The 57,260-nt window shown below is 71.9% G+C and carries 48 protein-coding genes and 1 pseudogene (1 of these 49 running past the window's edge); 36 read left to right on the forward strand and 13 right to left on the reverse strand.

The annotated features are described in order from the left end of the window. Nucleotides 1–875, reverse strand: a pseudogene (locus tag ACFY2Z_RS05755) (transposase); the annotation flags it as partial. A 200-nt stretch (nucleotides 876–1,075) separates the two neighbouring features. Further along, nucleotides 1,076–2,044, reverse strand: a complete 969-nt coding sequence (gene coaA, locus ACFY2Z_RS05760) for a type I pantothenate kinase (protein ID WP_390742918.1) — start codon at nucleotides 2,042–2,044, stop codon at nucleotides 1,076–1,078. Between the two features lie 367 nt (nucleotides 2,045–2,411). On the opposite strand from coaA, the gene glmS reads away from it, so the two are divergent. The 8 genes from glmS to ACFY2Z_RS05800 all read left to right on the forward strand — a co-directional run bounded on the left by glmS (nucleotide 2,412) and on the right by ACFY2Z_RS05800 (nucleotide 11,322). Continuing rightward, a complete protein-coding gene (glmS, locus tag ACFY2Z_RS05765) occupies nucleotides 2,412–4,259 on the forward strand; it encodes a glutamine--fructose-6-phosphate transaminase (isomerizing) (RefSeq protein ID WP_390742919.1) in 1,848 nt (615 codons plus the stop codon). 133 nt (nucleotides 4,260–4,392) lie between these two features. After that, complete coding sequence (locus tag ACFY2Z_RS05770) at nucleotides 4,393–5,586, forward strand: acyltransferase family protein (protein WP_390742920.1); 1,194 nt, start codon at nucleotides 4,393–4,395, stop codon at nucleotides 5,584–5,586. A gap of 223 nt (nucleotides 5,587–5,809) precedes the next feature. Beyond that, nucleotides 5,810–6,181, forward strand: a complete 372-nt coding sequence (locus ACFY2Z_RS05775) for a holo-ACP synthase (protein ID WP_365166590.1) — start codon at nucleotides 5,810–5,812, stop codon at nucleotides 6,179–6,181. A gap of 43 nt (nucleotides 6,182–6,224) precedes the next feature. Then, nucleotides 6,225–7,658, forward strand: coding sequence for an NAD(P)H-hydrate dehydratase (locus tag ACFY2Z_RS05780; protein ID WP_390742921.1), 1,434 nt, complete (start codon nucleotides 6,225–6,227; stop codon nucleotides 7,656–7,658). A gap of 108 nt (nucleotides 7,659–7,766) precedes the next feature. Then, nucleotides 7,767–8,930 (forward strand): alanine racemase, encoded by a 1,164-nt coding sequence (gene alr / locus ACFY2Z_RS05785; RefSeq protein WP_390742922.1) that lies wholly within the window; start codon nucleotides 7,767–7,769, stop codon nucleotides 8,928–8,930. Nucleotides 8,931–9,024: 94 nt separating this feature from the next. Further along, the gene (locus ACFY2Z_RS05790) at nucleotides 9,025–10,254 is read left to right on the forward strand and encodes an alpha/beta fold hydrolase (protein ID WP_390742923.1); all 1,230 of its coding nucleotides are present in this window, start codon (nucleotides 9,025–9,027) and stop codon (nucleotides 10,252–10,254) included. Continuing rightward, nucleotides 10,223–10,753 carry a tRNA (adenosine(37)-N6)-threonylcarbamoyltransferase complex ATPase subunit type 1 TsaE gene (gene tsaE, locus ACFY2Z_RS05795; protein WP_390742924.1) on the forward strand — a complete coding sequence of 177 codons (531 nt, stop codon included), beginning with the start codon at nucleotides 10,223–10,225 and terminating at the stop codon, nucleotides 10,751–10,753. The genes ACFY2Z_RS05790 and tsaE overlap by 32 nt, the downstream gene beginning before the upstream one ends. Before the next feature lie 371 nt (nucleotides 10,754–11,124). After that, a complete protein-coding gene (locus tag ACFY2Z_RS05800; protein ID WP_390742925.1) occupies nucleotides 11,125–11,322 on the forward strand; it encodes a hypothetical protein in 198 nt (65 codons plus the stop codon). A 51-nt stretch (nucleotides 11,323–11,373) separates the two neighbouring features. Here ACFY2Z_RS05800 and ACFY2Z_RS05805 read toward each other — a convergent pair whose 3' ends face one another. Beyond that, nucleotides 11,374–11,919 carry a hypothetical protein gene (locus ACFY2Z_RS05805; protein ID WP_390742926.1) on the reverse strand — a complete coding sequence of 182 codons (546 nt, stop codon included), beginning with the start codon at nucleotides 11,917–11,919 and terminating at the stop codon, nucleotides 11,374–11,376. A gap of 175 nt (nucleotides 11,920–12,094) precedes the next feature. Here ACFY2Z_RS05805 and tsaB point away from each other — a divergent pair, with 175 nt between their 5' ends. The 6 genes from tsaB (at nucleotide 12,095) to ACFY2Z_RS05835 (ending at nucleotide 16,404) form a co-directional block, all read left to right on the forward strand. Continuing rightward, nucleotides 12,095–12,748, forward strand: a complete 654-nt coding sequence (gene tsaB, locus ACFY2Z_RS05810) for a tRNA (adenosine(37)-N6)-threonylcarbamoyltransferase complex dimerization subunit type 1 TsaB (protein WP_390742927.1) — start codon at nucleotides 12,095–12,097, stop codon at nucleotides 12,746–12,748. Next, complete coding sequence (gene rimI / locus ACFY2Z_RS05815) at nucleotides 12,745–13,275, forward strand: ribosomal protein S18-alanine N-acetyltransferase (protein ID WP_390742928.1); 531 nt, start codon at nucleotides 12,745–12,747, stop codon at nucleotides 13,273–13,275. The genes tsaB and rimI overlap by 4 nt, the downstream gene beginning before the upstream one ends. Then, nucleotides 13,268–14,365: a tRNA (adenosine(37)-N6)-threonylcarbamoyltransferase complex transferase subunit TsaD gene (gene tsaD / locus ACFY2Z_RS05820; protein ID WP_390742929.1), complete on the forward strand. Its 1,098-nt coding sequence runs from the start codon at nucleotides 13,268–13,270 to the stop codon at nucleotides 14,363–14,365. Before rimI ends, tsaD begins: the two co-directional genes overlap by 8 nt. Continuing rightward, complete coding sequence (locus tag ACFY2Z_RS05825) at nucleotides 14,362–14,619, forward strand: hypothetical protein (protein ID WP_390742930.1); 258 nt, start codon at nucleotides 14,362–14,364, stop codon at nucleotides 14,617–14,619. The genes tsaD and ACFY2Z_RS05825 overlap by 4 nt, the downstream gene beginning before the upstream one ends. Before the next feature lie 121 nt (nucleotides 14,620–14,740). Further along, complete coding sequence (locus ACFY2Z_RS05830; RefSeq protein WP_311691081.1) at nucleotides 14,741–15,097, forward strand: YciI family protein; 357 nt, start codon at nucleotides 14,741–14,743, stop codon at nucleotides 15,095–15,097. A gap of 44 nt (nucleotides 15,098–15,141) precedes the next feature. Beyond that, the gene (locus ACFY2Z_RS05835; RefSeq protein ID WP_390742931.1) at nucleotides 15,142–16,404 is read left to right on the forward strand and encodes an RNA polymerase sigma factor; all 1,263 of its coding nucleotides are present in this window, start codon (nucleotides 15,142–15,144) and stop codon (nucleotides 16,402–16,404) included. A gap of 16 nt (nucleotides 16,405–16,420) precedes the next feature. Here the strand turns inward: ACFY2Z_RS05835 and ACFY2Z_RS05840 are convergent, their stop codons facing one another. Continuing rightward, nucleotides 16,421–17,593, reverse strand: a complete 1,173-nt coding sequence (locus ACFY2Z_RS05840; protein ID WP_390742932.1) for a methyltransferase domain-containing protein — start codon at nucleotides 17,591–17,593, stop codon at nucleotides 16,421–16,423. A gap of 200 nt (nucleotides 17,594–17,793) precedes the next feature. Here ACFY2Z_RS05840 and ACFY2Z_RS05845 point away from each other — a divergent pair, with 200 nt between their 5' ends. The 3 genes from ACFY2Z_RS05845 (at nucleotide 17,794) to groL (ending at nucleotide 20,906) form a co-directional block, all read left to right on the forward strand. Beyond that, the gene (locus ACFY2Z_RS05845) at nucleotides 17,794–18,603 is read left to right on the forward strand and encodes a polysaccharide deacetylase family protein (RefSeq protein ID WP_390742933.1); all 810 of its coding nucleotides are present in this window, start codon (nucleotides 17,794–17,796) and stop codon (nucleotides 18,601–18,603) included. Nucleotides 18,604–18,818: 215 nt separating this feature from the next. Next, nucleotides 18,819–19,127: a co-chaperone GroES gene (gene groES / locus ACFY2Z_RS05850; RefSeq protein ID WP_234513400.1), complete on the forward strand. Its 309-nt coding sequence runs from the start codon at nucleotides 18,819–18,821 to the stop codon at nucleotides 19,125–19,127. Nucleotides 19,128–19,274: 147 nt separating this feature from the next. Then, a complete protein-coding gene (gene groL, locus ACFY2Z_RS05855; RefSeq protein WP_390742934.1) occupies nucleotides 19,275–20,906 on the forward strand; it encodes a chaperonin GroEL in 1,632 nt (543 codons plus the stop codon). A 114-nt stretch (nucleotides 20,907–21,020) separates the two neighbouring features. Here the strand turns inward: groL and ACFY2Z_RS05860 are convergent, their stop codons facing one another. From ACFY2Z_RS05860 to ACFY2Z_RS05870, 3 genes are all read right to left on the reverse strand, one after another. Beyond that, nucleotides 21,021–21,728, reverse strand: a complete 708-nt coding sequence (locus ACFY2Z_RS05860) for an ester cyclase (RefSeq protein WP_390742935.1) — start codon at nucleotides 21,726–21,728, stop codon at nucleotides 21,021–21,023. A 129-nt stretch (nucleotides 21,729–21,857) separates the two neighbouring features. Continuing rightward, nucleotides 21,858–22,631 (reverse strand): SDR family NAD(P)-dependent oxidoreductase, encoded by a 774-nt coding sequence (locus tag ACFY2Z_RS05865; protein WP_390742936.1) that lies wholly within the window; start codon nucleotides 22,629–22,631, stop codon nucleotides 21,858–21,860. An 89-nt stretch (nucleotides 22,632–22,720) separates the two neighbouring features. Then, on the reverse strand, nucleotides 22,721–23,395 hold the full coding sequence (locus tag ACFY2Z_RS05870) for an MOSC domain-containing protein (RefSeq protein ID WP_390742937.1): 675 nt from the start codon (nucleotides 23,393–23,395) through the stop codon (nucleotides 22,721–22,723). Between the two features lie 80 nt (nucleotides 23,396–23,475). Here ACFY2Z_RS05870 and ACFY2Z_RS05875 point away from each other — a divergent pair, with 80 nt between their 5' ends. Then, nucleotides 23,476–24,372 (forward strand): LysR family transcriptional regulator, encoded by an 897-nt coding sequence (locus ACFY2Z_RS05875; RefSeq protein ID WP_390742938.1) that lies wholly within the window; start codon nucleotides 23,476–23,478, stop codon nucleotides 24,370–24,372. A 112-nt stretch (nucleotides 24,373–24,484) separates the two neighbouring features. Here ACFY2Z_RS05875 and ACFY2Z_RS05880 read toward each other — a convergent pair whose 3' ends face one another. Next, complete coding sequence (locus ACFY2Z_RS05880; protein WP_390742939.1) at nucleotides 24,485–24,817, reverse strand: WhiB family transcriptional regulator; 333 nt, start codon at nucleotides 24,815–24,817, stop codon at nucleotides 24,485–24,487. 379 nt (nucleotides 24,818–25,196) lie between these two features. On the opposite strand from ACFY2Z_RS05880, the gene ACFY2Z_RS05885 reads away from it, so the two are divergent. From ACFY2Z_RS05885 to ACFY2Z_RS05900, 4 genes are all read left to right on the forward strand, one after another. Further along, on the forward strand, nucleotides 25,197–25,808 hold the full coding sequence (locus tag ACFY2Z_RS05885) for a response regulator transcription factor (protein WP_003948568.1): 612 nt from the start codon (nucleotides 25,197–25,199) through the stop codon (nucleotides 25,806–25,808). 256 nt (nucleotides 25,809–26,064) lie between these two features. Further along, a complete protein-coding gene (locus ACFY2Z_RS05890) occupies nucleotides 26,065–26,640 on the forward strand; it encodes a sigma-70 family RNA polymerase sigma factor (RefSeq protein ID WP_365166637.1) in 576 nt (191 codons plus the stop codon). Nucleotides 26,641–26,920: 280 nt separating this feature from the next. Next, nucleotides 26,921–28,426: an IMP dehydrogenase gene (gene guaB / locus ACFY2Z_RS05895; protein WP_390742940.1), complete on the forward strand. Its 1,506-nt coding sequence runs from the start codon at nucleotides 26,921–26,923 to the stop codon at nucleotides 28,424–28,426. 218 nt (nucleotides 28,427–28,644) lie between these two features. Next, on the forward strand, nucleotides 28,645–29,769 hold the full coding sequence (locus ACFY2Z_RS05900) for a GuaB3 family IMP dehydrogenase-related protein (RefSeq protein WP_390742941.1): 1,125 nt from the start codon (nucleotides 28,645–28,647) through the stop codon (nucleotides 29,767–29,769). A gap of 220 nt (nucleotides 29,770–29,989) precedes the next feature. On the opposite strand, the gene ACFY2Z_RS05905 is transcribed toward ACFY2Z_RS05900, so the two are convergent. Beyond that, nucleotides 29,990–31,198, reverse strand: a complete 1,209-nt coding sequence (locus tag ACFY2Z_RS05905; protein ID WP_390742942.1) for a nucleotide sugar dehydrogenase — start codon at nucleotides 31,196–31,198, stop codon at nucleotides 29,990–29,992. 268 nt (nucleotides 31,199–31,466) lie between these two features. On the opposite strand from ACFY2Z_RS05905, the gene ACFY2Z_RS05910 reads away from it, so the two are divergent. From ACFY2Z_RS05910 to ACFY2Z_RS05950, 9 genes are all read left to right on the forward strand, one after another. After that, nucleotides 31,467–33,173 (forward strand): glycerol-3-phosphate dehydrogenase/oxidase, encoded by a 1,707-nt coding sequence (locus ACFY2Z_RS05910; RefSeq protein ID WP_390742943.1) that lies wholly within the window; start codon nucleotides 31,467–31,469, stop codon nucleotides 33,171–33,173. Nucleotides 33,174–33,731: 558 nt separating this feature from the next. Next, complete coding sequence (locus tag ACFY2Z_RS05915) at nucleotides 33,732–35,852, forward strand: serine/threonine-protein kinase (RefSeq protein ID WP_390742944.1); 2,121 nt, start codon at nucleotides 33,732–33,734, stop codon at nucleotides 35,850–35,852. A gap of 171 nt (nucleotides 35,853–36,023) precedes the next feature. Further along, entirely contained in the window at nucleotides 36,024–38,579 is a 2,556-nt protein-coding gene (locus ACFY2Z_RS05920; RefSeq protein WP_390742945.1) for a protein kinase, read from the forward strand. 246 nt (nucleotides 38,580–38,825) lie between these two features. Continuing rightward, on the forward strand, nucleotides 38,826–40,451 hold the full coding sequence (locus ACFY2Z_RS05925; protein WP_390743222.1) for a serine/threonine-protein kinase: 1,626 nt from the start codon (nucleotides 38,826–38,828) through the stop codon (nucleotides 40,449–40,451). A gap of 288 nt (nucleotides 40,452–40,739) precedes the next feature. Beyond that, complete coding sequence (locus tag ACFY2Z_RS05930) at nucleotides 40,740–42,401, forward strand: serine/threonine-protein kinase (RefSeq protein ID WP_390742946.1); 1,662 nt, start codon at nucleotides 40,740–40,742, stop codon at nucleotides 42,399–42,401. A gap of 132 nt (nucleotides 42,402–42,533) precedes the next feature. Then, nucleotides 42,534–43,043: a glycosyltransferase gene (locus ACFY2Z_RS05935; protein WP_390742947.1), complete on the forward strand. Its 510-nt coding sequence runs from the start codon at nucleotides 42,534–42,536 to the stop codon at nucleotides 43,041–43,043. Further along, a complete protein-coding gene (locus ACFY2Z_RS05940; protein WP_390742948.1) occupies nucleotides 43,019–44,659 on the forward strand; it encodes a serine/threonine-protein kinase in 1,641 nt (546 codons plus the stop codon). Before ACFY2Z_RS05935 ends, ACFY2Z_RS05940 begins: the two co-directional genes overlap by 25 nt. A gap of 115 nt (nucleotides 44,660–44,774) precedes the next feature. Beyond that, nucleotides 44,775–46,415, forward strand: coding sequence for a succinic semialdehyde dehydrogenase (locus ACFY2Z_RS05945; protein ID WP_390742949.1), 1,641 nt, complete (start codon nucleotides 44,775–44,777; stop codon nucleotides 46,413–46,415). A gap of 83 nt (nucleotides 46,416–46,498) precedes the next feature. Beyond that, on the forward strand, nucleotides 46,499–48,319 hold the full coding sequence (locus tag ACFY2Z_RS05950; RefSeq protein ID WP_390742950.1) for a GMC family oxidoreductase N-terminal domain-containing protein: 1,821 nt from the start codon (nucleotides 46,499–46,501) through the stop codon (nucleotides 48,317–48,319). 522 nt (nucleotides 48,320–48,841) lie between these two features. Here the strand turns inward: ACFY2Z_RS05950 and ACFY2Z_RS05955 are convergent. Beyond that, nucleotides 48,842–49,180, reverse strand: coding sequence for a chorismate mutase (locus ACFY2Z_RS05955; RefSeq protein WP_390742951.1), 339 nt, complete (start codon nucleotides 49,178–49,180; stop codon nucleotides 48,842–48,844). A 347-nt stretch (nucleotides 49,181–49,527) separates the two neighbouring features. On the opposite strand from ACFY2Z_RS05955, the gene guaA reads away from it, so the two are divergent. Next, the gene (gene guaA / locus ACFY2Z_RS05960; RefSeq protein ID WP_390742952.1) at nucleotides 49,528–51,117 is read left to right on the forward strand and encodes a glutamine-hydrolyzing GMP synthase; all 1,590 of its coding nucleotides are present in this window, start codon (nucleotides 49,528–49,530) and stop codon (nucleotides 51,115–51,117) included. An 18-nt stretch (nucleotides 51,118–51,135) separates the two neighbouring features. On the opposite strand, the gene ACFY2Z_RS05965 is transcribed toward guaA, so the two are convergent. Then, nucleotides 51,136–51,627 (reverse strand): pyridoxamine 5'-phosphate oxidase family protein, encoded by a 492-nt coding sequence (locus ACFY2Z_RS05965; RefSeq protein ID WP_390742953.1) that lies wholly within the window; start codon nucleotides 51,625–51,627, stop codon nucleotides 51,136–51,138. A gap of 138 nt (nucleotides 51,628–51,765) precedes the next feature. On the opposite strand from ACFY2Z_RS05965, the gene ACFY2Z_RS05970 reads away from it, so the two are divergent. The 3 genes from ACFY2Z_RS05970 to ACFY2Z_RS05980 all read left to right on the forward strand — a co-directional run bounded on the left by ACFY2Z_RS05970 (nucleotide 51,766) and on the right by ACFY2Z_RS05980 (nucleotide 55,083). Next, the gene (locus ACFY2Z_RS05970; protein ID WP_390742954.1) at nucleotides 51,766–52,560 is read left to right on the forward strand and encodes a class II aldolase/adducin family protein; all 795 of its coding nucleotides are present in this window, start codon (nucleotides 51,766–51,768) and stop codon (nucleotides 52,558–52,560) included. 182 nt (nucleotides 52,561–52,742) lie between these two features. Next, a complete protein-coding gene (locus tag ACFY2Z_RS05975) occupies nucleotides 52,743–54,032 on the forward strand; it encodes a hypothetical protein (RefSeq protein ID WP_390742955.1) in 1,290 nt (429 codons plus the stop codon). Between the two features lie 526 nt (nucleotides 54,033–54,558). Continuing rightward, on the forward strand, nucleotides 54,559–55,083 hold the full coding sequence (locus ACFY2Z_RS05980; RefSeq protein ID WP_390742956.1) for a DoxX family protein: 525 nt from the start codon (nucleotides 54,559–54,561) through the stop codon (nucleotides 55,081–55,083). 35 nt (nucleotides 55,084–55,118) lie between these two features. Here the strand turns inward: ACFY2Z_RS05980 and ACFY2Z_RS05985 are convergent, their stop codons facing one another. Beyond that, nucleotides 55,119–55,361 carry a hypothetical protein gene (locus tag ACFY2Z_RS05985; RefSeq protein ID WP_390742957.1) on the reverse strand — a complete coding sequence of 81 codons (243 nt, stop codon included), beginning with the start codon at nucleotides 55,359–55,361 and terminating at the stop codon, nucleotides 55,119–55,121. Then, entirely contained in the window at nucleotides 55,348–56,877 is a 1,530-nt protein-coding gene (locus ACFY2Z_RS05990; protein WP_390742958.1) for a PspC domain-containing protein, read from the reverse strand. The genes ACFY2Z_RS05985 and ACFY2Z_RS05990 overlap by 14 nt, the downstream gene beginning before the upstream one ends. 177 nt (nucleotides 56,878–57,054) lie before the next feature. Here ACFY2Z_RS05990 and ACFY2Z_RS05995 point away from each other — a divergent pair, with 177 nt between their 5' ends. Continuing rightward, on the forward strand, nucleotides 57,055–57,260 hold the 5' portion of the coding sequence (locus ACFY2Z_RS05995; RefSeq protein ID WP_390742959.1) for a PspC domain-containing protein. It continues 1,087 nt past the right edge of the window; 206 of the gene's 1,293 nt are visible here — the first part of the coding sequence; it begins with the start codon at nucleotides 57,055–57,057; its stop codon lies off the right edge, out of view.

The following is a 57,260-nucleotide window of genomic DNA, read 5'->3' on the forward strand; positions in this document are numbered from 1 at the left end:
CCGTCCTGCTGGTGGCTGCGGGTCTTGTGCACGTGCCGGGCTTCGGGATCGATGGTGGAGACCATCCGGCCTGGGGCGGTGCCCTGGGTGATGCGTCAGCGGCCGTCGCGGCCGTCGGAGTCCTCGGCCGGCTCCACGTCCTGGCCGGCGACCAGGGCCAGGATGCCCACCGCGTTCGCGGCCTTCTCGCCCATCTGCTGCTCGGGCAGGTGGCCCAGCAGCCGCAGCGCATCCGTGACCAGTGCGTCGACCAGCTCGGCACGGGCCTGCTCGTCGTTCCAAGCGATGCGGGGCTTGCCCGGGTCGGTGTAGTCATGCGCGCTGCACTGCGCAGCGGCGACCGCGTCGGCGCCGGGGACCTCGCGGATGACCGCGCGGACGGCGGCGATGATCTGGGTGACGGTGTCCTGCGTGGCGACCGCGTCGTCCAGCACGGTGGAATCCAGCGCCCGCCGGTGCTTGCCCTTGAGGACACCGGTGGCCTTCACCACCTCCCGCACTGCCTCGAAGACGCGGTTGGGCCGGGTGGAGCGGGCCAGTCGGCGCCGGAAGTAGGCCAGCAGCGACGGATCGAACGCCATATCGTGCAAGCCCAGACCACACGCGGCCTTCCACCGCAGATCGCACCGCAGTTCCTGCACCGTCTCGAAGTCCGACAGCCCGTGCAGCGCCTGCAACGTGATCGCGGCGGCCAGGATCTGCGGCGGCATGCTCGGCCGCCCGTTCGCCGACGGGTACATGTCCGCGAACATCTCCGCCGGGAACAGCGCACCGCGGTGCTCGGCCAGAAACGCGAACACACTGCCTGCCGGGATCAACTCCCGGCAGGTCTTCCACACATCCGGCCCGACCGTCTCCCCGGCCCATTCCCCCATCACCACGAAAACGAGTCTGGCCCCGCCGCTCACGCGGCGGGGCCAGAACCCCAAGATCTTCATGAGTCTTCTAGGGTCGGCCGCCCACTGGCACGTGAACGCCGCCCGGTCCGGAGCCGTCTCCGGGCCGGGCGGCGTTCGTGTGCCGGCCGTCTTCCTCCGTGCGCCCGCCGTCCTCTGACGGCCTGGCGCACTCGGGTTCACAGCTTGCGCAGGCTCAGCCGCCGCACCTTGTGGTCAGGTCCCTTGCGCACCACCAGCGTGGCGCGTCCGCGGGTCGGGGCGACGTTCTCCAGCAGATTGGGCTTGTTGATGGTCCGCCAGGTCGTCCGGGCGTAGTCGAGGGCCTCCTCCTCGGAGACCTGGGTGTACCTGCGGAAGTACGACGACGGGTTCTGGAAGGCCGTCTGACGGAGCTTCTTGAACCGGTTGAGGTACCAGCTTTCGATGTCCTCGGGCCGGGCGTCGACGTACACGCTGAAGTCGAAGTAGTCCGCGAGGCCGACGCGGGTGCGGCCGTCCTTGCCGGGGAGGGCGGGCTGGAGCACATTGAGGCCCTCGACGATGAGGATGTCCGGCCGACGGACGGTGAGCCTCTGGCCGGGCACGATGTCGTAGATCAGATGCGAGTAGACCGGGGCCGTCACCTCGTCCTTGCCGGCCTTGATGTCGGCGACGAACCGGGTGAGCGCGCGGCGGTCGTACGACTCGGGGAAGCCCTTGCGGGACATCAGTCCGCGGGCTTGCAGCTCTTTGGTGGGCAGCAGGAAGCCGTCGGTGGTCACCAGCTCCACCCGGGGGTGCTCGGGCCAGCGGGACAGCAGGGCCTGGAGCAGGCGGGCCACGGTCGACTTGCCGACGGCCACGGAGCCCGCCACGCCTATCACGAACGGCGTGCCGGACTGGGAGCCCTGCTCGCCGAGGAAGGTGTTCAGGGCGCCGCGCAGACCGTCCGTGGCGCCGACGTAGAGATTGAGGAGCCGGGACAGCGGGAGGTAGATGTCCCGCACCTCGTCGAGGTCGATCACATCGCCGAGGCCGCGGAGCTTCTCCACCTCCTCGGCGGTCAGGGGGAGCGGCGTCTTGTCGCGCAGCGCGCTCCACTCGGCGCGGGTGAGGTCGACGTAGGGAGTCGCCTCCGGCCTGGGCCGGTGGGCGCTCCGGGGCATCGAGGAGACCGGAGAGATCACAGTCCATTGTTAACGGAGTTTGAACGAGTCGCCGCGTGGCCTCTGTCACGTCGTGTCCATGACCGGCCGACGGGGCTCGGTGAGGCGGAGCGGGAGGGCATGGAGCGCAGAAGACCATGAGGACTGTGTTCTGATCATGAAGGGCAGTCAGGTGGGCCTCAGGCTGTTCGGCATGGTTGGCCGGATTCCGGCCTTCTCTTCGGAGCAGCGGTGGATCGGTGGTCCTGGCTCAGGTTCCGGTTGGTGCGGGTGCGGGCTGATGTGGCGTTCGTACGCCAGTGGGTATTTCCGATTTCGGGCAGGATTCGGGAGGTCGGGGCGCCGCTCGGACCGTAGGCTGCGGCACATGTGCGGAATCGTGGGATACGTGGGGCCGCAGTCGGCGCTCGATGTCGTCGTGGCGGGACTGAAGCGGCTGGAGTACCGGGGTTACGACTCGGCGGGCGTCGCTGTGCTCGCGGACGGCGGTCTGGCCGCCGCCAAGCGGGCCGGGAAACTGGTGAACCTGGAGAAGGCGCTGGTCGAACAGCCGCTGCCGAGCGGCAGTACGGGTATCGGCCACACCCGCTGGGCCACCCACGGCGGTCCCACCGATGCCAACGCGCATCCCCACCTCGACAACGCCGGACGTGTCGCCGTCGTCCACAACGGCATCATCGAGAACTTCGCGACGCTGCGGGCCGAGCTGGCGGAGCGGGGCCATGCCCTCTGCTCCGAGACGGACACCGAGGTCGTCGCGCATCTGCTCGCCGAGGAGTTCTCCGCCACCGCGGATCTCGCGGAGGCGATGCGGCTGGTGTGCCGGCGGCTGGAGGGGGCGTTCACGCTGGTCGCGGTGCACGCCGACGATCCGGACGTGGTCGTGGGCGCACGGCGCAACTCCCCGCTCGTGGTGGGCGTCGGCGAGGGTGAGGCCTTTCTCGCCTCGGACGTCGCCGCCTTCATCGCCCACACCCGCTCCGCGATCGAGCTGGGCCAGGACCAGGTGGTGGAGCTGCGCCGGGACGCGGTGACGGTCACCGGTTTCGACGGCCGTCCGGCCGACGTCCGTTCGTACCACGTCGACTGGGACGTCTCGGCCGCCGAGAAGGGCGGCTACGACTACTTCATGCTCAAGGAGATCGCCGAGCAGCCCAAGGCGGTCGCCGACACCCTGCTCGGCCGGATCGACGCGGCCGGCTCGCTGACGCTGGACGAGGTGCGGATCTCTACCGCCGAGCTGCGCGAGATCGACAAGGTCGTGATCGTGGCCTGCGGTACCGCCTTCCACGCCGGGCTGATCGCCAAGTACGCCATCGAGCACTGGACCCGCATCCCGTGCGAGGTGGAGCTGGCCAGCGAGTTCCGCTACCGGGACCCCATCCTCGACCCGCGCACGCTGGTCGTCGCCATCTCGCAGTCCGGCGAGACCATGGACACCCTGATGGCGCTCCGGCACGCCCGTGAGCAGGGCTCCAAGGTGCTGGCGATCTGCAACACCAACGGCTCGACGATCCCGCGCGAGTCTGACGCGGTGCTCTACACGCACGCGGGGCCGGAAGTCGCGGTGGCCTCCACCAAGGCGTTCCTGACACAGCTCGTCGCCTGCTATCTGGTGGCCCTGTATCTGGGCCAGGTGCGCGGCACCAAGTGGGGCGACGAGATCCGGGCCGTGATCCGCGATCTGTCGAAGATCTCCCAGGAGGTCGAGCGGGTCCTCAGGACCATGGAGCCGGTACGGGAGCTGGCGCGCTCGCTCAGCGGGAAGAACACCGTGCTGTTCCTGGGCCGGCACGTGGGCTACCCGGTGGCTCTCGAAGGCGCCCTCAAGCTGAAGGAACTGGCGTACATGCACGCCGAGGGCTTCGCGGCGGGCGAGCTGAAGCACGGGCCGATCGCGCTGATCGAGGCGGACATGCCGGTGGTGGTCGTGGCGCCGTCACCGCGTGGCCGCTCGGTCCTGCACGACAAGATCGTGTCGAACATCCAGGAGATCCGGGCGAGGGGCGCGCGCACGATCGTGATCGCGGAGGAGGGCGACGAGGCGGTGGTGCCGTACGCCGACCATCTGATCAGCATCCCGGCGACCCCGACGCTGCTTCAACCGCTGGTCGCGACGGTCCCGTTGCAGGTGTTCGCCTGCGAGCTGGCGACAGCGCGGGGGAACGAGGTGGATCAGCCTCGGAATCTGGCGAAGTCCGTCACGGTGGAGTAGGGGGGCGGGCGTTCCCACCGGCGGGGAGCGTGCGTTCGCACATGCGATAAAGGTCACGCGCAACCCCTTGCGCGCACCACGGACCTGATCGCTATGGTGTTGCGGCCCGCGGACCCGTGCATTGGTGGACTGTATGACGACAACGCCCGCATTGGCGGACACCCCAGCTGCGACAGCCGCCCGGCCTGGTCCGGTCGCACAACGTGGACCGCTTCCCGGTCGCCTGACGTCTTTGACCAGTCTGCGATTCTTTGCAGCGTTTGCAGTTTTCGTTCACCACTTCAACGGCGTGAGCCCCGGCGGCGGGGTGTGGCACGTGCCCTTCCTGTTCCCGTACTCCACGATCGGTGTGCACGGAGTGACGTTCTTCTTCGTGCTCTCCGGTTTTCTGCTCACCTGGAGCCATCGGCCGGGCACGCCGAAGCGGGTGTTCTACTGGCGCCGTGTCGGCCGGATCTATCCCGCCCACCTGGCCGCCGCAGGCCTCGCGCTGGCCGTCTTCTACGGCCTGGGCAGCGAACGCACCGACGTGCCGAGCCTCATCTCCTCGCTGCTGCTGGTCCAGACGTGGCTGCCGGGCGCGGTGCCCAACCTGCCGGGCAACCCGGTCACCTGGACCCTCAGCGTCGAACTCCTCTTCTACGCCCTCTTCCCCCTGCTGATCGGCCGCCTGCGCCGGACGCGGACCAGGACACTGGCGCTGTGGACGCTCGCCGGACTCGCCTTGATGTGGGTGGTGAACGTGGCGGCCGACCACTACCTGAACCGGCACGACGCCGAGTGGGTGATGCGGCACCCGGTGATCTACCTTCCGCAGTTCCTCGTCGGCGTCACCTTCGCCTTCGCCCTCCGGCGTGGCCACCGAGTCCCGCTGCGCCCCGCCGCGGCCCTCCTGCTGCTGGCCGTGTACACGGTTGTCTTCACCCGCGCCTCCGACTGGGGCGGCCCGTTGGCCGTCCACCAGATGGCATGCACCGTCCGCCCCGTCATCGCCACCCTCTCCGCGCTGCTGATCGCCGCGTGTGTGCAGAACGAGGCCGCGGGCCGTTCCCGGTTGCTGACCAGCCGTCACCTGATCGTCCTCGGTGCCAGTTCCTATGCCTTCTATCTGGTCCACCAGAGCGTCAACCAAGTCATCCGCCTCTACTGGTCCCCCGCGCACGACAGCAACGTGGCCGTGGTCCTCCTTCTGGGCTTGTTCCTGGTCTCCCAGACGGTGGCCTGGCTGCTGTGGCGGTGGGTCGAGGAGCCGTGCCAGCGGTGGTGGTCGAAGTGGGGCCCCTCGGCCCGGCCGACGGCCGGACATGAGGCGAACGCCGCTGCTTGAGGCTTCGAGGAAACTCTCAGGTGGGCTGTGGACCGGGGTGTGGGACACCGGTCCCGAGCCGCCGGCCGCAGGGGTGAAGGACTCCCCGGAGCAGTGGGCCGCGGGATTCGCCGCGGGGTGCCGCTCGACCGGGCCGTCACCGCGACGCACGAGGCCGATGAGGCCGATCCCGGTCGCCGGGGAGCCGGGCCCGTGGTCGGCGGACGGGTCGTAAAGTGCCTGGATGAGCATCATCGGAGTGGGGATCGACGTTGCCGAGATCGACCGGTTCCGGGCGTCGCTGGAGCGTACCCCCGGGCTGGCCCGACGTGTCTTCCTGCCCCAGGAGTTGCTGCTTCCGAACGGTGAGCGGCGCGGTATCGCCTCGCTGGCCGCGCGGTTCGCCGCGAAGGAGGCGGTCGCCAAGGCCCTGGGCGCGCCGGCCGGGCTGCACTGGACCGATGCCGAGGTCTATGTCGAGGACAGCGGGCAGCCCCGGCTGCGGGTGAAGGGCACGGTCGCGGCCCGCGCGGCGGAACTCGGCGTTCAGACCTGGCACGTGTCGCTCAGTCACGACGCCGGTGTGGCCTCGGCGGTGGTCGTGGCCGAGGGGTAGAGCCTCCGACATGGTGTGACGGCGGTGGGGGAGACTCGACGGTATGCGTACTGCGTACAGCGTGGAGACGGTGAGGGCTGCCGAGCGTTCCCTCATGGCACGGCTTCCGGAGGGGGCGCTGATGCAGCGCGCCGCCGCCGGGCTGGCCGCGGCCTGTGCGGACCTGCTCGGCCGGGTGTACGGCAGCCGGGTGGTGCTGCTGGTCGGCAGCGGGGACAACGGCGGTGACGCCCTGTACGCCGGAGCGCGGCTCGCCCGGCGAGGGGCGGGGGTCACTGCCGTACTGCTGTCGCCCGAACGCGCCCATCAGGGTGGGCTCGCCGCCCTGCGAAGGGCGGGCGGCTCGGTCACCGAGCCTTCGCAGTCCGCCGAGGAACTGATCCGGCGGGCCGATCTCGTCGTCGACGGCATCGTCGGCATCGGCGGCAAGGGAGGACTGCGCCCGGACGCCGCCGCGCTCGCCACGCTCGCCGAACGCTCACGCGCGGCCGTCGTCGCCGTCGATCTGCCGAGCGGTGTAGAGGCGGACGGCGGGGAGGTGCGGGGCGAGGCCGTCCGCGCGGACCTCACGGTGACCTTCGGTACCCACAAGCCGGCCCTGCTGATCGACCCGGCGCGGGAGTACGCCGGTTCCGTACGCCTCGTCGACATCGGGCTCGACCTGCCGCAGGAGGCGGAACTCGAGGCGTTGCAGCACGCGGACGTGGCGGCGCTGCTGCCGCTGCCGCAGGCGGAGAGCGACAAGTACCGGCGCGGAGTGGTCGGCATCGCCGCCGGATCCGCGCGCTATCCCGGCGCGGCCGTGCTCGCCGTGGCGGGCGCGCTGCGCGGCGGGGCCGGGGCCGTGCGGTACGTGGGGCCCGCCGGGAGCGCGGTGATCTCCCGTTTCCCGGAGACGCTGGTGTCCGACCGGGGGCCCGCGAAGGCCGGGCGGGTGCAGGCGTGGGTGGTCGGCCCGGGCGCTGGGGACGACGCGGCCACGGTGGCGGAGGTCCTGGAGGCGGACGTGCCGGTGCTCGTCGACGCGGACGGGCTGCGGCTGGCCGACCGGGACGCCGTACGCGGCCGCAGCGCACCGACGCTGATGACCCCGCACGCCGGTGAGGCGGCCGCGCTGCTCGGCGTGTCGCGCGAGGAGGTGGAGGGCGCCCGGCTCACGGCGGTGCGGGAGCTGGCGGCCCGGTACCGGGCGACCGTCCTGCTCAAGGGCTCCACCACGCTGGTGGCGAACCCCGAGGGCGGGCCGGTGCGGGTGAACGCCACAGGCACCCCGTGGCTCGCGACCGCGGGCAGCGGGGACGTGCTGTCCGGGCTGTCCGGCTCGCTGCTCGCGGCCGGTCTCACGACGCGGGACGCGGGCAGCGTGGCGGCCTATCTGCACGGTCTCGCGGGCCGCTACGCGGCGGACGGCGCCCCTGTCGGCGCCCATGACGTGGCGAACGCGATCCCGGAGGCGTGGCGGGACGTACGGAGCTGAGACGGGCCGCCCTCCCGGCGCCCGCCACAGGGCCGTTCGTCCTGCCGCCGCGCGAGACCGTACCGGTGCCGGAGCGCTGTCGGAGGCCTCTGAGACACTGGTGGCGCGATGACGAGTTCTGAGACAGCACCCCTGCGTGCCCGCGCCGAGATCGATCTTGCGTCCCTGCGGGCGAACGTGCGTGCCCTGCGTGCCCTCGCGCCCGGCGCGGCCCTGATGGCCGTCGTGAAGTCGGACGCGTACGGCCACGGGGCCGTCCCATGCGCCCGTGCGGCCCTGGAGGCCGGTGCCCAGTGGCTCGGCACGGCCACCCCCGAGGAGGCCTTCGCCCTGCGTGAGGCCGGTCTGCCCGGGCGCGTTCTGTGCTGGCTCTGGACCCCCGGCGGCCCTTGGCGCCGGGCGATCGAGGCCGATGTCGACGTCTCGGTGAGCGGTCTGTGGGCGCTGGGGGAGCTGCGCGAGGCCGCGGCCGCCGCGGGCGTGCCGGCCCGGGTCCACCTCAAGGCCGACACCGGCCTCGGGCGCAACGGCTGCCAGCCCGCGGACTGGCCCGAACTCGTCGCCGAGGCCCTGCGCGCCGAGGCGGACGGCCTGCTCACCGTCGTGGGCCTGTGGTCGCACTTCGCCTGCGCCGACGAGCCCGGCCACCCCTCCATCCAGGAACAACTGGACCGTTTCCGGGAGATGGTGGCGTACGCCGAGGAGCAGGGCGTGCGCCCGGAGGTGCGCCACATCGCCAACTCGCCCGCCACGCTGACCCTGCCCGAGGCGCACTTCGACCTCGTCCGCACGGGTATCGCGGTCTACGGCCTCTCGCCCAGCCCCGAACTCGGCACTCCCACCGACCTCGGACTGCGCCCCGTGATGAGCCTGAAGGCCTCGCTCGCCCTGGTGAAGCAGGTCCCCGGTGGCCACGGCGTCAGCTACGGCCATCTCTACACCACCCCCGGCACCACCACCCTGGGCCTGGTCCCGGTCGGCTACGCGGACGGCATTCCGCGCCATGCCTCCGGCGCCGGCCCGGTCCTGGTCGACGGCAAGCTCCGTACGGCCGCGGGCCGGATCGCCATGGACCAGTTCGTGGTGGACCTGGGCGGCGACGAGCCCCCGCCCGGTACGGAGGCCGTTCTGTTCGGTCCCGGCGATCACGGCGAGCCCACCGCCGAGGACTGGGCGCAGGCGGCCGGGACCATCGCTTACGAAATCGTGACCCGGATCGGAACCCGCGTGCCCCGCGTCTACGTAAATGTGAAGACAGAACAGGACGGGTAACCCACACGGGTGATCCCGGGACAGACGTAGGGCAGGACGAGCGGAGCCACCGCAGAGCAGGACGGGCGGAGCATCCGGCGAGGAGGAGGGGGACGTGAGCGAGACGAGCGTGGAGGCCGTGGAGGCCGTCGCGGGCGCCACCGCCACCACGACCGGGAACTGGCGCCTCGCCGGCATCGCCGGCGCCGCGATAGGCGTGGTCGCCGCGGGCGCCGCGGCCGGTGTCGCCCTCGAACGGATGACGGTCGGCCGCGGCATGCGCCGCAAGGCCCGGCTCGCCCTCGACTCGACCGGCCCCTACGGAACGCTCCGCGGCACTCCGGGCAAGGCCTACGCGGACGACGGCACCGAGTTGTACTACGAGGTCGACGACGTGGAGCCGGAGGGCGGCCCCGCACCGCGCCGCCGGAGGCTCTTCGGCCGCAAGGCCCCGGCCCCGGTCACCGTCGTCTTCAGCCACGGCTACTGCCTCAGCCAGGACTCCTGGCACTTCCAGCGGGCCGCCCTGCGCGGCGTCGTCCGGACCGTCTACTGGGACCAGCGCAGCCACGGCCGCTCCGGGCGCGGACTCGCCCAGGCGGACGGCACACCCGTCTCCATCGACCAGCTCGGGCGCGACCTCAAGGCCGTGCTGGACGCGGCCGTGCCCGAGGGGCCGGTCGTCCTCGTCGGGCACTCGATGGGCGGCATGACGGTGATGGCTCTCGCGGACCAGTTCCCCGAGCTGGTCCGCGACCGGGTCGTCGGTGTGGCCCTGGTCGGCACCTCGTCCGGGCGCCTCGGCGAGGTCAACTTCGGACTGCCCGTCGCGGGCGTCAACGCGATACGTCGCATACTTCCCGGGGTGCTGAAGGCGCTGGGGCAGCAGGCCGAGCTGGTGGAGAGGGGGCGCAGGGCCACCGCCGACCTGTTCGCGGGGATCATCAAGCGGTACTCGTTCGCCTCCCGTGACGTCGACCCGGCCGTCGCCCGGTTCGCCGAGCGGATGATCGAGGCGACGCCGATCGACGTGGTCGCCGAGTTCTATCCGGCGTTCACCGACCACGACAAGACCACGGCACTGGCCCGTTTCGCCGACCTTCCGGTGCTGGTGCTGGCCGGGGTCCAGGACCTCGTGACACCGAGCGAGCACAGCGAGGTGATCGCCGATCTGCTGCCCGACGCCGAGCTCGTGCTCGTGCCGGACGCCGGACATCTGGTGATGCTGGAGCACCCCGAGGTCGTCACCGACCGCCTCGCCGACCTCCTGACACGCTCGGGAGCGGTCCCCGCAGGGGCTACCGTGGGGGGCTATGGAAGCACCAGCACCGCACAGCCCGGCTGAGTCCCCGCTGCCGGGCGTCACCGCCGAGTTCACCGTAACCTCCCCCGAACAGATGCAGGAACTGGGCCGCCGTCTGGCCAAGCTGCTGCGCGCCGGCGACCTCGTGATGCTGAACGGCGAGCTGGGCGCGGGCAAGACCACGCTGACCCGCGGCCTCGGCGAGGGGCTCGGGGTGCGCGGCGCGGTCACCTCGCCGACCTTTGTGATCGCCCGGGTGCATCCGTCCCTCGTGGACGGCCCGCCGCTGGTCCATGTGGACGCCTACCGGCTGGGCGGCGGGCTCGACGAGATGGAGGACCTCGACCTCGATGTCTCGCTGCCGGACTCCGTGGTCGTCGTGGAGTGGGGCGAGGGCAAGGTCGAGGAGCTGACGGACGACCGGCTGCATGTGGTCATCCACCGGGCGGTGGGGGACACGACGGACGAGGTGCGCCACGTCACCCTGACGGGGATCGGACACCGCTGGGCGACGGTTGACCTGGCCGTGCTGTCGGCCTGAGGCCGCCCCCGACGGAAGCGCTGAGGCCGCCCCCGCGGAAGCCCTGAGGCTGCCCCGACGGAAGCCCTGAGGTCGCCCCCGCGGGAGCCCTGAGGTCGCCCCCGCGAAGCCCTGAGGCTGCCCCGACGGAAGCCCCCTGAGGCCGCCCCCATCGAGCCCTGAAGCCGCAGTCGCCGAAGCCCGAGGCCGCTCCCCCAGGCCCTGAGAGGCCCCCCGGTTGCCGCGGGTCGCGCGTTCGTATTTTCGGTCGAACATGCCGACACCTCGTCGGCAAGGTGTTGCGCCTCAGGTGCCGGGCGTGGTCACATGGACTTCAGTCCGTGGTTAGGGCTGCCTAACCACGCCCGCCCCGGCGAGTCCAGGAGGCGTCCATGCCGGCTTCAGAGCGCGACGAGGCGCCGCGGCGTGTCGCGGCCGGGGCGGCCGGAGTGTCGATGCGGGACCTGCTGGCGGCGTGCGCCGCGGCGAGGGCCGTCTCGACCCCGCCGCGCGACCCGGACCCCGCACCGAAGGCGACCCCGGCGACCCCCGGGACCGGGGTGACCGAGGAGCCCCGCAGGGCCGCGTAGAGCGTGCGAGAGCGCCGGAGCGTGCGGCCCGCGCGTAGCCGAAGAAGGTCCCTACGGGACGACGACGACCTTCTCGTCGGTCGTCGCGAACTCCCACACCGCCGTGCCGTCCGCACGGGACTCGCGGATTCCGCCCAGCTTCCTCGAGGCGTCGGGCTTGGCCGTCGTACCGTCCACGGCCGCGCTGAAGCCGATCACCACGCCCTGGTTCGCCGCGAACCGCACGATGTGCTCGACCGTCGTGCCGTCCGAACCGGTTCCGGCGGCGGTCCGGGAGGTCACCTTGTACGTGCCCGGCAGCGGGTCCACCGTCCCGGGCGTGACCTTGAACGTGCGCTGCACCTTGTTGTCCTGGCCGACCAGCCACACCCGGTCGTCGTCGAGCGCGTACACGACCCGCTCGCCCGTGCCGGAGCCTGCGGGCAGCGCCGCCGGGTTCTGCTTGGCCCGGGGCGGCTTGGCCGGGGCCGAGTTCTTCACCTGCGGCTTCCCCAGCGTGTCGGGTACGTGCGCCGACGCCTGGTAGGCGAGGAAACCGACCATGGCGACGGCCGCCACGGTGAGCCCGGCCACGATTCCCGAGCTGCTCCTAGCCACCCTGTGCCCACCTCTCGACCCCCGCACGCGGAAGCAGTGCGTCGCCCGGACTACCACTCGTACGACGTATCCGTTCGTTGATCGATCCGTCGTACTTCTTCGCTTGACGGTAGCAGCAGGCGCGTGCCGGACCGGCCCGGCCGTGCGTCGGGCGCGGGCGCCGTACGCTGTTTGCGTGCTCTTGCTCGCTCTGGATACCGCCACCCCCGCCGTCACCGTCGCCCTGCACGACGGCACGTCCGTCGTCGCCTCGTCGACCCAGGTCGACGCGCGACGGCACGGGGAACTGCTGCTGCCCGCCGTCGACCGGGTCCTCGCCGAGGCGGACACCCGGCTGGACGCCGTCACCGGCGTCGTCGTGGGCGTGGGTCCCGGCCCCTACACCGGGCTGCGTGTCGGTCTCATGACCGCCGACACCTTCGGTCTCGCGCTCGGGGTGCCCGTGTACGGCGTGTGCACCCTCGACGGTCTCGCCTACGCCTCCGACCTGGAGGTGCCCTTCGTCGTGGCCACCGACGCACGGCGCAAGGAGGTCTACTGGGCGCGGTACGACAACGCCCGGACCCGGGTGACCGACCCCTCCGTGGACCGCCCCGCGGACATCGCGGAGCAGGTCGCGGGCCTGCCCGCCGTCGGCGCCGGCGCGCTGCTGTACCCGGACGCCTTCCCGCAGGCCCACGAGCCCGAGCATGTCTCGGCGGCCGCGCTCGCGTCCCTGGCCGCGGAGCGGCTGGCGGCGGGTGAGGAACTGGTCGCGCCCCGCCCGCTGTATCTGCGCCGCCCCGACGCGCAGGTGCCGAAGAACTACAAGGTGGTCACCCCCAAGTGACCGGGCCCGTGACACCCGTGCTGCGCGAGATGCGCTGGTGGGACATCGACCCCGTCCTGGAGCTGGAGAAGGAGCTCTTCCCCGAGGACGCCTGGTCGCGGGGGATGTTCTGGTCCGAGCTCGCGCACGCCAGGGGAGCGGAGGCGACCCGGCGGTACATCGTGGCGGTCGACGGCGAGCGCATCGTCGGCTATGCGGGGCTGGCCGCCCAGGGCGACCTGGCCGACATCCAGACCATCGCCGTGGCCCACGACCTGTGGGGTACGGGACTCGGCGGACGGCTGCTGACCGAGCTGCTGCGGGCCGCCACCGCGTTCGAGTGCGCCCAGGTGATGCTCGAGTGCCGGGTCGACAACGTGCGCGCGCAGAAGCTCTACGAGCGCCACGGCTTCGAGCCCATCGGGTTCCGACGCGGCTACTACCAGCCGGGAAACGTCGACGCCCTGGTGATGCGCCTGACCACCTCGCCCGACAGCGGCTTCGCTGCGGGCCCCCCTTCAGTACGAGGAACCGACAACAATGGCTGACGAACCCCTGGTCCTGGGGATCGAGACCTCCTGCGACGAGACCGGCGTCGGCATCGTCCGCGGCACCACCCTGCTCGCGGACGCCATCGCCTCCAGCGTCGACGAGCACGCGCGCTTCGGCGGCGTGGTCCCGGAGGTCGCCTCCCGCGCACATCTGGAGGCGATGGTGCCGACCATCGACCGCGCGCTCAAGGAAGCGGGGGTGAGCGCGACGGACCTGGACGGCATCGCCGTCACCGCCGGGCCCGGGCTCGCCGGTGCGCTGCTGGTCGGTGTCTCGGCGGCGAAGGCGTACGCGTACGCCCTGGGCAAGCCGCTGTACGGCGTGAACCACCTCGCCTCCCACATCTGCGTGGACCAGCTGGAGCACGGCGCGCTGCCCGAGCCGACGATGGCGCTGCTGGTGAGCGGCGGGCACTCCTCGCTGCTGCTCTCCACCGACATCACCTCGGACGTACGGCCGATGGGCGCGACCATCGACGACGCGGCGGGCGAGGCCTTCGACAAGATCGCCCGAGTGCTGAACCTCGGCTTCCCCGGCGGCCCGGTCATCGACCGGTACGCCCGGGAGGGCGACCCGGAGGCGATCACGTTCCCGCGCGGGCTGACCGGTCCGCGCGACCCCGCGTACGACTTCTCCTTCTCCGGCCTGAAGACGGCCGTGGCCCGCTGGATCGAGGCGAAGCGCGCGGCGGGCGAGGAGGTCCCGGTGCGGGATGTGGCGGCCTCGTTCCAGGAGGCGGTGGTGGATGTGCTGACCCGCAAGGCGGTGCGGGCCTGCAAGGACGAGGGCGTCGACCATCTGATGATCGGCGGTGGCGTGGCGGCCAACTCCCGTCTGCGCGCCCTGGCCCAGGAGCGCTGCGAGGCGGCCGGCATTCGGCTTCGGGTGCCCCGTCCCAAGCTGTGCACCGACAACGGCGCGATGGTCGCGGCGCTCGGCGCGGAGATGGTCGCCCGCGGACGGGCCGCCTCGGACTGGGATCTGTCGGCGGACTCGTCGCTGCCGGTCACGGACCCGCATGTGCCCGGCCAGGCGCATGCCCATGACCATGTCCACGAGATCAGCAAGGAGAACCTGTACTCGTGACGGTCGCGCTGATGTGGGAGGCCCGGGCGGTGGCCGGGCGGGGCGAGGACCTGCTGGCCTGGGTGCGGGCGCAGGAGCTGGCGCCCGCGCCGCTGCGGCGCGAGACCCTCCGGGCTCCCCAGGACCGTGTTCTCGTCATCACCTGGTGGGACGCGGACCTTGCCGCCACCCTCCCCGAACTGCCCGAGCCGGACGGCGAGCTGGTGACTCGCGCGGTGCACCGCTGGCGTTTCGAGTCGGTCGACGGCGGCTGAACGGCCCCAAGAAAAAATCTTCGACGAATTCCGGCGACCGTGTCGATCCGGGTGCCGCCCGATCGACGCACAGACGAGAGGCGGGGACAGACCCCGCCGCTTCCGGATCGAAGGAGTCACCATGCCCCGCTATCTGTCGCTCGTACGGATCGACGAGTCCACCGCCCCCGCCGAGGGCCCCAGCCCCGAGCTGATGCAGCGGATGGGCGAGCTGATCGAGGAGGTCACCAAGGCCGGCGTGATGCTCGACACCGCCGGGCTCACCCCCTCCGCCCAGGGCGCCACCGTGCGCTGGGAGGGCGGGAAGCTGTCCGTCACCGACGGGCCGTTCACCGAGTCCAAGGAGGTCGTCGGCGGCTACGCGATCATGCAGTGCAAGGACATGGCCGAGGCGCTGGAGTGGACCAACCGGTTCCTGAAGGTGCACGAGGAGCACTGGACCGTGACCTGCGAGGTGCGGGAGATCGCCGAGGGCTGACCGTTCCTTGGCGTACGCCCGGCAGGGGTGTTGCATGGTGGGCTGTGGAACAGCAGCCCGCCGCCGCCCCCGCCGGCCACGCCATCGAGACCGTCTTCCGTCTGGAGTCGCCCCGGGTCGTCGCGGGAGTCGCCCGTATCGTCCGGGACGTCGGGATCGCCGAGGAACTGGCCCAGGACGCGCTGGTAGCGGCCCTGGAGCAGTGGCCCCGCGACGGCGTGCCCGACAACCCCGGCGCCTGGCTCATGGCCACCGCCCGGCACCGCGCCGTCGATCTGGTCCGCCGCCGGGAGCGCTACGCCCGCAAGCTGGCGGAGATCGGCCGGGACCTGGAGACCACCGCGGCGCCCGAGGAGCCCGCGGATCCCGACGACATCGACGACGATCTGCTCCGCCTGGTCTTCACCACCTGCCATCCGGCGCTGTCGGCCGAGGCCCGCACCGCTCTCACCCTGCGGCTGCTCGGCGGTCTGACGACGGCCGAGATCGCCCGCGCGTACCTCGTCCCGGAGCCGACGATCGCCCAGCGCATCGTCCGCGCCAAGCGCACGCTGGCGACCCGGAACATCGCCTTCGAGGTCCCGTACGGCCCCGACCGCGCGGCCCGGCTCGGCTCCGTGCTGGACGTCATCTACCTGATCTTCAACGAGGGTTACGCGGCCACGTCCGGCGACGACTGGCTGCGGCCCTCCCTGTGCGAGGACGCCCTGCGCCTGGCACGGATCCTCTCTTCCCTCATGCCGAAGGAGCCGGAGGTGCACGCGCTGACCTCGCTCCTGGAGTTCCAGGCGTCCCGCACCCCCGCCCGCACCGGGCCCGACGGCGCCCCTGTCCTCCTCAGGGACCAGAACCGCCGCCGCTGGAACCGCATGCTCGTCGCCCGCGGTATCAACGCCCTGGCCCGCGCCGAGGCGACCGCCACCGGTGCGCCCGGCCCGTACGCCCTCCAGGCGGCGATCGCCGCGTGCCATGCGCACGCGTACACCTACGAGGAGACGGACTGGACCGCCATCGCCACCCTCTACGGCCTGCTCGCCGCCCGGTCCCCGTCCCCCGTCGTGGAGCTGAACCGCGCGGTCGCCGTGGCGCACGCGGAGGGTCCCGGACCGGCCCTGGAGATCGTCGACCGGCTGACCGCCGAACCCGCCCTGCGGGACTACCACTTGCTGCCGAGCGTGCGCGGCGATCTGCTGGCCCGGCTGGGCCGCCCGGCCGAGGCCCGCGCGGAGTTCGTCCGTGCCGCCGCCCTGGCCCGCAACGAACGCGAACGGGAACTCCTCCAGGCCCGCGCCCGGGAGTGCGGCTAGCAAGCCGTGAGCGCCCTCAGACCGGGTGCCCCAGCAGCATCGTCGGTGCTCCCGCCACCCGGGTCAGGAACACGGTCACCGCGTGGGGGCCGTGCGGCTTGGGCAGGACCTTGCGGCGCAGTTCCTCCGGCTCCACCGCCGAGCCGCGCTTCTTCACGGTCAGCACCCCGACCTCCCGCTCCCGCAACAGGGCCTTCAGCTTCTTCACGTTGAAGGGGAGGTGGTCGGTGATCTCGTAGGCGGTGGCGTAGGGGGAGTCGTGCCGCGCGTCCGCGGTCACGTACGCGATCGTCTCGTCGATCAGACCGCCGTCCAGTTCCTCGGCCGCCTCCGCCACCAGATGGGCGCGGATCACGGCGCCGTCGGGCTCGTAGAGGTAGCGCCCGAGCGGGCGCACCGCCGGATCGGGCAGGCCGCGGCCGCGCAGCTCACGGGGGCCGGGCAGCAGGGTGGCGCGGACGAGACCGGGTTCGGTGCCGAACCACAGCACCGCCTCCTTCACGTCCCCGCCGTCCGAGATCCACTCGGCCTCGGCCTCCGCGGGCACCGCCTCGTGCGGGATGCCGGGCGCGACCTTCAGCGCGGCGCGCGGCGCCTTCAGGGCCGTGGTCACGGCCCAGGACAGCGGGGGTGAGTACGCCTCCGGGTCGAAGATGCGGCCGCGCCCGCCGCGCCGGGCCGGATCCACGAAGACGGCGTCGTACGACGCGACGTCCACCCGCGTGACATCGGCCTCGCGCACCTCGATCAGCGCGGACAGACCGAGCGCCTCGGCGTTCGCCCGCGCCACCGCCGCGGTCAGCGGGTCGCGGTCCACGGCCAGCACCCGGACGCCGGCCCGGGCGAGCGCGATCGCGTCGCCGCCGATGCCGCAGCACAGGTCGGCGACGGAGGTCACGCCCATCGCCCGCAGCCGCTGCGCCCGATGGGCGGCGACCGTCGTCCTGGTCGACTGCTCGACGCCGTTCGGGGTGAAGAACATCCGCTGCGCGTCCTCGGCCCCGAACTTCGCCGCCGCCCGCTCGCGCAGCCGCGCCTGGGTGAGGGCCGCCGAGACGAGTTCGGCGGGGTGCTCGCGGCGCAGCCGGGTGGCGACGGCCAGCTCCTCGGCCGGGGCGGTGCCGCGCACCTCGTCGAGGAGGGCGCGGCCCTCGGGGCCGAGGAGGGAGTCGAGGGAGAGGTCGTTCACGGGGCCATTGTCGGCCAGTCGGTGGATGGCGTGCGTCCGGCCGCGGTGTCGGACCGCCGTGGCCCGCGGCGGCTGCGAGGATCCGACACCATGCGGCTCGTACGACAAAATGAACAAAAGCGTGCGAACGGTGACATGAGACGGTTCCTGAAGAAGGCCACGGGCGAGGGGTGCGTGGCGGCACGCCCGGAGGGACACCTGTGAGGGGGTGGCGCCCGGTGCGGGCGATGCTCGCCGGAGTGCTCGCCGCCGCGCTGCTGTCCGGCTGTGCCCAGTCCGTCGACCCGATCGAGCGGCTGGGCATGAAGGCGGCCCAGCGGGTCCATCCCATGCACACCCACCACGGCCGGGCCTACCGGCGCTGGGGCCTGCCCGCGCCGCTCGCGCCCGCGCCCCGGCCCGTCCGTCCCACGGGCGGGGCGGACGAGCGCCTGCCGCCGGTGCTCGACCGCGTCCCCACCCATGACAAGGTCGTCTTCCTGACCTACGACGAGGGCGTCGCGAACGACCCCCGGTTCATCGACATGATCCGCGAACTGCGACTGCCGGTCAGCGTGTTCCTCACCGACAGCAGCATGAGGCCGGGTTACGCGCGCGTCTCGCGGCTGCGGGCCGCCGGCGCGGTCATCCAGAACCAGGCCCTGCACGACGTCGTGCTGCGCGGCCGCCCGTACGACGAGCAGCGCGCGGAGATCTGCGGCCAGCGCGACCGGCTCAAGGCGCGGCTGGGCGTGCCGACCCGGCTGCTGCGGCCGCCGCAGGGCAGATACGACCGCACGACGCTGGAGGCCGCGGCGGACTGCGGCATCAAGGCCCTGATCCTGTGGCGCCCCGTTCCGGGCCTGGGGGCCGGTCGCCGTGGCCGGGGGGTGACTCCCCACTCGGGGGACGTCCTCCTCGCCCATGAGGCGGGCCGCCCCCTCGCCTCGCTGACCGTCGAGACGGCCCGGCTTCTGCGCCGTATCCAGGCAAGGGGGTTCACGGTGGGGCGCCTGGAGGACTACCTCTAGGCCGGGGCCCGGACACCCCGGTCACGCGCCGCGCCGCCGGCAATTGGCACTCCGCTTGACCGAGTGCTAATCGCGGTCATAGTCTCGGCCCTGGCACTCCCCACTGGAGAGTGCCAAGACGCGACGGGCAGGTCCGGCACCCGCGACGACGGATCCACCTGGTCGCCACCTCAGACAGTTAACCCCGTGAGATCTCCGAAGGGGGAGGTCGGATCGTGACGACCACCAGCTCCAAGGTTGCCATCAAGCCGCTCGAGGACCGCATCGTGGTCCAGCCGCTGGACGCCGAGCAGACCACGGCCTCTGGCCTGGTCATCCCGGACACCGCGAAGGAGAAGCCCCAGGAGGGCGTCGTCCTCGCCGTGGGCCCGGGCCGCATCGAGGACGGCAAGCGCGTCGAGCTCGACGTCAAGGTCGGCGACGTGGTGCTCTACAGCAAGTACGGCGGCACCGAGGTGAAGTACAACAACGAGGAGTACCTCGTTCTCTCGGCTCGCGACGTGCTCGCGATCATCGAGAAGTAATTCACCGAAGCAGACTGCTTTGAGCTGCGCCCCTGGCCCCGCGACCGTTGATCAGCCGGGTGTCGGGGGCGCTGTTCGTTTTTCACCGCGATGGCGGCTGCTCCCCGGGAGCGGCCGGGGATCGCAACGAGAGGACTGAAACGCTCCATGGCGAAGATCCTGAAGTTCGACGAGGACGCCCGTCGCGCCCTCGAGCGCGGCGTCAACAAGCTTGCCGACACGGTCAAGGTGACGATCGGCCCCAAGGGCCGCAACGTCGTCATCGACAAGAAGTTCGGCGCTCCGACCATCACCAACGACGGTGTCACCATCGCCCGTGAGGTCGAGGTCGAGGACCCGTACGAGAACCTCGGTGCCCAGCTGGTGAAGGAGGTGGCGACCAAGACCAACGACATCGCGGGTGACGGCACCACCACCGCCACCGTGCTCGCCCAGGCGCTGGTGCGCGAGGGCCTGAAGAACGTCGCCGCGGGTGCTTCCCCGGCCGCCCTGAAGAAGGGCATCGACGCCGCCGTCGCCGCGGTCTCCGAGGACCTGCTGGCCACCGCGCGTCCGATCGACGAGAAGTCCGACATCGCCGCCGTCGCCGCGCTGTCCGCCCAGGACCAGCAGGTCGGCGAGCTCATCGCCGAGGCGATGGACAAGGTCGGCAAGGACGGTGTCATCACCGTCGAGGAGTCCAACACCTTCGGTCTGGAGCTGGACTTCACCGAGGGCATGGCCTTCGACAAGGGCTACCTGTCGCCGTACTTCGTGACGGACCAGGAGCGCATGGAGGCCGTCCTCGACGACCCCTACATCCTCATCACGCAGGGCAAGATCGCCGCCATCGCGGACCTGCTGCCGCTGCTGGAGAAGATCATCCAGGCCGGCTCCTCCAAGCCGCTGCTGATCATCGCCGAGGACGTCGAGGGCGAGGCCCTGTCCACCCTCGTCGTGAACAAGATCCGCGGCACCTTCAACGCCGTCGCCGTGAAGGCCCCCGGCTTCGGCGACCGCCGCAAGGCGATGCTCCAGGACATGGCGGTCCTCACCGGCGCCACGGTCGTCTCCGAGGAGGTCGGCCTCAAGCTCGACCAGGTCGGCCTGGACGTGCTGGGCTCCGCCCGCCGCGTGACGGTCACCAAGGACGACACGACCATCGTCGACGGCGGCGGCAAGTCCGAGGACGTCGCGGCCCGCGTCGCCCAGATCAAGGCCGAGATCGAGACCACGGACTCCGACTGGGACCGCGAGAAGCTCCAGGAGCGCCTCGCGAAGCTGGCCGGCGGCGTGTGCGTGATCAAGGTCGGCGCCGCCACCGAGGTGGAGCTGAAGGAGAAGAAGCACCGTCTGGAGGACGCCATCTCCGCGACCCGCGCCGCGGTCGAGGAGGGCATCGTCTCCGGTGGTGGCTCCGCGCTGGTGCACGCCGCCAAGGCGCTCGAGGGCGGCCTCGGCAAGCAGGGCGACGAGGCCACCGGTGTGGCCATCGTCCGCCGCGCGGTCGTCGAGCCGCTGCGCTGGATCGCCGAGAACGCGGGCCTGGAGGGCTACGTCATCGCCTCCAAGGTCGCCGAGCTGGAGAAGGGCCAGGGCTACAACGCCGCCACCGGTGAGTACGGCGACCTGATCAAGGCCGGCGTCATCGACCCGGTCAAGGTCACCCGCTCCGCTCTGGAGAACGCCGCCTCCATCGCCTCCCTGCTGCTCACGACCGAGACCCTGGTCGTCGAGAAGAAGGAAGAGGAGGAGCCGGCCGCCGCGGGTCACGGCCACGGTCACGGCCACGCCCACTGACGGCTGATCCTTCCGAGCCGACCGAGGCCCGGCCCCCCTGAGAACGGGGCGCCGGGCCTCGGCGCGTTCCGAACGCCGGTGACAGCCCGGGGGCGAGGCCGCAGTCCTCAGTCCTCAGTCCTCCAGCGCGTCGAGCGCGCCGAGCTGGTCCATCAGCCCCAGTTGGTCGTACTGCCACCAGATGTCGGCGATCTTCGCGTCGGCCCCGAACCGGAACAGGGTCATCCCGGTCATGGTGACCCGCCGTCCGGTGGGGGTGATCCCGAGGAACTCGCCCTTGTGCGTGGCGTTCCAGGTCCACCGTGCGCAGACCCGCTCGCCCTGCGCGATCAGGTCCTCGGTGGTGAAGGCGAAGTCGAAGGCGTCCCGCCACATCCGGCACTCGCGCCGGATCGCGTCCAGTCCGATGGTGTCCTGCCGGTTGACGGGGTCGTGACTGTGGCAGTCCTCCGTGATCAGGTCGTTGAGCGGCGGCAGTTCGTCCGCGGTCGAGAGCGTGCCGAAGAAGCGCCGCACGGCGTCGATCCACAACTGCTCGTCGCGCACCACGTCGAGATCCATGAAGACGGGCATCTCGTCGCACAGGGCGACCATCTCCTGGAAGATCCTGCCGGTCTCGGGCAGGTTCGAGTTCCGCATCGCCTCCTCGTACGAGGGGAACTCCACGAGTTCGACGAAGTGCGACCCGTCGGACCGGTCCCTGCCGACCAGGTCGTGCGTGGCCGTCCGTTTCCCCCGGGTCTGCTCGACCCACGTGTCGATCAACCGGTTCAGCTCCTCGAACCGGTCCGTCCTGCACTCGATGAGCTGTACGAAGGTCATGACGTCGCCTCCGGCGCGCTGCGTCCGGTCCGGTCAAGGCCATTTTCGCACCGGAGCGGCGAGGCCACCTCCGCCCGTCACATCCGCACGGAGCCTGCGCCCGTCACATCCGCACCGAGCCCCCGCCCGTCACTGCGGCCCGTACTTGCGTCCCGTCCGGGAGCTGATTCCGCCGAGGAGCGCGCGCGGCGTCACCTTCGCCAGACCCATCAGCGCCTTGTACCGCGGGTCCGGGATCGACAGCGTCTTGCCCCGCGCCAGGTCCGCGAGCGCCGAGGCGACCACCTTGTCGGCGTCCAGCCACATCCAGCCCGGGATGTTGTCCGTGCCCATCCCGGCCCGCTGGTGGAACTCCGTGCGTACGAAGCCCGGGGCCAGCGCCATCAGCCGTACACCCGACCCGGCGAGGTCCCGGGCCGCGCCCTGGGTGAACTGCACCACCCACGCCTTGGACGCGCCGTAGGTACCGCGCGGGACGAACGCCGCGACCGAGGCCACGTTCACGATGCCGCCGCGCCCGCGGCTGCGCATGGCCTCGGCCGCCGCGCTGGTCAGCCGCAGCACGGCCTCGCAGTGCACCTTCAGCATCCGCAGCTCGTCGGCCATCGGCACATCGAGATAACGGCCCTTGTTCCCGAAGCCCGCGTTGTTGACGAGCAGGTCGACCGGGTTCCTGAGGTCGGACACGCGCGTGGCCACCGCCTCGATGCCCTTGTCGGTGGCCAGGTCCGCGGTGAGCACCTCCACCTCGATGCCATGACGGTCGTGCAGTTCCGTCGCCTGCTCGCGCAGCCGCTTGGTGTCGCGTGCCACGAGGACGAGGTCATGGCCGTCGGCGGCGAGGCGCCGTGCGAACGCGGCGCCGATGCCCGCGGTCGATCCCGTAATCAGAGCCGTTGTCATGCGCCAACGATAGTGACCCGGACTGACCCAGTCCGCCCGCCGGACCGGGGATTTCACCCGCTCCACCACCAACGTCCGCACATCTCGCGTCAGTTCCCGGAGGCGTGCTCGCGCGCGTACTCCCGTGCCGATCTCGCGATGCCCGAGTGCAGCGCGTCGCCCGCCGCCAACAGACCCGGCAGCAGATGCCGTTCCGTCGTCGACGCCCGGAACTGGAGGGCGACCGTGATGTCGTGGCCGGGCCGGTGCACGATCTCCACGGGGTCACCGGCCTGTATCTCGCCCGGTGCGAGCACCCGCAGATACGCGCCGGGGGCGCCCTGCCGCGTGAACCGCCTGACCCAGCCGCGCTCGCCCAGATGCTCCTGGAAGGTGCGGCACGGTATGCGTCCCGAGGTCACCTCCAGCACCGCCTCGGGTCCGATGCGCCAGCGCTCGCCGATCCGGGCGCCGGACACGTCGAGCCCCTCGGTGGTGAGGTTCTCGCCGAAGGAGCCGTTCGGCAGCCGGCGGCCCAGCTCTTGCTCCCAGGCGTCGAGGTCCTCGCGGGCGAACGCGTACACCGCCTGTTCGTCACCGCCGTGGAACCGCAGATCGCACACCGCGTCCCCGGCCACCCCGCTCGCGCCGGTCCCCTTGGGTCCGGGCGCCGCCACCCGCACCGGTCCGTCCACGGGCCGCTTGTCGATGCCGGTGAGCCCCTCGGCCTGGTCGGTGTAGTCGACGGACCGGGGTCGGCCCAGATTCACGGAAACAAGATTCATGCCCGCACGGTAGGGGAGCGATGGTCAAAGCGTCGACGTGATTTGTGCCGCTGTACCCAAGATGCGCTTATGCTCACAGGGTGATCGAGGCCCGTCATCTCCGTGTGCTGCGCGCAGTGGCCACCACCGGTTCCTTCTCGGGGGCGGGGCGCGAGCTGGGCTGCACCCAGCCCGCCGTCAGCCAGCAGATGAAGGCACTGGAGGCGTCCGTCGGCACGCCCCTGCTCATCCGCACCGGCCGCGCGATACGCCTGACCCAGGCCGGCGAGGCGCTGGTGCGGCACGCGTCGGGCATCCTCGCCGGGCTGACCGCCGCCGAGGAGGAGGTCGCCGCCATCGCGGGGCTGCGGGCCGGCCGCGTCCGTCTGGTCTCCTTCCCGAGCGGCAGCTCCACGCTCGTCCCCACCGCGCTGGCCGCCCTGCGCGCCGCGCACCCGGGCACCCGGGTCTCCCTGGAGGAGGCCGAACCGCCGGAGTCCGTCGAGAAGCTGCGGGCGGGCGACTGCGATGTGGCGCTCGCCTTCCGCTACGAAGGCGCGGCGGGCGCCGAGGAGTGGGACGACCTGTTCGTACGCCCGCTGCTCAACGACCGGCTGGTCGCCCTCGTCCCCGAGGGCCACCGCCTGGCACGCGCGCAGTCGGTCGCCATCGGCGAACTGGCCGGGGAACCCTGGATCGCGGGCTGTCCGCGCTGCCGGGGACAGCTTGTGGAGGTGTGCGAGAGCGCCGGTTTCGCGCCCCGTATCGACTTCGCGACCGACGACTATCCGGCGGTGGTCGGGCTGGTGGGCGCCGGGCTCGGGGTGGCCGTGCTGCCGCAGCTCGCGATCGAGTCGGTACGGCCGAGGGGGGTGCGCCCGGTGGCGCTGGAACCCGTGGTGCGGCGGGAGATCGTCGCCCTGACTCTGCCGGATCTGGCGCACGTCCCGGCGGTGGCGGCGACGCTGGAGGAACTGGCGCGGGCGGCCGTGCGCTAGCCCGATCCGCGAAGGGGGCCGTCTGTCATGCGGCCCGGTGGCACCCGGGGAGGACCCGGCGTACCCCAAAAATGGGCACGCTCGTGCGCGCCCGTCGTGCAAAAACGTTCCTTCAGTTGTTCGAGGTGGCGGAGCCCCCGCTGGAGGTCGAGGCCGGCACCAGCCGGTTCCGTGCTCGCCCCATGAGCTCTTCGCGCTCGTCCTCGGTCAGTCCGCCCCATACGCCGTACGGCTCGCGCACCGCCAGTGCATGAGCCGCGCACTCGGCGCGTACGGGGCACCTCATGCAGACCTCTTTGGCCGAGTTCTCACGAGCGCTCCGGGCCGCCCCGCGTTCCCCCTCGGGATGGAAGAAGAGCGAGCTGTCGACCCCACGGCAGGCCGCATGGAGCTGCCAGTCCCACAGATCCGCGTTCGGACCGGGAAGGCGGGAGAAATCTGCCATTGCGTGTCCCCTTGTTGCCGTTTTGTGCGGATACCTGCCCCCGACCGTACATCGACGATCTAAGGATATGAAAATATGACTCATTGCGAATCTAGCCCTAGACACCAGCAAACGGGAAGAAAAGCGGCTAAATGGGGCATAGGTTGTGATGAAAGTTCGAGGGCCCGCCGCGCATGTATGCACCGTGTCCGTGCCCTCACGTACAGTGCCGAAGACGACTGGCTGCACCGTAACTCTTTCGAGTGACCATCGTTGAGAGTGCGGAGGCGGTTGAAACAACAAGCGCTCGGGCAGGCGTCCGAGGGCGTCGACCGCTCAGGTGACGATTCGTAACAGCCTGGAGGCTCAAGGTGACGCGCATCAGCTGCGGAGGGCGGTCATGACATCCGTCCTCGTCTGCGACGACTCCCCGCTTGCCCGAGAGGCGCTCCGCCGCGCGGTGGCGACCGTGCCCGGTGTCGAGCGCGTGACGACGGCGGCCAACGGCGAGGAAGTCCTCCGCCGCTGGGGTGCCGACCGTTCGGACCTGATTCTGATGGACGTACGCATGCCCGGTCTGGGCGGCGTCGAGACCGTGCGGCGACTGCTGTCCGCCGACCCCGGTGCGCGCATCATCATGCTCACCGTCGCGGAGGACCTGGACGGGGTGGCGCTCGCGGTCGCCGCCGGCGCGCGCGGCTATCTGCACAAGGACGCCTCGCGCGCGGAGCTGCGCGCGACCGTCACGCAGGCGCTCGCCGACCCGACCTGGCGGCTCGCCCCGCGGCGGCTGCGCTCCGCCGAGATGGGCGCCGCGCCCACGCTCACCGCGCGTGAGATCCAGGTCCTGGAGGGCATGAGCCACGGCCGCTCGAACGCTGAGATCGGCCGTGAGCTGTTCCTCTCCGAGGACACGGTCAAGACGCACGCCCGCCGCCTGTTCAAGAAGCTCGGTGCCTCGGACCGCGCGCACGCCGTGGCGCTCGGCTTCCGATGGGGTCTGGTCCGCTAAGTGGACCACCGCGGGGGTACGCAGATCCCCGCCTACCGCACGGTGGGCGGGGCCCGCAACAGGGCCCGCCGGGTGCCCGCTGCTCGTTTCGCCGCGGATGCCGCATCCTTGAGGTGTGGAGTTCCTCGGGGACGAGTCGGTCGAGCGGGAGGGGAGGGCGCAGGCGATGGGTTCCGGCGCACCTGCTCATAACGCTTCGGTGCACAACTACGGACGCGGTGCCACGGATCGGACGACGCCAAGGCACCATGGACCGATGCGCGACGACGAGACAACGGTGATCGGTGCGCTCGTCCATCGCGCCGTCGACGGCGACGAGCAGGCGACCCATGACCTGCTCGCCCGCGTTCACCCGCTGGCCCTGCGCTACTGCCGTACGCGGCTGTCGCGGCTGCCCGGTGATGCGCGGCACTTCGTCGAGGACCTGGCGCAGGAGGTCTGTGTGGCCGTGCTGCTCGCGCTGCCGCGCTACAAGGACACCGGGCGCCCGTTCGAGGCGTTCGTCTTCGCGATCGCCGCGCACAAGGTCGCGGACCTGCAGCGCGCGGCGATGCGCCATCCGGGCTCGACGGCGATCCCGTCGGACGAGATGCCGGAACGCCCGGACGACTCCCTGGGTCCCGAGGAGCGCGCGCTGCTCAGCAGCGACGCCGAGTGGGCCAAGAAACTCCTGGCCAACCTCCCCGAGAACCAGCGTGAGCTGCTCCTGCTGCGGATCGCCGTGGGCTTGACCGCGGAGGAAACAGGTCAGATGTTGGGAATGTCACCGGGAGCGGTGAGGGTGGCGCAACACAGGGCGTTGAGCAGGCTGCGCGCGCTCGCCGAGCAGTAGCGGCACTGCCGTCGTTCTTGCGTGCCGCGGCCTCGTGTCCGCGGCCGCGGTTCCTTCACCGCCGCAACGGCGACCAGCCAGAACGGCGGAGTGCGGGGGTCCCGGGGCCCGTTCGGCCGGTGCGCGGCACGGCCCCGTCGGCCCCGTGTCTGAACCGGCGGACCCTCTTCTCCGTACGAACATACGAAGCCGAGGGTCACTTCCCACCGTGGAATGAGATACCCACGCTTCCCGTTAGCATGGACATCCGCACCGATCAAGGCCATTTGGGGAAGGTGTCATGACTGCCAACGTCGACGGAGTGCCCGAGAAATTCGCGACACTCGGGCTGACCTACGACGACGTGCTGCTGCTGCCGGGCGCGTCGGACATGGCGCCCGACGAGATCGACACCGCCTCGTACGTCTCCAAGAACGTCCGGGTCAGCATCCCGCTTCTGTCCGCCGCCATGGACAAGGTCACCGAGTCGCGCATGGCGATCGCGATGGCCCGTCAGGGCGGCGTCGGTGTACTGCACCGCAACCTGTCCATCGAGGACCAGGCCAACCAGGTCGACCTGGTCAAGCGCTCCGAGTCCGGCATGGTGGCCAACCCCATCACCATCCACCCGGACGCCACCCTGGCCGAGGCCGACGCCCTGTGCGGCAAGTTCCGGATCAGCGGTGTCCCCGTCACCGACCCCGCCGGCAAGCTGCTCGGCATCGTCACCAACCGTGACATGGCCTTCGAGAGCGACCGTTCCCTTCGGGTGCGCGACGTCATGACCCCGATGCCCCTGGTCACCGGCCGGGTCGGCACCACCGGCGCCGAGGCCATGGAGCTGCTGCGCCGCCACAAGATCGAGAAACTCCCGCTGGTCGACGACGAGGGCGTCCTCAAGGGCCTGATCACGGTCAAGGACTTCGTCAAGGCGGAGCAGTACCCGAACGCCGCCAAGGACGCCGAGGGCCGGCTCATCGTCGGTGCCGCGGTCGGCGTGGCGGGCGACGCCTTCGAGCGCGCCCAGGCCCTGATCGAGGCGGGTGTCGACTTCATCGTCGTAGACACCGCGCACGGCCACTCCCGGCTGGTCGGCGACATGGTCGCCAAGATCAAGTCGAACTCGTCCGGGGTCGACGTCATCGGCGGCAACATCGCCACCCGCGCCGGCGCGCAGGCCCTGATCGACGCCGGTGTGGACGGCATCAAGGTCGGTGTCGGCCCGGGCTCCATCTGCACCACGCGTGTGGTCGCCGGCATCGGCGTGCCCCAGGTGACCGCGATCTACGAGGCCTCGCTCGCCGCCAAGGAGGCCGGTGTCCCGGTCATCGGCGACGGTGGCCTGCAGTACTCCGGCGACATCGCCAAGGCCCTGGTCGCGGGCGCCGACACGGTGATGCTGGGCTCGCTGCTCGCCGGCTGCGAGGAGTCACCGGGCGAGCTGCTCTTCATCAACGGCAAGCAGTTCAAGTCGTACCGCGGCATGGGCTCGCTGGGCGCCATGCAGTCCCGCGGCGACCGCAGGTCCTTCTCCAAGGACCGCTACTTCCAGGAGCGCATCGCCTCGGACGACGAGCTGATCCCGGAGGGCATCGAGGGCCAGGTGCCCTTCCGCGGCCCGCTCTCCTCGGTCGTGCACCAGCTCGTGGGCGGTCTGCGCCAGTCGATGTTCTACGTCGGCGGCCGGACGGTTCCCGAGCTCCAGGCCAAGGGCCAGTTCGTCCGGATCACGTCCGCGGGCCTCAAGGAGAGCCACCCGCACGACATCCAGATGACGGTCGAGGCGCCGAACTACAGCGGCAAGTGACGCACACACGCGTGGAGCGCGGGTGACGGCCCCCGCGCGTGCGACGCGGGTGACGACCTCAGAGGGCGGTCCGGAAGCTTCCGGACCGCCCTCGTCGTCCGTCCGGGCCGCCCCTGCCGTACGCCGGAGCCGTCCCCGTCCTTCGTCCGGGGCGGCTCCCGGCGCGGCCGTCGGCGATACTGGAAGACGCTGAAACGCATCAGGGAAAGGCCACAGACGTGACTGAGATCGAGATCGGGCGCGGCAAGCGCGGCCGCCGGGCGTACGCCTTCGACGACATCGCCGTCGTCCCCAGCCGCCGTACGCGGGACCCGAAGGAGGTCTCGATCGCCTGGCAGATCGACGCCTACCGCTTCGAGCTGCCCTTCCTGGCCGCCCCCATGGACTCGGTCGTCTCCCCGGCCACCGCGATCCGCATCGGCGAGCTGGGCGGCCTGGGCGTGCTGAACCTCGAGGGCCTGTGGACGCGGCACGAGCATCCGCAGCCGCTGCTCGACGAGATCGTCGAGCTGCCGGTCGAGGCCGCCACCCGCCGCCTCCAGGAGATCTACGCGGCTCCGATCAAGGAGGAGCTGATCGGGCAGCGCATCAAGGAGGTGCGCGACTCGGGCGTCGTCACCGCGGCCGCGCTCTCCCCGCAGCGCACGGCGCAGTTCTCCAAGGCCGTCGTGGACGCGGGCGTGGACATCTTCGTCATCCGCGGTACGACGGTGTCGGCGGAGCACGTCTCCCACTCGCACGAGCCGCTGAACCTGAAGCAGTTCATCTACGAACTCGACGTCCCGGTGATCGTCGGCGGCTGCGCCACCTACACCGCGGCCCTGCACCTGATGCGCACCGGCGCGGCCGGTGTCCTGGTCGGCTTCGGCGGCGGTGCCGCGCACACCACGCGCAACGTGCTCGGCATCCAGGTCCCGATGGCCACGGCGGTCGCGGACGTGGCGGCGGCCCGCCGCGACTACATGGACGAGTCCGGCGGCCGGTATGTGCACGTGATCGCGGACGGCGGCGTCGGCTGGTCCGGCGACCTCCCCAAGGCGATCGCCTGCGGCGCCGACTCCGTGATGATGGGCTCCCCGCTGGCCCGCGCCACGGACGCGCCCGGCAAGGGCCACCACTGGGGCATGGAGGCGGTCAACGAGGAGCTGCCGCGCGGCAAGAAGGTCGACCTCGGCACGGTCGGCACGATCGAGGAGGTCCTCACCGGCCCCTCGCACACCCCGGACGGCTCGATGAACTTCTTCGGCGCCCTGCGCCGGGCCATGGCCACCACCGGCTACAGCGAGCTCAAGGAGTTCCAGCGGGTCGAGGTCACGGTGGCGGACTCGCAGCACCGGCGGTGACATGACGCCGCGCTCGGCCTGAGCGGACGAAGGGGCCTGGTTCACCCCGACGGGTGAACCAGGCCCCTTCGTGTGTCCAAGTGCCCAGGTGGGGGCGTGCATTGCTGTGGAGGGGCGCGCAACTGGGCGGCGTCATGGAAGGGGGCGCGCCCCGGGGCCGTCAGCGCAAGCCCACTCGCTGGGACCGGATCCGGTTCGGTACCGGACCCGCCACCCCCCTTCACAACCGATGCGCCGCCCCCGTGGGCGTGGCCCCCCGTGTGTCCAGGAGCAGCTGGGCCTTCACCGAGAGGCCCTGCAGGTCGTAGGTGCGGTGCTGCTGGAGCAGGATCGTCAGGTCGGCGCCCGCCGCCGCCTCGTAGAGGGAGTCCGCGCGCGGGATCGGGCGGTCCAGGACGCTCCATGCCGGGACGTGCGGGTCGTGGTAGCTGACGGACGCGCCCAGCTCCATCAGGCGCAGCGCGATCTCGTGTGCGGGGGAGCCCTGGAGATCGGCGAGGTCCGGCTTGTAGGTCACGCCGAGCAGCAGGACCCGGGCGCCGCGGGCCGACTTGCCGTGCTCGTTCAGGAGGGCGGCGGCGCGCTGTACGACGTACGGGGGCATCCGGCCGTTGACCTGCTGCGCCAGTTCGACCATGCGCAGGCTGCGCCCGGTCGGGGCCGCCAGGCTCTGGGAGACGGCGTGGCCGCCGACGCCGGGACCGGGGCGGAACGCCTGGAAGCCGAACGGCTTGGTCTCAGCGCAGCGGATGACGTCCCACAGGTCGACGCCCAAGTCGTGGCAGAGCACCGCCATCTCGTTGACGAGGGCGATGTTGACCTGCCGGTAGTTCGTCTCCAGCACCTGCACGGTCTCCGCCTCGCGCGGCCCACGCGCACGTACCACCTTGTCGGTCAGACGTCCGTAGAAGGTGGCGGCGGACTCCGTGCAGGCGGGGGTGAGACCGCCGATGACCTTGGGCGTGTTGGCGGCCCCGAAGTCGCGGTTGCCGGGGTCGACGCGGCTCGGCGAGTAGGCGAGGTGGAAGTCGCGGCCCGCGCGCAGCCCGGAGCCCGCTTCGAGGAGCGGACGCAGGAGGTCCTCCGTGGTACCGGGCGGAACCGGTGACTCCAGGATGACGGTGGTGTGCGCGCGCAGCCGCTCGGCGAGGGTGCGGGCGGCGGACTCCACCTGGGTGAGGTCGGGTGCGCCGTCCGCGCCGCGCGGGACCGGGGCGCAGATGACGGCGGTGCGGACACGGCCGAGTTCAGCGGCGCTGGAGGTGGGCCGGAAGCCCCGCGCGAGCATCCGGCGCAGTTCGGCGGCGGTGAGGGAGCCGGCCTCGGGGCCGGTCCGGTACCCGAGTGTCGAGATGCCGGCCGCGACGGCGGCCTGGGCCAGGTGCAGGCCGAGGTGACCGAGTCCGATGACGGCGAGATCTGCGGGCATGGCGTGGGCCGTCCTTCCCAGTAGCCGAGGCGGGGGAGGTGCGCAACTGCTGTGGACAGAATGAGCGAGCGATGAGGGCAATGTCAGACTAGGAGTAAATATGACCGATTTGCGTGATTGACTACGCGTGTTTCCTCGTGTGTTTGTCCACAGGCTGCTGGTGCGTGGTGGCCGAAGTCGGGCATCACGGTCAGACTTTGGGCATGAGCAGAGGTGAGCCGGGTCTCGCTTGACGGGTGTGGCCGGCGCGACATTGCGGGAGGCAGCGGTGAGGACAGGGACACTGGGGCCGGCGCAGCGTGCCGAGTCGCTGGCGGGCATGGCCGAGCGCGAGCTGGACGTGCTGGTCGTGGGCGGGGGCGTGGTCGGCGCGGGCACGGCGCTGGACGCCGCCACCCGAGGCCTGTCCACGGGCCTGGTCGAGGCCCGTGACTGGGCGTCGGGCACCTCCAGCAGGTCGAGCAAGCTGATACACGGCGGCCTGCGCTATCTGGAGATGCTGGACTTCGCGCTCGTGCGCGAGGCGCTGAAGGAGCGCGGGCTGCTGCTGGAGCGCCTGGCGCCCCACCTCGTGAAGCCGGTCCCGTTTCTGTACCCCCTTCAGCACAGGGGCTGGGAGCGGCTGTACGCGGGCTCGGGCGTCGCGCTCTACGACGCCATGTCGATGGCGCGCGGCCACGGCCGGGGACTGCCGTTGCACCGTCACCTGAGCCGCCGTCACGCCCTGCGCGTCGCCCCCTGCTTGAAGAAGGACGCCCTGGTCGGCGCCTTGCAGTACTACGACGCGCAGATGGACGACGCGCGCTTCGTGGCGACCCTGGTGCGCACCGCCGTGTGGTACGGCGCGAAGGCCGCCAACCGGGCCCGTGTGATCGGCTTTCTGCGCGAGGGCGAGCGGGTCGTCGGAGCCCGGGTCCAGGACGTGGAGGCAGGCGGGGAGTACGAGGTCCGCGCCCAGCAGATCGTCAACGCGACGGGGGTGTGGACCGACGACACCCAGGCGATGGTGGGCGAGCGGGGCCAGTTCCATGTCCGGGCGTCCAAGGGCGTCCATCTGGTCGTGCCGAAGGACCGCGTGCACTCGGCGTCGGGGCTGATCCTGCGGACCGAGAAGTCCGTCCTCTTCGTCATCCCGTGGGGCCGGCACTGGATCATCGGCACGACGGACACCGACTGGAACCTCGACAAGGCGCACCCCGCGGCCTCCAGCGCCGACATCGACTATCTGCTGGAGCATGTGAACTCGGTCCTCGCGGTGCCGCTCACGCGGGACGACGTCGAGGGGGTGTACGCGGGCCTCAGGCCTCTCCTCGCGGGTGAGTCCGAGGCCACCAGCAAGCTGTCCCGCGAGCACACCGTGGCGCACCCGGCGCCGGGCCTCGTGGTCGTGGCGGGCGGCAAGTACACGACGTACCGGGTGATGGCCAAGGACGCCGTCGACGAGGCGGTGCACGGCCTCGACCGGCGGGTGGCCGAGTGTGTCACCGAGGACGTCCCCCTGCTGGGCGCCGAGGGCTACCGGGCGATGTGGAACGCGCGGGCGCGCACAGCCGCCCGCACCGGACTGCACGTGGTCCGCGTCGAGCATCTGCTGAACCGGTACGGCTCGATGGCGGAGGAGGTGCTCGACCTGATCACGGCCGACCCCTCACTGGGTGAACCGCTCCACGCGGCCGACGACTATCTGCGCGCCGAGGTGGTGTACGCGGCGTCGCACGAGGGCGCCCGGCACCTGGACGACGTGCTGACCCGGCGGACGCGCATCTCGATCGAGACCTTCGACCGCGGCACGCGCAGCGCCCGGGAGGCGGCCGAACTGATGGCCCCGGTGCTCGGCTGGGACATGGACCAGATAGAGCGCGAGGTGGAGCACTACGAGAAGCGGGTGGAGGCGGAGCGGGAGTCGCAGCGCCAGCCCGACGATCTGACGGCGGACGCGGCGAGACTGGGGGCGCCGGACATAGTGCCGCTGTAGCCGCCGGGGTGTACCCGGGTTCACTCGAACGGGCGGCGCGGTCCGGGATCTCTGTTCGGAACCGGATCGTTCCAAGAGGTACGGGGACGGAGTTCGGCCGTGAACAGGGCCCGTTCCGGGCCGGAGTCCGTGACCCGTCCGGGTGCGCGGGGCGGCCGGGTCGCGTGTCGTCGAGCCGTCGGAGCCGTCGGAGCCCTCGGCGGCCGAGGCGCGGCCGTGCGACCGGAAGGGCGTGATCCGGTTGTCCGGCGCGGCGGCAGTGCGATCCTTCATCGCCGCGGCCCATCATGGGACGAACCTGTGACAGGGACGGATCGGGCCTCCCGCGTGACCGGTTCCGGCGACGGGACACGAGCGCGCCGGGGGTGCACAGCGGGCGCAGCGGTGCAGACCGGGCTCTCGGCCGCCCTGTTCGGGTCTCGTTCATGCTCCGGCAGGTCTCTCAGGACGCCCTCCGGCGTGGGACGACCCGCCGAACCAGGGGCACCCTGGGCGTGGGGCGGTCCGCGCGTGAGGGACAATGGAGGCTCTGTCAGGGCGGGTTGCATGAGGGGACGCATGTCGGACGCGGAGCGGGCGGGGACACCCCGTCAGGACAAGAGCGAACGTCTCCTCGCCGGGCGGTACCGGCTGGGAGACGTACTCGGCCGCGGCGGCATGGGCACGGTGTGGCGGGCCGAGGACGAGACCCTGGGCCGTACGGTCGCGGTCAAGGAGCTGCGGTTCCCGTCGAGCATCGACGAGGACGAGAAACGGCGCCTGATCACGCGTACGTTGCGGGAGGCCAAGGCGATCGCCCGGATCCGCAACAACGGCGCGGTGACGGTCTTCGACGTGGTCCACGAGGACGACCGGCCCTGGATCGTGATGGAGCTGATCGAGGGCAAGTCGCTCGCCGAGGTCATCCGCGAGGACGGCGTGCTGGAGCCCAAGCGCGCCGCCGAGGTCGGACTCGTGGTGCTCGACGTGCTGCGCGCCGCGCACCGTGAGGGCATCCTGCACCGCGACGTGAAGCCGTCGAACGTGCTCATCGCCGAGGACGGCCGGGTCGTGCTCACGGACTTCGGCATCGCGCAGGTCGAGGGCGACCCCTCCATCACCTCCACCGGCATGCTGGTCGGCGCCCCCTCGTACATCTCGCCGGAGCGGGCGCGCGGGCACAAGCCCGGCCCGGCGGCGGACCTGTGGTCGCTCGGCGGACTGCTGTACGCGTCGGTCGAGGGCATTCCGCCGTACGACAAGGGGTCGGCGATCGCCACGCTGACCGCGGTGATGACCGAGCCCCTGGAGGAGCCGAAGAACGCGGGCCCGCTGAAGAGTGTCATCTACGGCCTGCTCGCCAAGGATCCGCAGCAGCGCCTCGACGACGCGGGCGCCCGGGCGATGCTCAACGAGGTCATCCACGCGCCGGACGAGAAGGAGAAGGCGGCCGCGGACGCGACGCGGGTCGTACCACTGCCGCCGCTGCCCGGGAAGAGCGCGGACGAGGGGACTTCGGCCTCCGGGGGCAAGCGGGGCGAGGAGGCGGCCGAGCGGCTGCGCGGAGCGCTGCGCTCTGTGCGCAGGTCCGCGGCGTCCCTCGGTGCGGCCACGGCCGCCGCGACCTCCACCGCGCGCACCAAGTCCTCGGGAGCCGAGGCGGAGAAGGCGTCCGAGGACGCGGGCTCCCCGAGTGCCAGGACGCCCGCCGCCGGGACGTCTGGCCCGGCCGGTCGAGCCGGTTCGTCCGACGCATCGAGCGCATCCGGTTCGTCCGTCTCGTCCGCTGCGGGAGCGGCCTCCACGGGCGCGCGGAGCGGCGGTGGCACCACCGGATCGAACTCCGGTTCAGCGAAGCCGAGTTCGGGATGGCCCATACTGCCCGACCCGGACCGGCCGCCGCGGCCGGCGCAGCCGCCGAGGGCGCCGCTCACCGACGTGGTGCCGAAGCGGACGCTGGTGATCGTGGCGGTCGTCGTGGTGCTGGCCGTGCTCGGCACGGTGCTCGCGCTCACCCTCCATCGCGGCGACGAGCAGGACGGCAAGAAGGGCGGCGCCAAGACCGCCGTGACCAGCGGCGCGACGGCCCGCAGCGGCGGCGGCAAGGGCAGTGGAAGCGGCGACGGCAACGGCCGGAGCGGCGGCAGCACGCACCCGGACAGCGGCAGCACCAGCGGCACCGCGACGAGCGGGTCGGACGCGCAGGAGGGCTCGGCCGCCCCCGGCGGGAGCGCCGCCACCTCCTCCGGGTCCTCGGGTGACGACGGCGGCTCGGTGAAGACGTACAAGGGCGGTCAGGGGTACTCCATCGGACTGCCGAAGGGCTGGAAGTACCAGTCGTCGGACGATGCCGGTGACCGGTTCACCGGTCCCGACGGGCAGCGGCTGCTGGTCGCCTGGACGTCCACGCCCAAGGACGACCCGGTGGCGGACTGGGAGAACCAGGAGCGCTCCATGACGCGCCCCCAGTACAAGAGGGTTCGTATCGCGAAGGTGGAGTACAAGAGCTGGAACACGGCTGACTGGGAGTTCACCTACGTCGACGGCGGTACTACGAACCGGGTGATCGACCGTGGATTCGTCGTCAACTCGCATCAGGGATACGGGCTGATGTACACGGCGAAGGCCGGCGACTGGGACGGTGATCTGCGCACGAACACCTGGAAGACGCTGACCGGGACCTTCCGGCCGAAGTCGTGACGTACCGAACGGCCGACTGACGTTCCGTGCGCTCGTGTCGTGGGGAGATATGGCATCCCCGGGTTGCAGGTTGCCTCCGGCACGTATCGTGAGGAATTGCGGACCGCAGGCATCCAGAACGAGGCGCAACGCGAACGGAATTGACCAACCGGGGCGGCCGGGGGAGGCATCGTGGACGACTATGCGGGACGGGTGCTCGCCGACCGCTACCGCCTGCCGCTGCCGCCGGCCGACGAGTTCGAACTCGCCGAGACCCGGGCCTTCGACACCTACAGCGGACAGGAAGTCCTGGTACGGCAGGTGCCGTTGCCCGAGGTCGTCGAGGCGGAGGTGCTCGACGCGGACGGACTGCCCGAGGGATACGTGGCCCGGGACGGCCGGGACCGCGGCGGCGCCGGCCGTACGACGGCCACGCGCCGGCCCGCCGAGCCCGCCGTACGGCGCGCGATCGAGGCCGCCCAGGCCGCCGCACGGATACCCGACCACCCACGGCTCGACCAGGTCTTCGACGTGTTCGCCGAGGGCGGTTCGCTGTGGATCGTCAGTGAGCTGGTCCCCGCGCGGTCGCTGGCGGCGCTGCTCGCGGAGAAGCCGCTGACGCCGTACCGCGCGGCGGAGGTCGCCTCCGACGTCCTCATGGCCCTGCGGGTACTGCACGGCCACGGCTGGGTGCACCGGAACATCACGGCACGCACGGTGCTCGTCTGCGACGACGGCCGGGTGATGCTGACCGGACTCGCGGTGGGGGCGGCGGAGGAGGCGCTGTGCGGGTACGACCCGGTGCCGACGCAGGAGACCGAGAGCGAGAGCGATGCCGGGCCGCCCGACCGGGGCGGGGACCCGCAGGGGGCCGTGCGCGGGGATTCCGGGGGCCGTACGGAAGGTGATGCGCCCGGGAGTTCGGGAGGGTTCGCGGGGAGCGGCGGGCCCGCCTCGGCCATGGACGCCGAGGCCGCCCGCCGGGCCGCGATCGAGGCGCGGGCGAACGGCGCGGCTCCCGGCGGTGGCGCGCCCGGGGGTGGCCCCGCCGCCCCCCGGGCGCTGGAGTCCGCCGAGGACGTGCGGGCCGCACGGGCCGGGGCGATCGCGGCGTACCGCGCCGGGGCCCGGGCCGCGGCACGTGTGCAGGAGGAACAGCGGGGCGGGCGGACGGCGTTGCCCGCACCCCGTCAGGCCGAGAACGGCGTGGAGATCGCGCCCGGCACCTCGCCGGGGCAGATCGCCGACCCCTACGGGGTGGGCCGTACGACGTCCTGGCACGGCGCGGTACCCCGCCCCGCGGCGCCCGCCGCCGACGACCGGCCCGCACTGCCCGGCGGCAACCCCGTCCCCCGGAACGACGGCACGGGTCCGCACGAGAAGAACCCGGGTCCGTACGAGAACGGCACAGGCACTGGCCCGTCCGCACCGGCGGCCCCCGACGCGCTTGGCACCGAGCCCGGTTCTGTAGGCACCTCCTGGAACCACCGGGGTCCCGCCACCGCCCTCGCCGCCGAGCGTGCCCGGCAGGCACGGATGGCCGTCGTCGGGCCCGTCACCGAGCGTTGGGCGCCCGAACAGGCCGGTCCCGTGCACGAGAACTGGCAGCTGGCCCCGCCCATCGGGCCCGCCACCGACCTGTGGGCGCTGGGCGCGCTGCTGTTCCGGGCCGTGCAGGGGCATGCGCCGTATCCCGAGGAGAGCACCGCCGAGCTGGTCCAGCTCGTCTGCTCGGAACCGCCCGCCTTCGCGGAGGAGTGCGGTCCGCTGCGCCCGGTCGTGGAGACGCTGCTCCGTCAGGACCCCACCGACCGCCTGGACTTCGAGGAGCTGCGCGGCTGGCTGCGTTCCCTCGTGCGGTCCGCGCCCGAACCCGACGCGGGGACGCATGTGGTCGCGGCGCCGCCCGTCGACCCCAGTCGGCTGCCGATCGTACGGCGCCGGGGCGAACTGGTCCGCAGGCGCCGCGCCGGGCTGCCCGCGACCACCCGCGCCCGCCACAAGCGCGCCCGGGACGAGCGCCCGCAGAAGCCGCGCAGACTCGGCCGCACCCTGCTTGTGCTGATCCTGCTCGCGCTGGCCGGCGCGATCGCGTACGCCCTGGTTTTCATGCCGAAGGCGGGAGACACCACCGGCGCCGGCGCCGCGCCCGAGAACGCCGGTGCCGCCGAGGACGCCACCCCGACGCCGCGGCACTCCGCCACGAGCGGCGCGCAGCAGTCGGGTCGCGGGAGCTCCAAGAGCCCCTCCCCGTCGGACGGTTCCCCGCAGACCCAGACCGACGAGCCCCAGGTCGCCCAGGGCTTCACCCTGCGCACGGACCCCGAGGGCTTCCGCGTCGCCGTGGCGAGCGGCTGGAACCGGACACCGAAGAACAACAGCGGTCAGATCGTCTACTCCCAGGGCGACTTCGAGCTGATCGTCGTCCCCGGACGCGACAGCACGAGCAGATACGGCGCCGATCCGCTGACTTACCAGCGGGAGTCGGAGCCAGAACTGCAGCCGTTCCGTGACTCGACCTGGGCCACCTCCAGTGGGATGCGGCGCATCGACGTCGGCGGACGGACCATGGCCGAAGGCCAGTTCACCTGGACGGACGGCAATGGACGCGAGTTGTTCGTACGCAATCTCGCCCTCATCGTCGGCGGCCGCTACCACGTGGTGCAGGTCCGCGGCCCGGAGGCCGAAGTGGATGAGGTGACCAGGCTGTTCGAGCAGGCGGAACAGACGTATCAGGCGGCCGGTTGAGGCATGCGGACAGGACATGCACACAGGACATGGACCCAGGACATGACTGTGGTGAAGAGCCGATGGCGGCTCGCCGGTTCACAGGAGGGCGAGGTCCGATTGCGCTGAGAGTGCGGTGGTTCCGTCCCCTACGGGGAAGGGAGAACCGTCACAGTGCGGTCTCCGTTGCCACCCCACCCGTTCCCAGCGCGAGGGGTGCTCTTTAGTCTGACCTCGTCAAGACCATTGCGGGGAAACGTGAATCAGATGCAGGGCCTGCTCCTCGCGGGCCGCTACCGGCTTGTCGACTCCATCGGCAGCGGGGGTATGGGCCGGGTGTGGCGCGCCCACGACGAGGTGCTCCACCGGGCAGTCGCCATCAAGGAACTGACGGCCGCACTGTACGTCACGGAGAGTGACCGGTCGGTCCTGCTCGCCCGGACCCACGCCGAGGCACGCGCCGCCGCGCGCATCAACCACTCGGCCGTCGTCACCATCCATGACGTCCTGGAGCACGACAACCGGCCCTGGATCGTGATGGAGCTGGTCGAGGGCGGCTCGCTCGCCGACGCGGTGAAGGAGCGCGGCCGGCTGGAGCCCGTCGAGGCCGCGCGCATCGGACTGTGGGTGCTACGGGCCCTGCGTGCCGCGCACTCGGCGGGTGTGCTGCACCGCGACGTGAAGCCGGGCAACGTCCTGCTCGCGGCCGACGGGCGCGTGCTGCTCACCGACTTCGGGATCGCGCAGGTCGAGGGCGACACCACCATCACGCGTACCGGGGAGATCGTCGGTTCCGTGGACTACCTGGCGCCCGAGCGCGTCCGAGGCCACGACCCGGGCCCCTCCTCCGACCTGTGGGCGCTCGGCGCCACCCTGTACACGGCGGTTGAGGGCAGGTCGCCGTTCCGGCGGACCTCGCCGCTGACCACCATGCAGGCCGTCGTCGACGAGGAGCCCGCGCAGCCGGCGAACGCGGGCGCCCTGGACTCGGTGATCGCCGCGCTGCTGCGCAAGGACCCGGCCGAACGCCCGGACGCGGAGCGGCTCGAACAGATGCTGGCCGAGGCCGCGGAGGGACGGCGGCCGAAGGCGGCGCAGGAGTACGTGGCGACAGAGCACTTGGACACGAGCGGCGTCGGTGACCCGAGCACGACGGCGACGGGCCGGCGCGAGAACCGCGGCGCGCACGCGTCCGGCAGCACACTGCACCAGCCCGCCCCTGCCGTCGCCCAGGTGCCGGCTCCCCGCGGGCGCCGGCGCGGCCGTACGGTCGCGCTCGTCCTCGCGGTGGCCGCGATCCTCGGTGCGGCGGGCGCGGTGGCCGTGAACTCCTTCGGCAACGCCGACGACGGCGGCACGGCGAGCACCGGCACCACCGGCCCGACGGCGACCACGAGCACGAGCACGCAGGCGCAGTCGACGGGTGCCGTCCCGGACGGCTGGGTGCGCAAGAAGGACCCCGCGGGCTTCAGCCTCGTCCTGCCCGGCAAGCAGTGGAAGCGGATGCCGTACGACTCCTTCCAGACCGACTACACGCCCGACGGCGGCAAGCACTTCGTCCGTATCGCCGTGGACAGCTCGCCGGACTTCGCGGACGCGCACGACCACCAGCTCGATCTGGAGCAGCAGCTCCAGCGGCTCGTCGACTACCGGCGGGTGACCCTGCGCGAGAACATCTACCGTGACCGGCCCGGGTCCCTGTGGGAGTACACATGGACCGCGCTGGCGAAGGACACGCCGTTCCCGGGCCCCCGGCACGCCGTGGAGGAGACGTACTTCGCGCGCAACGGCGTGGAGTACGCCATCTACATGTCCGGACCGGCCGCGGACTGGGACACGACGCGCAAGCAGTTCGACGTGGTGCTGCGGGGGTGGGGTCAGCCGGAGGGCTGACGCGCGGCGGGACGGGCCATGGGCCACGGACGACCGGCAAGGGGGAGCGCGAGGCCAGCGTCCGGCGCGCGAGGCGTGCGGCGCCCGAACTCGCGCTGTTCACGCCCCCTGTGACCGGTTGTTCATGACAGCGCGTCACCTCACGGCGCTCGCGCCCCCGTCGGCGCACCCCGCGTACACCTTTCGTGCGCCCCACCCGCCCGTTCGTGCGCCCTTGTACGTCGCTTGTCGGCCACCGTGGTACCGGCTCCCCGGATGGTTCCCATCAGGTGCGGCATGATGGGGCGTATGGGGACCGAGGGGGAGAACGTCCGTGTCATAGCGGGCCGCTACCGGCTTCAGGAGCGGATCGGCCGCGGTGGCATGGGCGTTGTCTGGCGGGCGTCCGACGAACTGCTCGGCCGTCAGGTGGCGGTCAAGGAACTCACGGTCGACCCCTCGCTCTCCGCCGACGAGGCCCGGCTCCAGCGCGAGCGCACCCTGCGCGAGGCGCGGGCGGTGGCGCAGTTACGGCATCCGCACATCGTCGTCGTGCATGACGTCGTCGAGCACGACGAGCGCCCGTACATCGTGATGGAGCTGATCGACGGCGGCTCGCTCGCCGAGCGGATCGCCCGGCGGGGACCCGTCGACGCCCGCGAGGCCGCCCGTATCGGCATCGCCCTGCTGGGCGCGCTGCGCCGTGCCCATGACGCCGGCGTCCTGCACCGCGATCTGAAGCCGGCGAACGTCCTGATCGAGGCGGGCACCGACCGCGTCGTCCTCACCGACTTCGGCATCGCGCAGGTAACGGGCGCCACGACGCTCACCGAGACCGGCTCCTTCGTCGGCTCCCCCGAGTACACCGCCCCCGAGCGGATGTCCGGCGAGCGGACCGGGCCCGAGTCGGACCTGTGGTCCCTGGGCGCGCTGCTGTGCGCGGTGCTGAGCGGTGAGTCCCCCTTCCGGCGCGACTCGCTGGGCGGGGTCCTGCACGCGGTCGTCGTCGACGAGATCCGTCCGCCCGCGCAGGCCGGGCCGATCCTGCCCGTCGTACGGGGGCTGCTGGAGCGCGACCCGGAGCGGCGCCTGGACGTGGCCGAGGCGGAGCGCATGCTGCGGGAGTTCCTGGAGACGGGCCGGACACCACGGGCGCCGGTGCCCTACACACCGACACAGCGGGACGTCCCCCGGCACGTGCTGCCGTCGCCCTCGCGGCAGGAGCCCGAGACGGCGGCGAGCCGGGAGGGGGCCGAGGCACGGCCCGCCCGGCGGTCCGCGCGGGGCGTCGTCGTGGCCGCCCTGGTCGCGGCGATGGCGGGCGCGGGCCTCTCGGCGGCGGCGCTTCTGATGCGTGGCGAGGGCAGCGTCGGGCCCGGCCCCACGGCACCGTCGCACCCGGCCGGTACGGGAGCGTCGGGCCCGTCGGCCGGCTCCGGGTCCCCGCGCCCGTCCTCCTCCGGCTCCGCGCCCGGGCCCACGGTGACGGTGACCCGCTCGCCGTCCCCGGCCACGGCCGTCGGCCGTACGGCGCCCTCGGGCTATCGGCAGGTGCGGGACCCCGGTGGGTTCTCGCTCGCCGTGCCGGACGGGTTCACCCGCGGTCCGCAGGGGGAGCGGATCTTCTATCTGTCCCCGGGGCAGACCTTCCGCCTCGGCATCAAGGTGACGGGCCCCGACGCGGGCGGACCGCTCGCGGTGATGCGGCGTTCCGCGGCGGACGGTCCCTCCACGAATCCGGGTTACCACGACGGCAGCGTCACGGAGACCTCGCACCGCGGCAGCCCGGCCGCGCTCTGGGAGTTCAGCTGGAACGGCTACACGGCCGCCGAGGGCCCCCGGCACACCTACGACCTGTGCTGGGAGGAGGGTGGCCGGATGTACGACGTGTGGGTGTCGGCGCCCGTCGGGAGGGTGAAGGAGGCGAAGGAGTACTTCGACGTCGCCGTCGACACGTTCGCACCGGGGTGATCCGCAGTCGACCCGGAGTGACCCGGCCCGACGAACCCCCGAGTGACGAGTTCCGGACTGCAACCGGCGCAACCTGAGCGTCCGAGACCAGCGACCGTACGTCCGGGCCGGGCATCCGGATCACCTTTCCGAATGCGAAACGAACCGCCACTCGTGTGCGGACGGAGCCGCGCGGCCGGACCGCCCGCGCGCCCCGGTGACGGCCCCTCCGCTCCCCGAAACGTCGGTCTCGACCACGCCTGCGGGCGGTTCGTGTTCTTCCTGGACGCCGACGACTGTCCGGGGCCCGAGACCCTGGCACGCACGGTGGCGACGGCCGAGGAGAACGGCACCGACATCGGCTCGGCAAGCAGGGCGAACTCCGGTTCGGGAACCCCGCGGGGCTGGCCACACCGCTGCCCGCGCTGCCCAAGTCCCCCGGCCCGGCCAAGTGGCGCCGGCCGGGGCTGCCCTGGTACGCCGAGCAGGTCGACGGCAAGCGCGACCGGTTCGAGCTGCGCGTCGCCAGGACCGAACTGGTCAGGGCCGTCGCGGGCCGCGTCAAGTCCTGGGCGCGGCATAGCTGTTGGAGCCGGCCCGCGTCGACAACGGGTGTTCCCGCACGGTACTGATGGGACATGCGTACTGATGCGGGACGCCTGATCGACGGCCGCTACCGGCTGACCGAGCGGATCGGCTCCGGCGGTATGGGCACCGTATGGCGCGCCGTGGACGAACTCATGGAGCGGGACGTCGCCGTCAAGCAGCCCCGTCTGCCGGGCGATCCGGACGACGCGGCGCACCAGCGGGCCGCCCACCGGATCTACCGAGAGGCGCGTGCCGCCGCCCGTGTGGATCATCCCGCGGCCGTGTCCATCCACGACGTGGTCGTCGAGGAGGGCTCTCCCTGGATCATCATGGAGCTGGTCCGCGGGGAGTCCCTGGACGAGGCGCTGCGTCGCGGTCCGCTGGCCCCGGCCGAGGCCGCGCGGATCGGTCTCGCCCTCGTCGGCGCGCTCGACGCGGCACACCGCGTCGGCATCGTGCACCGCGATGTGAAGCCCGCGAACGTGCTGCTCGGACCGAGCGGCCGGGTCGTCCTCACCGACTTCGGCATCGCTCACGTCCAGGGCGAGGAGTCCCTCACCGTCACCGGGGAGTTCGTCGGCTCGCTGGAGTTCATCGCGCCGGAGCGCATGTCCGGCCGGAACGCCGGTCCCGCCTCGGATCTGTGGTCGCTGGGCGTGCTGCTGTACGCGGCCGTCGAGGGATGGTCCCCCTTCCGTCGTACGACGGTGGAGTCCACCCTTGCCGCGGTGCTCGCCGCCGACCCGCCCGAGCCCGAGCGGGCCGGGCCGCTCGCTCCGCTCATCGGGCGGCTGCTGGTGAAGGAACCCGAGCAGAGGCCCGGCGCGCGGGAGACGCGCGCGGCCCTGGGGGCGGTGGCCGAGGGGTGGCCCGTGCCGGACGCGGCGCGGGAGGAGCCCGCGCAGCCCCAGGACGTGGCGGGCCTGCGGGAGTTCACGGAGGACGCGGGAACGTTCCGCCTGGGCACCGCGCCGTCCGCCCCGGCCACCCCGGAGGCCGCCACCCCCTCCGCGCGGGAATCCCCCGCGCCTCCCACCTCCCCGCCGACCGTCACCACGCCGGGCGCCCCCCGGCCAAGACGTCGCTTCCTGCGCCGTCCCGCCCCCGCCGCCGCGTTCGGCGTCCTGCTCATGGGCGGCGCCTGGCTCGGTACCTCCTACTTCGGCGGCTCCGGCGACGGGGGCGTCACGGAAGAGCACGCCACCTACCGCTCGGCGCCCGGGGCCGTCGCCGCCAGTCCCGCCGCCGGCACCTGGACCGCCCACCGCGAACCTCGGCTCGACGCGATCGTGTACGTCCCGGCGGGCACCGCACGGGACTCCGCCACGGACCGCACGGTCACCTACGGCGACGACACCGTCCGGCTCCGTCTGACCCGGGAGAAGTCGGCCCCCACCACCCTGACGGCATGGGCGCGGCAGGCCACGGCGAGTCGGCCGGGCGACGACGCGCACACTCTCTCCACACCCACGAGCTTCCACGGCGACGACGCCATGCTCACCGACACCACCTACCGGGTGGGCCGGAAGCGGTACCGGGTGCTCCAGCTCCTGGTCGTCACGGCCGTCCACGAGTCCTACGCACTGCGCGTCGACATGCCGAAAGGCACTCCCGACGAGCGACGCGGCACCGCGCTGTTCAAGGGCGCCCGGGACCGCCTGAAAGTCGGCAGCACCCTGCTGGGCTCCTGACAACGCCCTGATCAGCGCATTTACTGCCAGCGGTCACTGGCGCGGTGTGGACACCCCGTGAAAGCGCATTACCGACGGGTACCCAAACGCCTCACCCCGTCATACGCTGCGCCTCATGACGGACTCGCAGGCCCCGGAGAAGGCCACCGACAAGACCCGTACGGGCGCGGTCGGCACCAACCCGCTCGCCCCCGCCCCCGCCGGGGCCCGCACCGCCGCCGACGTGGTCACCCCGGAGCTGGTCGCCCAGCTCACCAAGGGTGTCGTCGGCTCCGGCCACACCGCCAACCACACGCCGTTCTCCGGCGAGAAGCTGGCCGACCTGCCCGAGTCCACCCCCGAGGACGTGGCCGTCGCGTTCGAGCGGGCCCGCGTCGCCCAGGCCGCCTGGGGCGCGACCCCCGTACCCGAGCGCGCCGCCGTCCTGCTCCGCTTCCACGACCTGGTGCTCGCCCGCCAGGCCGAGGTCCTCGACCTGATCCAGCTGGAGACCGGCAAGGCCCGCCTCCACGCCCACGAGGAGGTGCAGGCCGTCACCATCGCGGCCCGGCACTACGGCCGCAAGGCTCCCGCGTATCTGAGGCCCAAGCGGCACACCGGTGCCATCCCGGCGCTGACGAAGGTCACCGAACTGCGCCATCCGCGCGGCGTCGTCGGCCAGATCGCGCCCTGGAACTACCCGCTGGAGCTGTCGGTCGGCGACGCGCTCCCCGCGTTCGTCGCGGGCAACGCCGTCGTGATGAAGCCCGACACCGAGACGTGCCTGACCGCGCTGTGGGCGCGCGACCTGCTGATCGAGGCCGGGCTGCCCGCCGATGTCTTCCAGGTCGTCATCGGCGAGGGACCGGTCGTCGGCCCGGAGATCGTCCGGCACGCCGACTACGTCTCCTTCACCGGCTCCACCCGCACCGGCCGCGAGGTCGCCCAGGGCGCCGCCGCCCGTCTCGTCGGCGTCTCGCTCGAACTCGGCGGCAAGAACGCCATGCTGGTGCTCGAGGACGCCGACCTCGACAAGGCCGCCGCGGGTGCCGTCCGCGCCTGCTTCTCGTCCGCGGGTCAACTGTGCATCTCCATCGAGCGGTTGTACGTCCATGAGTCGGTCGCGGACGCCTTCCTGGAGCGCTTCGTCGCCCGCACCAAGGCCATGCGGCTCGGCACGTCCCTCGCGTACGGGGCCGACATGGGCTCGCTGGTCGGTGACCGGCAGCTGGAGACGGTGACCCGGCACGTCCAGGAGGCCGTGGCCAAGGGCGCGAAGGTACTGGCCGGCGGCGTCGCCCGCCCGGACATCGGCCCGTACTTCTACGAGCCCACCGTTCTGGACGGCGTGGAGGCGCCGATGGCGGTGTGCGCGGAGGAGACCTTCGGGCCGGTGGTGTCGGTCTACCGCTTCTCGTCGGAGGACGAGGCGGTCGAACGTGCCAACGCCACGCCGTACGGCCTCAACTCCTCCGTCTGGACGAAGGACGGCCGGCGCGGACGCGCGATCGCCGCCCGGCTGCGCACCGGCACGGTCAACGTCAACGAGGGCTATGCGCCGGCGTACGGCAGCGCGCAGTCCCCGATGGGCGGCATGGGGGACTCCGGCCTCGGCCGCCGCCATGGCTCCGAGGGCATCCTCAAATACACCGAGGCCCAGACCGTCGCGCAGCAGCGGCTGCTGCCGATGGCACCGTCGCTCGGCATGGACGACGAGCAGTACGCGGCCTTCATCAGCCGGAGTCTGCGTCTGATGAAGGCGTTCCGCCTCCGCTAGGCGGAGTCGGACACCCCCTGGCGCCGGGCCGTCAACCGCCCCTCTGTCCGCCCGAATCCACCCGTTCTCAACGAGGAGAGCACGTGTCGCAGGAGAAGTCTGTCCAGACCCGGGACGAGGACGGGTACGACTACGACGTCATCGTCGTGGGATCGGGGTTCGGCGGATCCGTCACCGCCCTGCGGCTGACCGAGAAGGGCTATCGCGTGGGCGTCCTGGAGGCGGGCCGCCGCTTCACCCGCGCCTCGCTGCCGAAGAACTCCTGGGACGTGAAGAACTACCTGTGGGCACCCGCCCTCGGTCTGTACGGCATCCAGCGCATCCATCTGCTCGGCAACGTGATGGTGCTCGCGGGCGCGGGGGTCGGCGGCGGCTCCCTCAACTACGCCAACACCCTCTACGTACCGCCGAAGGCGTTCTTCGACGACCCGCAGTGGAAGGGCATCACCGACTGGCAGGAGGAGCTGGCGCCGTACTACGACCAGGCGCGGCGCATGCTGGGCGTCCGGCTCAACCGCACCATGACCCCGGTGGACGTCCATCTGAAGGCCGCCGCCGAGCGGATCGGGGTGGGGGACACCTTCCACATGGCGCCGGTCGGCGTCTTCTTCGGTGACGGCGACGACGCGGACGGGTCGGCCAGGGCCGAGCCGGGCGCGGAGGTCCCGGACCCGTACTTCGGCGGCGCGGGGCCCGCCCGCCGGGCGTGCACCGAGTGCGGCGAGTGCATGACGGGCTGCCGCCACGGCGCGAAGAACACGCTCAACGAGAACTACCTCTATCTCGCCGAGAAGGCGGGCGCGACCGTCCATCCCATGACGACGGTCGTGTCGGTCACGGACGACTCCCGGGGCGGTTTCGCCCTCGCGACCCTGCCGACCGACGACAAGCGCAAGGGCAACGGGCGGTTCTTCACGGCGCGGCGGGTCGTCCTCGCGGCGGGCACGTACGGCACGCAGACGCTGCTGCACCGGATGAAGGCGCACGGCCGGCTGCCCCATGTCTCCGACCGGCTGGGCGAGCTGACCCGCACCAACTCCGAGGCCCTGGTGGGCGCGCGCACGGACGACCGCCGCTACCGCAAGGCGCACGGCACGGACCGGGTCGACTTCACCAAGGGCGTCGCGATCACGTCCTCGATCCACCCGGACGAGAACACGCACATCGAGCCGGTCCGCTACGGCAAGGGCTCGAACGCGATGGGCGGTCTGTCGACCCTCCAGGTCCCCTACGCGGAGGGCTCCTCCCGCGTCCTGGCCTGGCTCGCGAACGTGGCGCGGCACCCGTGGCTGATGCTGCGCTCCATGTCGTACCGGCGCTGGTCGGAGCGGACCCTGATCGCCCTGGTGATGCAGTCGCTGGACAACTCCCTGACGACGTATCTGCGGCCCAAGGGTCCGGGCCGGGGCCTGCTGACCGCCCGCCAGGGTCACGGCGCGCCCAACCCGAAGCAGATCAAGGCGGGTACGGAGACCGCGGACGCGATCGCCGTCGAGATCAACGGCTTCGCGGGCAGCAATGTCGGCGAACTGATGGGCACCCCGCTGACCGCGCACTTCCTCGGCGGCTGCGCGATCGGCGACTCGCGCGAGACGGGGGTGATCGACCCGTACCACCGGCTGTACGGCTACCCGGGGATCTCGGTGGTCGACGGCGCGGCGGTGTCGGCGAACCTGGGCGTCAACCCGTCGCTGACGATCACCGCGCAGGCCGAGCGGGCGATGTCGTACTGGCCGAACAAGGGCGAGGCGGACCCGCGCCCGGCCCAGGGGGCGGCCTACGAGCGCCTCGAGCCGGTGGAGCCCCGGCACCCGGCGGTGCCCGAGAAGGCGTTCGGGGCGCTGCGGCTGCCGTTCCTGGGGATGCCGACGGTGCCGCCCAAGGACAAGAGCGGGAGCGAGTGACATCGGGCGCCCCGGGTGAGGGGGCGCCGCCGTCCACGGGCAAAGGGCCCCGCGGTCGTGTCGCGGGGCCCTTCGCCTCGTCGGCATCGGCGTCAGGGCGGCGCCGGTGCCCGGAGCGGCGCCGGGGGGTCGCGCCGCCTGTCTGTGTGCAGTGCCGCCGGTGTCGGCCGTCTGTCCGGTCGCCGAGGGGGGTGGCCGTCTCCGGGCGGTTCCGTCGGCCGGTTCCGGGCGTCTCCGGGCGGTTCCGTCGGCCGGTTCCGGGCGTCCCCGGAACCGGCCGTTCAGTGCTGACCGGGCTGCTGTCCCCTGCCGTCCGGTCACCTTTCTGGAACGAGGTCCCACGGCCTACGGCATGATCCGTACACCTCATCGCTCCAGCGGAGCCACGCGTGGTTCTCCCGGGCCCGCCCCTGGCTGGCGCGGACACCGGTACCAACGACGCCCCCACGGCCCGGTCACGCACCGTGCGGGTGAGGCGGCAGGGGAACGTGTATCCGCTCGTACGGGGATTCGCGCCCGGCGTCAGACACGGCCCCGGCACAGCTCCAGCAGGGTCATCGCGAGCCCCGTGCCGGGCTTGCCGAGAGCCTCCCGGTAGTGGCCGAGGACCTCCATCTCGCGGGAGAGGTTCACCCGGCGGCCACCGGAGGTGATACGGGCCTCCTGGATCACTGCGGAGACCGCCATGCGCTCCTGGATGAGACCGATGATGCGGTCGTCCAGCGCGTCGATGCGCTCACGCGCGCCGGTGATCACATCGACGGCCTCGGGTGTGCGCGCGCCGGTCCTCTCGGCGGCGGTGCTCTTCTCGGCGGTGGTGCTGTTTCCGGCGGTGGTCTGCTCGGTGCTGGTGGCGGTCATGGCCGGGGCTCCTCGGAGGTCGGTGACGGGAGCCCCGGATCGGCACGGTCCGCAAACGCCAGGCGCCCCGGACCGTATCGGCCCGGGGCGCCTGGGAAGTCGCTTGTCAGTGGCTCAAGCAGCACGACCATGGCATCCGGTGGGCCCGGTGCCATAGGTAAAGACGAAGGTCGTGTACGAGAGCATGGACCCAGTATGCCGTGGTGACGCGCGGCGTCCAACCACGTTCGGATGGTGAGATCGCGCGGGTCCGGTGGCGGCCGTCCCCGCGACGCGGAGGGGGTCGCACGGGCACCCCGTTAGAATCGATGGCACAGACCCCCCGCCCGACCGCCGGAAGGCACCACGTGTCATCAGCGACCCACGCTGCCGCCGCCCCCGACACCGTCCTGGTCGTCGACTTCGGCGCGCAGTACGCCCAGCTCATCGCCCGCCGCGTCCGCGAGGCCCGGGTCTACAGCGAGATCGTGCCGAGCACCATGCCGGTCGAGGAGATGCTCGCCAAGAACCCGGCGGCCATCATCCTCTCCGGCGGCCCCTCGTCGGTCTACGAGGAGGGCGCCCCGACCGTCGACCGTGCCCTCTTCGAGGCCGGCGTCCCCGTCTTCGGCATGTGCTACGGCTTCCAGCTGATGGCCCAGACCCTCGGCGGCACCGTCGACAACAACGGCTCCCGTGAGTACGGCCGTACGGAGCTGGTCGTCTCCAGGCCGTCCTCCACCCTCTTCGAGGGCACCCCCGCCGAGCAGATCGTCTGGATGTCCCACGGCGACGCGTGCTCCGCCGCCCCCGAGGGCTTCACCGTCACGGGTTCCACGGACCTCGTCCCGGTCGCCGCCTTCGAGAACGACGAGAAGAGGCTCTACGGCGTCCAGTACCACCCCGAGGTCATGCACTCCACGCACGGCCAGCAGGTGCTGGAGCACTTCCTGTACCGGGGCGCGGGCCTGTCCCCGACCTGGACCACGGGAAATGTGATCGAGGAGCAGGTCGAGGCGATCCGCGAGCAGGTCGGCACCCGGCGCGCCATCTGCGGTCTGTCCGGCGGTGTGGACTCCGCCGTCGCCGCCGCGCTCGTCCAGAAGGCCATCGGCTCCCAGCTGACCTGCGTCTACGTCGACCACGGCCTGATGCGCAAGGGCGAGACCGAGCAGGTCGAGAAGGACTTCGTCGCGGCCACCGGCGTCCAGCTGAAGGTCGTCGACGCCGAGGAGAGGTTCCTCAGCGCGCTCCAGGGCGTCTCCGACCCCGAGGAGAAGCGGAAGATCATCGGCCGCGAGTTCATCCGGGTCTTCGAGCAGGCCCAGGCGGAGATCGTCGCGGAGGCCGGCGCGAGCGGCGAGCCGGTCGAGTTCCTCGTCCAGGGCACCCTCTACCCGGACGTCGTCGAGTCCGGCGGCGGCACCGGTACGGCCAACATCAAGTCCCACCACAACGTGGGCGGCCTCCCCGAGGACCTCGAGTTCCAGCTGATCGAGCCGCTGCGCAAGCTCTTCAAGGACGAGGTCCGCATGGTCGGCCAGGAGCTCGGCCTGCCGGAGGAGATCGTCCAGCGCCAGCCCTTCCCGGGCCCGGGTCTCGGCATCCGTATCGTCGGTGAGGTCACCAAGGAGCGGCTCGACCTGCTCCGCGAGGCCGACGCCATCGCCCGCGAGGAGCTGACGGCGGCCGGTCTCGACCGTGACATCTGGCAGTGCCCGGTGGTCCTGCTCGCCGACGTCCGCAGCGTCGGCGTCCAGGGCGACGGCCGGACGTACGGCCACCCGATCGTGCTGCGCCCCGTCTCGTCCGAGGACGCCATGACCGCCGACTGGTCGCGGCTGCCGTACGAGGTGCTCGCGAAGATCTCCACCCGGATCACCAACGAGGTCCGTGACGTCAACCGGGTCGTCCTCGACGTGACCTCGAAGCCGCCGGGGACCATCGAGTGGGAGTGATCCCGGGGAACTCCCGGGTCATGCCCGCCTGAGAGTGCGCACCGGCTCTCCGGGCTTCCAGGTCTCGACGACCAGATGGGTGTCGTTCTCGACGGAGATCCGTACGACCTCCGTCAGCTCGGTGCGGAAGAGGTGGAACGGCTGCGGCGGTTCCACCTCTTTCACATACGCGCTCTTGGTCGCGGGGTCGTCGACCTCGACGGCCCGCCCGCTGATCCGCACGTCCCCGCCGCCCATCCCCGTGCCCGGCCCCGGGTTCGCCTGGAGCGCGAAACGCGGGTCGCGGCGCAGGTCCAGCGCCTTGACCGAGTCCGGCATCATGCCGAACCACAGCTCGCCGTCCACGAAGCGCACCTCCATTCCGGTGGTGCGCGGCGAGCCGTCCTTGCGGAGCGTCGCGAGGACATGGTGGGTGAACGCCTTGAAGCGTGCCTCGACGGTGGTGGCGAGACCGGGTTCCGCCGCGGCGAACGCCGCCCAGTTCGGGGCCACGGGATCTGTTGTCGTCATGGGACGAGTCTTGCGCCGAATCCGGACATCTTCTGTCGGATATCAGGTATGTGCGTCATCTTTACAAAGCCGCGCTGTCATCCGGGCCTGACCGCCGGTAACTTCCGGCCCGTCAAGCAATCCAGTGCCGGAGGACCCATGCACGGCCCCACTCCGCCCCCGCCCCTGCCGACCGACCGGCTGACGTTCGCCATGCCGCCGATGCACGAGTCGGTCGAGGACGAACGGGCGCACCGCAAGGAGCGGCTCGCGGGCGCGCTGCGGATCTTCGCACGGCTCGGCTTCGAGGACGGCGTCTCTGGGCACATCACCGCCCGCGACCCGGAGTTCAGCGACTGTTTCTGGGTCAACCCGTTCGGGATGCCGTTCCGGCATGTCACGGTGAGCGACCTGGTGCTCGCCAACCAGGACGGGCAGGTGATCGAGGGCCGCTACCACGTGAACCAGGCGGCGTTCACCGTGCACGCCCAGGTGCACGCCGCCCGCCCCGACGTCGTCGCCGTCGCCCACTGCCACTCGGTGCACGGACGGGCCCTCGCGGCCCTCGGCGATCTGCTGGACCCGATCACCCAGGAGTCCTGCGCCTTCTACGAGGACCACGCCGTCTACGACGCCTACACCGGCGTCACCGTGGACGCCGAGGAAGGCCGTCGGATCGCGGACGCGCTCGACACCCGCAAGGCACTCGTGCTGCGCAACCACGGGCTGCTGACCGTCGGCGACTCGGTGGACGCGGCGGCCTGGTGGTTTCTGTCTATGGAACGCTCCTGCCAGGTGCAGCTGACCGCGAAGGCCGCGGGCCGGCCCGTGCTGATCGACCACCGGCAGGCGGTGGCGACCCGGGAGCAGCTCGGCGGAGACCTGGTGGCCTGGATCAACTACCAGCCGCTGTGGCAGGACATCAGCCGCAGCGAGCCCGATCTGCTGAGCTGACGGCGCCTGTCGCCTGCCGTCCGTCGGCTGCGTCTGTCAATCGAGCGGTTGTTCTTTCACCCGCCCTGACCGGACCTGACGGACGCGAGGCGTGTTCCGTACGGCACAATTCGCTGTCGTCGCATGCCAGTTGCCGTGGCGGTTGCGACTTGGGATCTGGCGCGTGGAAGGCGGCAGCGGTCGTGGCGGTGCAGGAGGCGAGACAGGGTGCGGGGCGCGGAAGCGGTCCGGGTGCCCACGAGGGTGGCTGCACCTGCGGGGGCTGCCCGCACGGCGCGCGTGAGGGACACCGGCGAGCGGTCGCCGAATTCCTGGCGAAACGGGACGAGTTTGCCTCCGGGCGAGGGCTGCCCCCGGCGGTCGCCTACTCCGCGTCCGCGTCCCGCCAGTGGGTGTCCGACGAACTGACCCAGTCCGCGGACCTGGTCGCCGAGCGGAGCCGGGCCGACGGCGAGGCCTGGCTGGCCCGGCTGTGGCGGTTCACCGCGATCGTGGTGTGGGGCGCGGTGGCGATCCTGCTGCTGGCGCAGGCGTTGACGGCCATCGGGGCCGGATGGACCGCGGCGCGCACGGCCGGACTGGTCGCGGCCGTGCTGGCGGGTGCCGCACTGACCGCTGCCGGATATCTGCACCGGGCGCGCGGCGGGGCGCTCGCGCCCGTCATCGGCGAGGACAACCGGCTCTCGACCTCGCGTGCGGTGGCGGCGGCCTGGGTGCTGTTCGTCGTGTACGCGCTGCTGGTGCTGATCGGTGAGCTGGCGGTGGTCTCCGCGCACGACCGGCGCGACGCGCTGATCGCCGGGCTCGACCTCGCGCGCGGGGTGGGCGTGGTGACCGTGGTCGCCGTGGTGAGCGGGATCGCGGTCCTCGTCCGCCGAGTGGTGGGGCTGCGGGTCCTCGGTCAGCGGCTGCAGAAGGTGCGGGCCGACCGGCCGCGGGCGGCGGACCTGCTCACGGACGACTCCGGCCGGGGCAGCTTCGCGGACACCCAGTATCTGGTGATCAGCGGGGTCGCACTGGTCTTCGCGGCGGTACGGCTGGCCCGCCGCCCCGACCAGCTCCCCGATCTGCCGTGGGGTCTGGCCCTGCTGGTCCTGGTCGCCGCGGCCACCTACCTCGCCGGGAAGTACGCCGAGGGCGGCCGCCCGGTGGTCCTCTCGGTGGTCCGGGCACGGGAGGCGGGCGATCTGGACGCGCCGATCCGTACCGGCGACGACATCGAGATCCGCGGCGCCGGCTTCGTACCCCCGGGCGCCGAGTCGGCGGGCCGGCTCTCCCGGATGGCGGTCCGGATCGGCGCGGTCCATGTCCATGTGCCCCTGGTCCCGGTCCCCGGCGGCTTCAGCAACCCGACGGACACGCTGCTGACGGTCCCCGTACCGGCCGACGTGGAACCCGGGAAGGTCGACGTCCAGGTGGTCACGGCGGCCGGGGTGGAGACCAACCGCGTGACGATCGACGTGACGGAGTGACGGAACGGCGGGGTGACAGGGCGACGGGGCGACGGAATCTCGGGGTGACGGAGTGAGGGGCGACGGAATCTCGGGGTGACGGAGTGACGGGGCGGCGGAATCTCGGGGCGACGGAATCTCGGGGTGACGGAGTGACGGGCGACGGAATCTCGGGGTGACGGGAGTGACGGGCGACGGAATCTCGGGGTGACGGAGTGACGGGCGGCGGAATCTCGGGGTGACGGAGTGACGGGGCGGAGGAATTGCAGGGTGGGGGGCGGCGGACCGACGGAGATCGGCTTCCGCCTTTCGGCCCACTCCGGGCGACGGCCGGCCCGCCACGATGAAACGCTGGGGACAGGAGAAGGAACGCGGGCCCGGGACCGGGGCCGCTCCCGCCGACGGGAGTCCGGGCAAGAGCCGTCCGGGCGCGAGAACCCGAAAAAATCGGCGCACACCGGTTGAGCGGTCGTCCCCTTTCGCACGTATGGTCTGTTGAGGGGTCAACCACTGGCAGGCGAGAGGCGGCGAGACGATGGCTCAAGGCATGCGTACGGAGTCGCACACTTCGTATTTCGAGGAGAACCGCTCCTGGCGGGACACCGCCACCCGGTACGCACTTCTTCCCCTGCGGATCTTCCTCGGCGTCACTTTCATCTATGCGGGCCTGGACAAGCTCACCAGCAGCACCTTCCTGCACAGTTCGGGTTCTGGTTCGATCGGCGACCTGATGCGCGCCGTGCGCGACTCCTCCGCGATCCCTGCGCTGGTCGATCTCGCGCTGAAGAACCCCACCGGTTTCGGATACGCCATGGCCTTCGGTGAGCTGGCCGTCGGCCTCGGTACGCTCGTCGGTCTGCTGTCCCGCCTCGCCGCGTTCGGCGGCGCGCTCATCTCCCTGAGCCTGTGGCTGACCGTGAGCTGGGCCTCCAGTCCTTACTACTACGGCAACGACCTCGCCTATCTGATGGCCTGGCTGCCCCTGGTTCTGGCCGGCGCCCCGGTCCTCTCCCTGGACGCCGCCCTCCGCTCCCGTCGCCGCCAACGCCAGCGCCCGGATCTCTACCGCTGAGCCCAGAAGTGCCCGAGGGACGGGGCGGACGTCGGCTACGGAGTCGTCGCCCCGTCCCGTTCCGTGTGCGGTCGCCGGCGGGACGCGTGGCCCCTGCGTATCGCGCGGGCCAGCATGCCCGTCACGGCCGCGAGACAGAGCCCGCCGCCGACGAGCGGGACGATCGCGAACCACGGCGTCTCCCAGGCCCCCCGCGCGTCGCCGACGAAGGCGACGCCCGCGGCGGCCAGGAAGGCACCGGCGACCAGCCGTCCGGGCTGGAACTCATGCCGCAGCACGGGTCACCTCCACCCGGCCCAGTCCGACCTCGAGGCTGAGATCGAGTGTCGCCGTGCTCTTCGTCCCCGCTGGGGGAGAGAGCGTCAGCTGCTTGTGCCTGCCGGCCTTCACGTCCACGTCCCTCCTGGAGTCGCCCGGCAACCGGATGTCGCCGACACCCGTGTCGATCTTCAGTCTCACCGTCGCGTCCTCGGGGAGCACGACCTTCAGCTTGCCCACGCCCACCTCCGCGCGGCTCGTCACCGTCCGGTTCCCCGTCTGCTTCACCCGGCTGAGATCGAGGGTGCCCTCGCCGGTGCCCAGGTCGTACCTCTCCTGGACCGCGGCCGCCGAGACCGGCGCCCATGTCGTGTGCGTCCAGTGCGTGCCGATGTCCTTGGGCAGCGCCACCGACCCGGCGAGCAGCGCCGCCGTGAGCATCGCCAGAAACATCGAGCCCGCTCCCGTACGCCCCAGGAAGGAGCTGATCGCGATGCCCGTGCCGAACACGACGAGCGCACACGCGAGGCCCGTCTGCAGGCTGGTGCCGAGGGCCTGGCCGTGCCACGTCAGGCCGGTGCCGAGACCGCCCGCGACGAGCGCGAACAGGAACACCCAGCCGCCGATCCAGCGCGGACCCCGTGGCTCGGGGCGGGGCGTGGTGCGTGTCTGTTGTCTGTACGAGGTGTCGCGGGCGATGGTGACCGCCGCTGCGACATCACGGCCGGGGGTGTCGCTCGGGCCCCACAGATATCCCGTGCCCCCCACATGCGTGCCGTCCTTCACGATGGGGTCGCGCCACCAGGAGGGGGAGCCGGTGGGGACGGGCGGTGCCGTCGCCTCCGGCGGCGCGTCGGCCGCCGCCTGGGCGGCCAGCGGGTCCGGGTCGGGGGCGCCGCGCTGCCGCGACCAGTACCCCGCCCCCGCGAGGAGCAGGGACAGGACGGCGGCGAAGGTCAGCACCCCGCCGTTTCTGAACATCGACAGGAAGACCCCGCAGCCCACCAGGGCGAAGAGAACCGCCGCCAGGCCCTGTCCGTCGACGCGGCCCGTCAGCAGCTTGCGGATCTCGTTCTCCTCTTCGTCCTCGTACGGGATGAAGAGCCAGCAGAAGCCGTAGAAGATCAGACCGAGGCCGCCCGCCGCGGAGAGCACGGCCAGCACGATCCGGAAGATCACCGGGTCCATGTCGCACTGCCGCCCGAGCCCGGCGCAGACGCCGGCCAGCATCTTGTACCGCCGGTCACGCCGGAAGGGACCCTCGCCCTCGGCCGGCTCGGCCCCGTCCTCGGGGGACGTGCCGTCGTGCCCGGCCGGGTCCGCGTCTCGGGCCGCGTCCTCGTGCCTGTCCTCGCTCACGCCGTCGCCCGCGTTCCCGTCCTCGGCTCCGTTCTCCCGCACGGCCGCATCCTGCCCTACGGTCGTGTCCTCGTGTGCGCGCGGCGCCTCTCCCCGGGCAGCCGGAGCATGCCCGGCGTCGGGGCCGTGCCCCGCGCCGGGGTCTCGCCCCGCTGCCGTGTGCCGCTGATCCGTCATGTGTCCATGGTCGCCGCCGCGGCCGCCTCGCGGGAGTCGGGACGACCCTGGCCGAACCCTGAAATCTGCCCTGACCGCCGTCAAGGGAAGTGTTCGACCGCCCCGATTCGAAGATCAGGGGCGTCTAGGGGGTCCACCCTGATGTCCGGGCAGGCCGCTCGTGTGACCATCGATGGCATGCCGGACACCGCAGGAGTGCCCCTCGCCGAACCGCGGCCGCCGCGCAAGCTCTACCGCAGCAGCGACGGACGCTGGCTCGGCGGAGTGGCGCGGGGGCTCGCCGGGCATCTCGGGCTGCCCGTGATCTGGGTGCGCCTCGTGTTCGTGGGCCTGATGATGGCGGACGGCCTCGGCGCACTGCTGTACGCCGCGTTCTGGTTCTT

Origin of the sequence: Streptomyces sp. NPDC001222, assembly GCF_042896945.1 — a bacterium.
Taxonomy (GTDB): Bacteria; Actinomycetota; Actinomycetes; order Streptomycetales; family Streptomycetaceae; genus Streptomyces; species Streptomyces gibsoniae.

Coding starts and splice junctions, on each gene's coding strand:
- ACFY2Z_RS05945 (WP_390742949.1), top strand. CDS start 44,775: ATGACGGACTCGCAGGCCCCGGAGAAGGCCACCGACAAGACCCGTACG.
- ACFY2Z_RS05885 (WP_003948568.1), top strand. CDS start 25,197: ATGACATCCGTCCTCGTCTGCGACGACTCCCCGCTTGCCCGAGAGGCG.
- tsaE (WP_390742924.1), top strand. CDS start 10,223: ATGGAAGCACCAGCACCGCACAGCCCGGCTGAGTCCCCGCTGCCGGGC.
- ACFY2Z_RS05780 (WP_390742921.1), top strand. CDS start 6,225: ATGCGTACTGCGTACAGCGTGGAGACGGTGAGGGCTGCCGAGCGTTCC.
- ACFY2Z_RS05770 (WP_390742920.1), top strand. CDS start 4,393: ATGACGACAACGCCCGCATTGGCGGACACCCCAGCTGCGACAGCCGCC.
- ACFY2Z_RS05775 (WP_365166590.1), top strand. CDS start 5,810: ATGAGCATCATCGGAGTGGGGATCGACGTTGCCGAGATCGACCGGTTC.
- alr (WP_390742922.1), top strand. CDS start 7,767: ATGACGAGTTCTGAGACAGCACCCCTGCGTGCCCGCGCCGAGATCGAT.
- ACFY2Z_RS05870 (WP_390742937.1), bottom strand. CDS start 23,395: ATGAATCTTGTTTCCGTGAATCTGGGCCGACCCCGGTCCGTCGACTAC.
- ACFY2Z_RS05965 (WP_390742953.1), bottom strand. CDS start 51,627: ATGACGACAACAGATCCCGTGGCCCCGAACTGGGCGGCGTTCGCCGCG.
- ACFY2Z_RS05925 (WP_390743222.1), top strand. CDS start 38,826: ATGCAGGGCCTGCTCCTCGCGGGCCGCTACCGGCTTGTCGACTCCATC.
- ACFY2Z_RS05800 (WP_390742925.1), top strand. CDS start 11,125: ATGCCGGCTTCAGAGCGCGACGAGGCGCCGCGGCGTGTCGCGGCCGGG.
- ACFY2Z_RS05865 (WP_390742936.1), bottom strand. CDS start 22,631: ATGACAACGGCTCTGATTACGGGATCGACCGCGGGCATCGGCGCCGCG.
- ACFY2Z_RS05980 (WP_390742956.1), top strand. CDS start 54,559: ATGCGTACGGAGTCGCACACTTCGTATTTCGAGGAGAACCGCTCCTGG.
- ACFY2Z_RS05940 (WP_390742948.1), top strand. CDS start 43,019: ATGCGTACTGATGCGGGACGCCTGATCGACGGCCGCTACCGGCTGACC.
- ACFY2Z_RS05990 (WP_390742958.1), bottom strand. CDS start 56,877: ATGACGGATCAGCGGCACACGGCAGCGGGGCGAGACCCCGGCGCGGGG.
- ACFY2Z_RS05890 (WP_365166637.1), top strand. CDS start 26,065: ATGCGCGACGACGAGACAACGGTGATCGGTGCGCTCGTCCATCGCGCC.
- ACFY2Z_RS05930 (WP_390742946.1), top strand. CDS start 40,740: ATGGGGACCGAGGGGGAGAACGTCCGTGTCATAGCGGGCCGCTACCGG.
- ACFY2Z_RS05880 (WP_390742939.1), bottom strand. CDS start 24,817: ATGGCAGATTTCTCCCGCCTTCCCGGTCCGAACGCGGATCTGTGGGAC.
- ACFY2Z_RS05915 (WP_390742944.1), top strand. CDS start 33,732: ATGTCGGACGCGGAGCGGGCGGGGACACCCCGTCAGGACAAGAGCGAA.
- ACFY2Z_RS05935 (WP_390742947.1), top strand. CDS start 42,534: ATGCGAAACGAACCGCCACTCGTGTGCGGACGGAGCCGCGCGGCCGGA.
- ACFY2Z_RS05860 (WP_390742935.1), bottom strand. CDS start 21,728: ATGACCTTCGTACAGCTCATCGAGTGCAGGACGGACCGGTTCGAGGAG.
- guaB (WP_390742940.1), top strand. CDS start 26,921: ATGACTGCCAACGTCGACGGAGTGCCCGAGAAATTCGCGACACTCGGG.
- ACFY2Z_RS05955 (WP_390742951.1), bottom strand. CDS start 49,180: ATGACCGCCACCAGCACCGAGCAGACCACCGCCGGAAACAGCACCACC.
- coaA (WP_390742918.1), bottom strand. CDS start 2,044: ATGCCCCGGAGCGCCCACCGGCCCAGGCCGGAGGCGACTCCCTACGTC.
- ACFY2Z_RS05830 (WP_311691081.1), top strand. CDS start 14,741: ATGCCCCGCTATCTGTCGCTCGTACGGATCGACGAGTCCACCGCCCCC.
- tsaD (WP_390742929.1), top strand. CDS start 13,268: ATGGCTGACGAACCCCTGGTCCTGGGGATCGAGACCTCCTGCGACGAG.
- ACFY2Z_RS05905 (WP_390742942.1), bottom strand. CDS start 31,198: ATGCCCGCAGATCTCGCCGTCATCGGACTCGGTCACCTCGGCCTGCAC.
- glmS (WP_390742919.1), top strand. CDS start 2,412: ATGTGCGGAATCGTGGGATACGTGGGGCCGCAGTCGGCGCTCGATGTC.
- ACFY2Z_RS05970 (WP_390742954.1), top strand. CDS start 51,766: ATGCACGGCCCCACTCCGCCCCCGCCCCTGCCGACCGACCGGCTGACG.
- groL (WP_390742934.1), top strand. CDS start 19,275: ATGGCGAAGATCCTGAAGTTCGACGAGGACGCCCGTCGCGCCCTCGAG.